Below are 52,766 nucleotides of genomic sequence, written 5' to 3'. Positions count from 1 at the left end.
GCCTCGCCGTAAGGGCGAAACCTAAGCAGCCATGACCGCAGCAACGGATATACACCAAATTTTATAGACAACAAAAAGGCGCCCGAAGGCGCCTTTTCGCTTTACAGCCGTCAGGCCATTTCAGCCGTGGTCTCGAACTCGAAGGTCAACTCGCCGTCCTTCAGATCGATATGCACCACACCGCCATGGTCGGCCAGTTCGCCAAAGAGGATCTCTTCGGCCAGCGGACGCTTGATCTTGTCCTGAATCAAACGCGCCATTGGACGAGCACCCATTGCCGAGTCGTAGCCACCTGCTGCCAGCCAGCTGCGCGCCGCGTCCGTCACTTCCAGCTGCACGCGCTTGTCTTCCAGCTGCGCCTGAAGCTCGGTAAGGAACTTGTCCACCACGCTTTTGATGACCTCATGGCTGAGGCGACCAAACTGGATAATGGTGTCCAGACGGTTACGGAACTCTGGCGTGAAGCTCTTCTTGATCACTTCCATCGCATCGGACGAGTGGTCCTGATGGGTGAAACCGATCGAAGCACGCGCTGCTGTCTCGGCACCGGCGTTGGTCGTCATGATGACGATCACGTTACGGAAGTCCGCCTTGCGCCCGTTGTTATCGGTCAGCGTACCGTGATCCATGACCTGCAGCAGCAGGTTGAAGACTTCCGGATGCGCCTTCTCGATCTCATCGAGCAACAGCACGCAGTGAGGCTGCTTGGTGATGGCTTCGGTCAGTAGACCGCCCTGATCGAACCCGACGTAACCTGGAGGCGCACCGATCAGACGCGATACGGTGTGGCGCTCCATGTACTCGGACATGTCGAAGCGAACCAGCTCGATGCCCAACGCCTTGGCCAGCTGACGCGCCGCCTCGGTTTTACCGACACCGGTGGGACCGGCGAACAGGAACGAGCCGACAGGCTTGTCAGGCGACTTGAGGCCGGCACGGGACAGTTTGATCGCCGTCGACAACGAGTCGATGGCGGCATCCTGACCAAATACCGTCAGCTTCAGGTCACGCTCAAGGTTACGCAGCAGTTCTTTGTCGGAACTGGTGACGTGCTTAGGCGGAATCCGCGCGATTTTCGCGACGATGTCCTCGACTTGAGGCACTTCGATGCGCTTCACACGCTTCTCGATCGGTTGCAGACGCTGATAGGCGCCCGCTTCGTCGATAACGTCGATCGCCTTGTCCGGCATGTGCCGATCATTGATATAGCGCGAAGCCAGTTCAGCGGCCGCACGCAGCGCTTCATCACTGTATTCGATGTTGTGGTGCGCTTCGAAACGGCCTTTCAGGCCGCGCAGGATGCCAATGGTGTCTTCCACCGAGGGCTCCGACACATCAACCTTCTGGAAGCGTCGGGCCAAGGCACGATCCTTCTCGAAGATCCCGCGAAATTCCTGGAACGTGGTCGAACCGATGCAACGGATATCGCCCGAGGACAGCAGCGGCTTGAGCAGGTTCGAGGCATCCATGACGCCACCGGACGCAGCACCCGCACCGATAATGGTGTGGATTTCGTCGATGAACAGGATCGCCTGCGGACGTTTTTTCAGCTCATTGAGCAACGCCTTGAAGCGCTTCTCGAAATCGCCACGGTATTTGGTCCCGGCCAGCAAGGCGCCCAGATCGAGGGAGTACACCACGCTGTTGGCCAGCAGGTCCGGCACCTGGTTGTCGACGATACGTTTGGCCAGGCCTTCGGCAATCGCAGTTTTACCCACGCCCGCCTCGCCCACCAGCAGCGGATTGTTTTTGCGACGGCGCGCCAGAATCTGTGCAACGCGTTCGACTTCCAGCTCACGGCCTACCAATGGATCGATTCGACCCTGGCGCGCGAGTTCGTTGAGGTTGCTGGCATAAGCATCCAGAGGATTGCCTGAAGAAGAAGACTCACCGCCCTCGTCGTCCTGCATATCTTGCTCACCTTCAGAGTGATCGCCATGCCCGGGCACTTTGGAGATGCCATGAGCGATGTAGTTGACGACATCAATGCGCGCAACGCTCTGCTGTTTCAGCAGGAACACTGCCTGACTCTCTTGCTCACTGAAAATGGCGACCAGCACGTTGGCGCCAGTCACTTCACGCTTGCCCGAGCTCTGTACGTGAAAAACAGCACGCTGCAGTACACGCTGGAAGCCCAAGGTTGGCTGGGTTTCGCGATCCTCATCATGAACAGGGATCAGAGGTGTGGTGGAGTCGATGAACTCCTGCAGGTCATGCTTGAGTTTGTCGAGGTTTGCGCCGCAGGCACGCAAAACGGTGGCGGCAGCCTCATTGTCCAATAGGGCCAGCAGGAGGTGCTCGACGGTCATGAACTCATGACGCTTCGAACGGGCCTCCTTGAAGGCAAGATTGAGGGTGACTTCGAGCTCGCGGTTTAACATAGCTTCACCTCATACCCAAGTGGTCGGCGATTAACCGTCCTTCTCGATTTCACAGAGTAGCGGATGCTGGCTTTCCCTGGCGTACTGGTTGACCTGCATGGCCTTTGTCTCGGCGATGTCGCGGGTAAACACGCCACATACTGCCCGCCCTTCTGTATGGACGGCCAGCATGACCTTGGTCGCCAGCTCGCGATTCAGGTTAAAAAACACCTCGAGCACTTCGACGACGAAATCCATCGGTGTGTAGTCATCATTGAACAAAACCACCTTGTACATCGGCGGTGCCTGTAACGCAGGCTTCGCCTCCTGAACAGCAATGCCTGCGGAATCGTCGTCGTGTTCCTCCGGGCGATCTTTCTGGAGAGTCGGGCGATCCTGATTGAATGTTAGTCGAATCTGGCTGATTGCATGCATGGAAAGAAAGGTTCGTCAGTTGTGCTAATACAGTGATGGGGGCGCTCATGGACGATTTCAACACCGACCGCCCGGTCACCTTGACTATCGGGAAAACGGTGTTACAACCAATAGAGCCCACAGTGGGTAAAAAAGGTCCGCGGAGTCAATATTAATTATAGAGACCGGCTGCGGATGTACTGGATGATACTCCAGTGATGGAGTCTGTAGCAGAGGGATATGAGCATGTCAGTGGGCAAGGTGAAATGGTTCAACAATGCCAAGGGATTCGGTTTCATCAACACCGACGCCAGAGAAGGCCGTGACGAGGATGGCAAGGAAATCGATTTTTTTGCCCACTTTTCGGCCATCGAGATGGACGGCTACAGGACCCTCAAGGCCGGGCAGATCGTCAATTTCGAGATCGTTCAGGGCCCCAAAGGCTTGCATGCAGTGAAGATTACGTCTGCCACGCTCCCGAGCGAACAGACAGCGCCCGTCATCCAGCAAGAATCAGTAACGAGCTGACGCACCCCGTCATCCAGGCATGAAAAAACCGCCCGTCTCAACGTATTGAGGCGGGCGGTTTTTGTGTGGCTTCGATTTGCTTACAGACGCCGCTTACATATGCGAAATGAGCGCATCACCAAACGCAGACGAAGACAGCAGTTTCGCGCCTTCCATCAAACGCTCGAAGTCATAGGTCACGGTCTTGGCGGAAATCGCGCCGTTGGTGCCCTTGATGATCAGGTCGGCCGCTTCGGTCCAGCCCATGTGGCGCAGCATCATTTCAGCAGACAGAATCAGTGAACCCGGGTTTACCTGGTCCTTGCCGGCGTATTTCGGCGCGGTACCGTGGGTGGCTTCGAACATGGCCACGGTGTCGGACAGGTTGGCGCCCGGCGCAATACCGATACCGCCTACTTCTGCCGCCAGTGCGTCGGAGAGGTAGTCGCCGTTCAGGTTCAGGGTCGCGATCACATCGTATTCGGCCGGGCGCAGCAGGATCTGCTGGAGCATGGCGTCGGCGATGGCGTCCTTGACGATGACATTCTTGCCGGTTTTCGGGTTCTTGAACTGCATCCACGGACCACCATCGAGCAGGGTCGCGCCGAACTCTTCAGCGGCCACTTCGTAGGCCCATTCCTTGAAGGCACCTTCGGTGAACTTCATGATGTTGCCTTTGTGCACGATGGTCAGCGAATCGCGGTCGTTGTCGACCACATATTGCAGGGCCTTGCGTGCCAGACGCTTGGTGCCTTCCAGGGACACCGGCTTGACGCCGATACCGCAGTTTTCGTCGAAACGGATCTTGGTGACACCCATTTCTTCTTTCAGGAACTTGATGACTTTGGTCGCTTCCGGCGAACCGGCTTTCCACTCGATACCGGCGTAGATGTCTTCCGAGTTCTCGCGGAAGATCGTCATGTCGACGTCACCTGGCTTTTTCACCGGGCTCGGCACGCCTTCGAACCAGCGCACAGGGCGCAGGCACACATACAGGTCGAGTTGCTGACGCAGGGCCACATTCAGGGAACGAATGCCGCCACCGACCGGGGTGGTCAGAGGGCCCTTGATGGAAACCACGTAATCCTTGACCGCGTCCAGGGTTTCCTGAGGTAGCCAGGTGTCCTGATCGTAAACCTGAGTCGCTTTCTCCCCGGCGTAGACTTCCATCCAGGAAATTTTGCGCTCGCCGCCGTAAGCCTTCTTAACAGCAGCATCGACAACCTTGATCATGACCGGGCTGATATCAACGCCAATACCATCGCCTTCGATGAAGGGAATGATCGGGTTGTTAGGAACATTGAGAGAATGGTCCGCGTTGACGGTGATTTTGTCGCCGACGGCTGGAACCTGAATCTTCTTGTATCCCATGCTGAACTCCATTGTTTGGATTGAACATCTGGCTTCGTTCGAGCGTAACCCAGTTAAATCGGCGCGCAAACCCTATGTTCCATCCATCTGCCGCAAAGCTGCATGACTCGCGGGCTACAAGCCTGAATTCAAAGGGAAAAGCGCCAAACTCAAGCACGACGAACGACTCTACGCCCCACTCGCCCCTGCGACCTTTAGACCAATGGACGAGAATTGTCATGCATGAACCATCGGCAGATTGCCAGCTACCTATGTATAATGCCGCCGCTGACTAAAGGGTCACGAACGCTGGACGGCTCTATGATGAGCCTTTCCGCCGGAAAAGCCGGTCTGTTACCGCAGCCTGACGCTTGACGCCCTACTGATGCACCCAACATCACAGCAACGAAATCTCGATATTCGGCTCATGGATGACTTTGAACGAACGCGCTTACCCGGCGCCCCTCGAGTTTCTGCGCACGCTTTAGCAAAGAAGAGAGAGTTAATCCGAATATGCCCACCCGCTCGAAGATCATCTATACCTTCACCGACGAAGCCCCAGCCCTCGCCACCTATTCACTGTTGCCTATCGTAGAGGCGTTCACCGCCTCGGCTGATATCGCCGTTGAAACCCGCGATATCTCTCTTGCAGGACGCATTCTGGCCAGCTTCCCCGAGCAACTGGGTGACAAAGCCGTAGCCGACCACCTCGCCGAACTGGGCGACCTGGCCGTTACGCCAGAAGCCAACATCATCAAGCTGCCAAACATCAGTGCTTCTGTTCCGCAGCTGCAAGCCGCAATCAAGGAACTGCAAGCCCAAGGCTTCGCACTTCCTGACTACCCGGAAACCGTGACCAGCGACGCCGACAAGCTCGCCAAGTCGCGCTACGACAAGATCAAGGGCAGTGCCGTGAACCCGGTTCTGCGCGAAGGCAACTCCGATCGTCGTGCACCGCTGTCGGTCAAGAACTACGCGCGCAAGCACCCGCACAAAATGGGCGCCTGGGCTGCTGACTCCAAGTCCCACGTCGCTCACATGAGCACCGGCGATTTCTACGGCAGCGAAAAAGCCGCCCTGATCGACGCTGCTGACGCCGTCAAAATCGAATTGATCGCTCAAGACGGCACCACCACCGTCCTGAAAGAAAAAACCACCGTACAAGCCGGTGAGATCCTCGATTGCGCGGTCATGAGCAAAAACGCTCTGCGCAGCTTCATCGCTGCCGAAATCGAAGACGCCAAAGCCAAGGGCGTACTGCTGTCGGTTCACCTCAAAGCCACCATGATGAAGGTCTCCGACCCGATCATGTTCGGCCAGATCGTTGCCGAGTTCTATAAAGACGCATTGGCCAAGCACGCTGACGTGCTGGCACAGATCGGCTTCAACCTGAACAACGGCATCGGCGACCTGTACGCTCGCATCAAAGCCCTGCCGGCTGAACAGCAAGCCGCCATCGAAGCCGACATTCAGGCGGTCTACGCCGTTCGTCCGTCGCTGGCCATGGTCAACTCCGACAAAGGCATCACCAACCTGCACGTGCCGAGCGACGTCATCGTCGACGCCTCGATGCCGGCAATGATCCGTGACTCCGGCAAAATGTGGGGCACTGACGGCCAGCTGCACGACACCAAGGCCGTGATCCCGGACCGTTGCTACGCGACCATCTACCAGGCGGTCATCGAAGACTGCAAGGCAAACGGCGCTTTCGACCCGACCACCATGGGCAGCGTGCCAAACGTCGGTCTGATGGCGAAAAAAGCCGAAGAGTACGGTTCGCACGACAAGACCTTCCAGATCAAGGCCAACGGCGTTGTCCGCGTTACCGACAGCAAAGGCACCCTGCTGCTGGAGCAATCGGTTGAAGCCGGCGACATCTTCCGCATGTGCCAGACCAAAGACGCTCCGATCCAGGACTGGGTCAAACTGGCCGTCAACCGCGCTCGCGCAAGCAGCACCCCGGCGATTTTCTGGCTGGACCCGATGCGCGCTCACGACGGCGTAGTGATCGAGAAAGTTCAGGCTTACCTGAAGGATCACGACACTGCCGGCCTGGACATCCAGATCATGGCGCCAGTTGACGCGATGAAGTTCACCCTGGACCGCACTCGTGAAGGCAAGGACACCATCTCGGTGACCGGCAACGTATTGCGCGACTACCTGACCGACCTGTTCCCGATCATGGAACTGGGCACCAGCGCCAAGATGCTGTCGATCGTTCCGCTGATGAATGGCGGCGGTCTGTTCGAAACCGGCGCTGGCGGTTCGGCTCCGAAGCACGTTCAACAGCTGCTGGAAGAAAACTTCCTGCGCTGGGATTCCCTGGGCGAGTTCCTGGCCCTGGCCGCTTCCCTTGAACACCTGGGTGTGACCTACAACAACCCTAAGGCGCTGGTTCTGGCCAAGACCCTGGATCAGGCCACCGGCCAGTTCCTGGACAACAACAAGTCGCCATCGCGTAAAGTCGGCAACATCGACAACCGCGGCAGCCACTTCTACCTGGCGCTGTACTGGGCTCAAGCCCTGGCTGCCCAGACTGAAGACGCTGCTCTGCAAGCGCAGTTCACGACTTTGGCCAAAACCCTGACCGAGAACGAAGCAACCATCGTTGCCGAGCTCAACGCCGTTCAGGGCAAGCCAGTGGATATCGGTGGTTACTACCACGCCGATGCCGAGCTGATCAGCAAGGCCATGCGCCCTAGCGCAACCTTCAACGCGGCCGTTGCTGCGCTGGTCTAAGGTTGTAAGGATGCAAAGAAGCCCCGGCCCCGTGCCGGGGTTTCTGTTTGTGGTATGCGTAACGTTGTAGCAGCTGCCGAGCACCGCGAGGCTGCGTTCGGCTGCGAAGCAGTCGCCAATCCAGCCCCCGCGGTATGTAAGAAAGACCGAGGTGCCTGGTTTTACGACTGCTTCGCAGCCGAACACAGCCTCGCGGTGCTCGACAGCTGCTACACACAACACACAACACAAAACACCGAGGAAGCCTCATGGACTGGAAACCCCACATCACCGTCGCCACCATCGTCGAAGACAACGGTCGCTTCCTGATGGTTGAAGAACTCAAACATGGCCGTGTCGTGCTCAATCAACCCGCCGGTCATCTGGACCCGGAGGAAACGCTGACCGAAGCCGCCATTCGCGAAACCCTCGAAGAAACCGGCTGGGACGTCGAGCCGACCGGCGTCACCGGCATTTACCTGTACACCGCCCCCAGCAACGGCGTGACTTACCAGCGAGTGTGCTTCATCGCAAAACCGCTCAAACACCACCCGGACTATCAGCTGGATGACGGCATCGTTGGCGCGAAGTGGCTGACGCGTGACGAATTGCTGGAACAGCGCGCAAACTGGCGCAGTGAGCTGATCATCCGCTGCATCGATGATTATCTGGACGGAAATCACTTCAGCCTCGAACTGATCCGCCCTTCTCTTTAGCCTTGCGGGCTCTGGCCTGTTAGAATCGCGTCCTTTTTCAAGACACTCATTGAATCCCTATGCGTGATCCAGCCCCTTCTGACACACAAAAGAAGCGCGTCATTGTCGGTATGTCCGGCGGCGTGGACTCTTCCGTTTCCGCCCTCCTGCTGATCGAGCAGGGTTACGAGGTGGAAGGCCTGTTCATGAAGAACTGGGAAGAAGACGATGGAACGGAATACTGCACCGCCATGGACGACCTGGCGGACGCTCAGGCCGTGTGCGACAAAATTGGCATCAAACTGCACACCGCCAACTTCGCCGCCGAGTACTGGGACAATGTGTTCGAGCACTTCCTGGCCGAATACAAGGCCGGACGCACGCCGAACCCGGACATCCTGTGCAACCGCGAGATCAAGTTCAAGGCGTTCCTCGACTACGCCATGATGCTGGGCGCCGACCTGATCGCCACCGGCCACTATGTGCGCCGCCGCGATATCGACGGTCGCACTGAATTGCTCAAGGGCCTGGACGCGAACAAGGACCAGAGCTACTTCCTGCACGCCGTCGGCGGCGAACAGATCGCCAAGACCCTGTTCCCGGTCGGCGAACTGGAAAAGCCCGAAGTGCGTGCGATTGCCGAGAAATACGAGCTGGCGACCGCGAAGAAAAAAGACTCCACCGGGATCTGCTTTATTGGCGAACGCCGCTTCAGCGACTTCCTCAAGCAGTACCTGCCCGCACAGCCCGGCGAGATCAAGACCACCGAAGGCGAAGTGATCGGCCGTCACCACGGCTTGATGTACCACACCATCGGCCAGCGCCAGGGCCTGGGCATCGGCGGTTTGAAAGACGCCAGTGACGAGCCGTGGTACGTGCTGATCAAGGACCTGGAACACAACGAACTGATCGTTGGTCAGGGCAATGACCACCCGTACCTGTTCTCCCGCGCCCTGCTCGCTTCGGACATTTATTGGGTCAATCCGATTGATTTGACCGAGCCACGCAAGTTGACCGCAAAAGTCCGCTATCGCCAGAGCGACCAGCCGTGCACGCTGGAAAAAACCGCCACCGGCTACCGCGCAACCTTTGATGACCCGCAACGCGCGGTCACCCCAGGCCAGTCCGTGGTGTTTTACGACGGCGAAATCTGCCTGGGTGGCGGCGTGATCGAAATTGCCGAGCCGTGGACCAGCAAAGGCCAGCAGCAATGAGCCCGACCCAGGAGCAATTGACGGCGCTGGGCGGCGTGTTTCTCGCCGCCGTCCTCGTCGACAAGATTGCCAAGAGCGGCCAGACCTCTGAAGCCGGCCTGACTTGCATGCTCGGCAGCCTGCTGATTCGCGACCCCAAGGACACGCTGGAAGTTTACGGCGGTGATGACCTCAATCTGCGCGAAGGCTATCGCGCCCTGGTCGGCGCACTGGAACGCGACCCGAGTGCCCTTCAGCGCGAACCCTTGCGTTACGCACTGGCGATGCTGGGTCTGGAGCGTCAACTGGCCAAGCGCGGCGACATGCTGGAAGTGATTGGCAAGCGTTTGCCGCAGATCCAGTCTCAGGTCGAGCACTTCGGCCCGGCCCATGAAAACGTGATTGCCGCGTGCGGCGCGCTGTATCAGGACACCCTGAGCACCTTGCGCCAACGGATTCAGGTCCACGGCGACATGCGCAACCTTCAGCAGCCGAGTAACGCCTCGAAAATCCGCGCCCTGTTGCTGGCCGGGATTCGCTCGGCGCGACTGTGGCGGCAGTTGGGTGGCCATCGCTGGCAGCTGGTGATCAGCCGCCGCAAGTTGCTCAAAGAGCTTTACCCCTTGATGCGTAACGAATAAGTCACGCAGACAACCATTTACTCCGTTTTACGCGTAATACGCCGGTCAGTTGGCGACGGACCGGCGGATTTTTTCATGTATGATACGCGCCCCATTTCGTTGCCCGACTGTCCGAGAACACCCCATGCAGCTTTCTTCGCTCACTGCGGTTTCCCCTGTTGACGGCCGCTACGCCGGCAAAACCCAGGCCCTGCGCCCGATTTTCAGCGAATACGGCCTGATCCGTGCTCGCGTCCTGGTTGAAGTGCGCTGGCTCCAGCGTCTGGCCGCTCACTCTGCCATCAGCGAAGTACCGGCGTTCTCCGCCGAAGCCAACGCTGTATTGAATACCTTGGCAGAAAACTTCTCTCTGGAGCACGCCGAGCGTGTCAAAGAGATCGAGCGCACCACCAACCACGACGTCAAAGCCATTGAATACCTGCTCAAAGAGCAAGCGGCCAAGCTGCCGGAACTGGCTGCCGTCAGCGAGTTCATCCACTTTGCCTGCACCAGCGAGGACATCAACAACCTGTCCCACGCCCTGATGCTGCGCGAAGGCCGTGATGACGTGATGCTGCCGCTGATGCGCCAGACCGCTGAAGCCATCCGCGAACTGGCCATCCGTTTTGCCGACGTACCGATGCTGTCGCGCACCCACGGTCAGCCGGCCTCGCCGACCACTCTGGGTAAAGAGCTGGCGAACGTGGTGTACCGCCTGGAGCGTCAAATCGCTCAGGTCGCTGCCGTTCCGCTGCTGGGCAAGATCAACGGCGCAGTCGGCAACTACAACGCTCACCTGTCGGCCTACCCTGAGATCGACTGGGAAGAAAACGCCCGCGCCTTCATCGAAGACGAGCTGGGCCTGGGTTTCAACCCGTACACCACGCAGATCGAACCGCACGACTACATTGCCGAGCTGTTTGACGCCATCGCGCGCTTCAACACCATCCTGATCGACTTTGACCGCGACATCTGGGGCTATATCTCCCTGGGTTATTTCAAGCAGCGCACCATCGCTGGTGAAATCGGTTCGTCGACCATGCCGCACAAGGTCAACCCGATCGACTTCGAAAACTCCGAAGGCAACCTGGGTATCGCCAACGCACTGTTCCAGCACCTGGCGAGCAAACTGCCAATCTCCCGCTGGCAGCGCGACCTGACCGACTCCACCGTACTGCGTAATCTTGGTGTCGGCTTCGCCCACAGCGTGATCGCGTACGAAGCGAGCCTCAAAGGCATCAGCAAGCTTGAGCTCAACGCGCAGAAAATCGCGGCTGACCTGGACGCCTGCTGGGAAGTACTGGCCGAGCCGATCCAGACCGTGATGCGCCGCTACAACATCGAAAACCCGTACGAAAAGCTGAAAGAGTTGACGCGTGGCAAGGGCATCAGCCCGCAAGCGCTGCAAACTTTCATCGACGGCCTGGACATGCCAGCCGCCGCCAAGGCCGAGCTGAAACTGCTCACCCCGGCGAACTACATCGGTAACGCTGTAGAGCAAGCCAAACGCATCTGATTGACCGCTGGACCTGTTTGAGACGCCCGGCCGCGCCGGGCGTTTTTATTCATGTCTCAAAAGTGCTTTTTTTCAATAGGTTACACATGAATCCTGATATTCCTCTTCAACTTCTGGGTGGCATCACGGCACGCGAGTTCCTGCGCGACTACTGGCAGAAAAAACCGCTGCTGATCCGCCAGGCGATTCCTGATTTCGAAAGCCCGATCGACGCCGACGAACTGGCCGGCCTCGCACTGGAAGAAGAAGTCGAATCGCGCCTGGTGATCGAGCACGGCGAGCATCCTTGGGAATTGCGCCGCGGCCCGTTCGCCGAAGACGAATTCAGCAAACTGCCGGAACGCGAGTGGACGCTGCTGGTTCAAGCGGTCGATCAGTTTGTGCCTGAAGTCAGCGAACTGCTGGAACAGTTCCGCTTTCTGCCGAGCTGGCGCGTCGACGACGTGATGATCAGCTTCGCCGCCCCGGGTGGCAGCGTGGGTCCGCACTTCGATAACTACGACGTGTTCCTGTTGCAAGGCCACGGCAAGCGCAACTGGAAAATCGGCCAGATGTGCGACTCCGAGAGCCCGATGCTCAAACACGCCGACCTGCGCATCCTCGCTGACTTCGAAGCCACCGATGAGTGGGTTCTGGAACCGGGCGACATGCTGTATCTGCCACCACGCCTGGCCCACTGCGGCGTCGCGGTCGATGACTGCATGACGTACTCCGTCGGTTTCCGTGCGCCGAGCGCCGCTGAAGTGCTGACCCATTTCACGGACTTCCTCAGCCAGTTCCTGACGGACGAAGAACGCTACACCGACGCCGACGCGGTGCCTGCGACGGATCCACACCAGATCCAGCGCGACGCCCTTGATCGCCTCAAAGCCCTGCTGGCCGAGCACATGAGCGACGAGCGCCTGCTGCTGACCTGGTTCGGCCAGTTCATGACGGAGCCACGCTACCCGGAACTCGTGGTAGGCCCGGAAGAAATCGAGGAAGACGACCTGCTCGCCAGCCTTGAACAAGGCGCGATCTTGATCCGCAACCCAAGCGCTCGCCTGGCCTGGTCCGAAGTCGATGACGACCTGCTGTTGTTCGCCAGCGGCCAGAGCCGTTATCTGCCGGGCAAGTTGCGCGAACTGCTGAAAATGATCTGCGCCGCCGACTCGCTGCACATCGACAACCTTGGCGAGTGGCTGGCCGACGAAGACGGTCGTGGCCTGCTGTGCGAACTGATCAAGCAAGGAAGCCTGGGGTTTGCTGATGAATAAAATTCACGTAAGTGTTGCAGACTGGCAAAAGGATAACGCCGAAATCCGGCGCATTCGCGAGACGGTGTTCATCGCCGAGCAATCCGTTCCGCCCGAGCTGGAATGGGATGCCGATGACGCCACCGCGGTGCATTTCCTGGCCTTCGAAGGCGACTTTCCAATCGGCACCGCCCGCCTGCTGCCGGACGGCCACATTGGCCGGGTATCGGTACTCAAGGACTGGCGCGGCCTCAAGGTCGGCGATGCACTGATGCAAGCATTGATCGGCGAAGCCGAGAAGCGCGGGCTGAAGCAGCAGATGCTCAGCGCACAGGTGCAGGCTACGGCGTTCTATGAGCGCTTGGGCTTTCACATTGTCAGTGAGGAATTCCTGGAAGCAGGGATACCGCATGTGGACATGGTGCGTCACTCGACCTGAGTGTCTGCCACTGATCGTTCCCACGCTCCGCGTGGTAATGCCTCCTGGGACGCTCCGCGTCCCATCGCGGCAAGTGACGCAGAGCGTCACAGGCTGCATTCCCACGCAAAGCGTGGGAACGATCACAAACACCACAAAACGCCCCGCCATTTTCGGATGCCGGGGCGTTTTGCTGTCTACGATTCAACTTGCGCCACGCCGGGCCGACAAACTGGCACTATCAAGGCACTTGAAGTCGGAGATAACGGATATGTCCCTACGCACCCTGCTCACCACCCTGCTGCTGACCTGCAGTTTTTCAGCCATGGCCGCTACCGAAATCGTGCCTCTGAACTTCCGCACCAGCGCCGACATGCTGCCCATGGCGCAAGACTTCATTGGCAAGGATGGCCAGGTCAGCGCCTATGGAAATCAACTGATCGTTAACGCGGATCAGCGCAAGATCGACGAACTTAAAGCCCTGATCAGCCAACTCGATGTCGCCGCCAAGCGCCTGCTGATCACCGTCGACACCAGCGACAACAACTACCAGAGCTCCAAGTCGAACCAAACCCGAATCATCCGTCGCAGCACGTCCAGCCGTGACGGCGGCGTCCAGCAGGTTCAGGCCAGCGAAGGTACCCCCGCATTGATTCAGGTCGGCCAGAGCGTCCCGCTTACGAGCGCGCAATCCGATTCTTACGGTGATTTGCGCAGCCAGACTGAATATCGCAACGTCACTCAAGGCTTCTATGTCACCGCCAGCGTCACCGGTGAAATCGTTCACCTGGCTATCAGCACCAATCGTGACCGCATGAGCCAGGAACGTCCCGATGTAGTGAACGTGCAAAGTACCGACACAACTGTCACAGGTCGCCTCGGCGAATGGATTACCCTCGCCGGCGTCAACCACCAGAACCTGACCGACAAACGCGCCCAAACCCGCAACTATGCTACTCAGGGCCGGGAAGACATGACCCTGCGGGTGAAAGTCGATACTTTGGACTAAAGCACCGGGAACTGACTGATTAGTCGTATTAGACCAAAGATGTAGTGGTCGAAAAAAAGCACTACAAAACGTTTGACGATCGAAAAAAGCAAAGGCATGATGGCCTCGCTCCCGCTAATCAGGGGCCCTGGCAAGGGCCTTCGAGGCGATGCTCGCACCTATCCCGCGAGCCGCTTCGTGTCTGTACCGCCCACAAGGTGTGTTTGACGAGGTTGCCGACTGGAACGAAGTTGTCCCGAGGGACGGAAGCTAATTAGGTAACCCGGCACTGCACTGAAGTTCGCACCAAGGCCCACGATGCCCGAATGCGCCCATTAGTTTGCCCTTACCTGCTCACTTCCCCTCGAGCCCATCGTTCATCCCGTCGCTACCCCGCCGAATCCGACTTGACCACCCAAGCTTCTGGTCAGCGAGCGCAGGAATTTTCCACCGCAGTACAACTTTCCGTAAAAGACGCGACGAGGTTTATCTCCATGGCACTGACACGCGAACAGCAAATTGCAGCCCTCGAAAAAGATTGGGCTGAAAACCCACGCTGGAAAGGCGTGACACGCGCTTACTCCGCTGCTGACGTCGTCCGCCTGCGTGGCTCGGTTCAACCTGAGCACACCTTTGCAAAACTGGGCGCCGAGAAGCTGTGGAACCTGGTCACCCAGGGCGCCAAGCCTTCCTTCCGTCCCGAGAAAGATTTCGTCAACTGCATGGGCGCCCTGACCGGCGGCCAGGCTGTACAACAAGTCAAAGCCGGTATCCAGGCGATCTACCTGTCGGGCTGGCAAGTGGCTGCGGACAACAACTCCGCCGAATCGATGTACCCGGACCAGTCGCTGTACCCGGTGGACTCGGTTCCAACCGTGGTCAAGCGCATCAACAACTCGTTCCGTCGTGCTGACCAGATCCAGTGGAAAGCCGGCAAAGGCCCGGGCGACGAAGGCTACATCGACTACTTCGCTCCAATCGTGGCCGACGCTGAAGCCGGTTTCGGCGGCGTACTGAACGCTTACGAGCTGATGAAGAGCATGATCGAAGCAGGCGCCGCCGGCGTTCACTTCGAAGACCAACTGGCTTCCGTGAAAAAATGCGGCCACATGGGCGGCAAGGTACTGGTTCCTACCCAGGAAGCCGTACAGAAGCTGACCGCTGCCCGTCTGGCGGCTGACGTTGCCGGTACTCCGACCATCATCCTGGCCCGTACCGACGCTAACGCAGCTGACCTGCTGACCTCCGACTGCGACCCGTACGACCAGCCATTCGTGACTGGCGAACGTACCCAGGAAGGCTTCTACAAAGTGCGCGCCGGTCTGGACCAGGCCATCGCTCGCGGCCTGGCATACGCTCCGTACGCCGACCTGATCTGGTGCGAAACTGCCAAGCCGGATCTGGACGAGGCTCGTCGCTTCGCTGAAGCGATCAAAAAGGAATACCCGGACCAACTGCTGTCGTACAACTGCTCGCCTTCCTTCAACTGGAAGAAAAACCTGGACGACGCGACCATCGCCAAGTTCCAGCGCGAACTGTCCGCCATGGGTTACAAGCACCAGTTCATTACCCTGGCCGGCATTCACAACATGTGGCACAGCATGTTCAACCTGGCGCACGACTACGCCCGCAACGACATGACTGCCTACGTGAAGCTGCAAGAGCAAGAGTTCGCTGACGCTTCGAAGGGCTACACCTTCGTGGCTCACCAGCAGGAAGTGGGCACCGGCTACTTCGACGACATGACCACTGTGATTCAAGGTGGCTCGTCTTCGGTAACCGCACTGACCGGTTCGACTGAAGAAGAACAGTTCCACTGATCTGCTTCGCTTGAGTAAACGGCCGCTGCGGACCGAGTAGAAACCGCAACGCCGCACATCTGACGCCCCGACTGGTTCGGGGCGTTTTTTTGCCTGCGATTCCTCAAACACCACAAATCCCTGTGGGAGCGAGCCTGCTCGCGAAAGCGGCGGATCAGTCAACATCATCGCTGGCTGACCTACCGCTTTCGCGAGCAGGCTCGCTCCCACAAGGGTCCGTGGTGAGACAGGAAAAACATTGATCCAGCGCGGCATCAGGGTCAGAAAAATCCGTTAAAACCGTCGCCTTCACTACTTGCTGTAACGCGCACAAAAGACAACTTCGCGGCCCCAATCCGGATAACCAGTTTAAAAACCACCGCAAACAATATTGATTATCATTTGGCCAATACTATGTTCGTTACATTTCCCACAAAACTATATTGATGAAAAGCCGGCTAATGCCCGCCATGCATGGGCTGCGGGGCTTTGGAGGTGCGCTATGTCCTTATTCCTATAAATAATTTCGCTATAGGAATTTTACTTGCTGGGTGTTTAGCCATAAAATCAGCGGGATTGATTGCTGCGACATATCGTCACTGCGTTGTTACTTTTTCAAGCTCAGAGACCTTTGCTCTCTGTTAAGGATTACCAGCATGCCCGAAGCGACAGGACTCATGGCCCACAACTGGGGCTTTGCCATTTTCCTTCTGGGCGTCGTCGGCCTGTGTGCCTTCATGCTCGGCGTCTCCAGCCTCCTCGGGTCAAAAGCCTGGGGTCGCAGCAAAAACGAACCGTTTGAATCCGGCATGCTGCCTACAGGTGGCGCCCGTCTGCGGCTCTCAGCCAAATTCTATCTGGTTGCGATGCTCTTCGTGATCTTCGATATCGAAGCCCTTTTTCTCTTTGCATGGTCTGTGTCCGTCCGCGAAAGCGGCTGGACCGGATTCGTCGAAGCTCTCGTTTTCATAGCAATTCTGTTGGCAGGCCTTGTCTACCTATTCCGAGTGGGCGCCCTTGACTGGGCTCCGGAAGCTCGTCGTAAGCGGCAAGCGAAGCTGAAACAATGAGGCTTTGGCAATGCAATACAATCTCACCAGGATCGACCCCGATGCTCCTAACGAGCAGTATCCGATTGGCGAACGGGAAACCGTTTCCGATCCGTTAGAAGATCAAGTCCACAAAAACATCTTCATGGGCAAGCTCGAAGACGTGCTTAACGGCACGATCAACTGGGGGCGCAAGAACTCCCTGTGGCCGTATAACTTCGGTCTTTCGTGCTGCTACGTGGAAATGACTACCGCCTTCACGGCGCCCCACGACATCGCGCGCTTTGGCGCCGAGGTTATCCGGGCATCGCCGCGTCAGGCGGATTTCATGGTTATCGCCGGTACCTGCTTCATCAAGATGGCGCCGATCATTCAGCGTCTCTACGAGCAAATGCTCGAACCTAAGTGGGTTATCTCCATGGGTTCGTGCGCCAACTCCGGTGGCATGTACGACATCTACTCTGTCGTTCAAGGGGTGGACAAGTTCCTGCCCGTGGACGTCTACGTGCCTGGCTGCCCGCCCCGTCCTGAAGCTTTCCTGCAAGGCTTGATGCTCTTGCAAGAGTCGATTGGACAGGAGCGTCGTCCGCTTTCCTGGGTCGTTGGTGATCAAGGCGTGTACCGCGCCGAGATGCCTTCCGAAAAGGAAAAGCGCCGCGAACAGCGAATCGCAGTCACCAACCTGCGCAGCCCCGACGAAGTCTGATCCAGATCTGCTTCTTTAATAGAACGAGACACTGGCTTCATTCTTTACGTTGACCGAAAGCGATAAATAACCATGACTACAGGCAGTGCTCTGTACATCCCGCCTTACAAGGCAGACGACCAGGATGTGGTCGTCGAACTGAACAACCGTTTTGGCCCCGAGGCGTTCACCGCCCAGCCGACCCGCACCGGTATGCCGGTGCTTTGGGTTGCGCGTGCCAAACTCGTCGAAGTCCTGACCTTCCTGCGCAACCTGCCCAAGCCGTACGTCATGCTCTATGACCTGCACGGCGTGGACGAGCGTCTGCGCACCAAGCGTCAAGGGCTGCCAAGCGGCGCCGACTTCACTGTGTTCTATCACTTGATGTCGATCGAACGTAATAGTGACGTGATGATCAAGGTCGCCTTGTCCGAGAGCGACCTCAACGTGCCGACCGTGACCGGTCTGTGGCCGAACGCCAACTGGTACGAGCGTGAAGTGTGGGACATGTACGGCATCAACTTTGCCGGCCACCCGCACCTGACCCGCATCATGATGCCGCCGACCTGGGAAGGTCACCCGCTGCGCAAGGACTTCCCGGCCCGTGCCACCGAATTCGACCCGTTCACCCTGAACCTGGCCAAGCAACAGCTTGAGGAAGAAGCCGCGCGCTTCAAGCCTGAAGACTGGGGCATGAAGCGTTCCGGTGCGAACGAGGACTACATGTTCCTCAACCTCGGACCCAACCACCCTTCCGCGCACGGTGCGTTCCGCATCATCCTGCAGCTGGACGGTGAAGAGATCGTCGATTGCGTACCGGACGTTGGCTACCACCACCGTGGTGCCGAGAAGATGGCCGAGCGTCAATCCTGGCACAGTTTCATCCCGTACACCGACCGTATCGATTACCTCGGCGGCGTGATGAACAACCTGCCGTACGTGCTCTCGGTCGAGAAGCTGGCCGGCATCAAGGTGCCGGACAAGGTCGACGTCATCCGCATCATGATGGCCGAGTTCTTCCGGATCACCAGCCATCTGCTATTCCTGGGTACCTACATCCAGGACGTCGGCGCCATGACCCCGGTGTTCTTCACGTTCACCGACCGTCAGAAGGCGTACACGGTGATCGAAGCCATTACCGGTTTCCGTCTGCATCCGGCCTGGTACCGCATTGGTGGCGTCGCTCACGACCTGCCGCGCGGCTGGGAAAAACTGGTGAAAGACTTCGTCGAGTGGATGCCAAAGCGTCTGGACGAATACCAGAAAGCCGCCCTGGACAACAGCATCCTGCGTGGCCGCACCATCGGCGTCGCCGCCTACAACACCAAGGAAGCCCTGGAATGGGGCGTCACCGGTGCCGGCCTGCGTTCGACCGGTTGCGACTTCGACCTGCGCAAGGCTCGCCCATACTCCGGTTACGAAAACTTCGAATTCGAAGTGCCGCTGGCCGCCAATGGCGATGCCTACGATCGTTGCATCGTGCGCGTCGAAGAAATGCGCCAGAGCATCAAGATCATCGAGCAGTGCATGCGCAACATGCCGGAAGGCCCGTACAAGGCGGATCACCCGCTGACCACGCCGCCGCCGAAAGAGCGCACCCTGCAACACATCGAGACCCTGATCACGCACTTCCTGCAGGTTTCGTGGGGCCCGGTCATGCCGGCCAACGAATCCTTCCAGATGATCGAAGCGACCAAGGGCATCAACAGTTATTACCTGACGAGCGATGGCGGCACCATGAGCTACCGCACCCGGATTCGTACCCCAAGCTTCCCGCACTTGCAGCAGATCCCTTCGGTGATCAAAGGCAGCATGGTCGCGGACTTGATCGCGTACCTGGGTAGTATCGATTTCGTTATGGCCGACGTGGACCGCTAAGCATGAACAGCACGCTTATCCAGACAGACCGTTTCACCTTGAGTGAAACCGAGCGCTCGGCCATCGAGCATGAGTTGCATCACTACGAAGACCCGCGCGCGGCGTCGATCGAAGCCCTGAAGATCGTCCAGAAGGAACGTGGCTGGGTGCCGGATGGTGCTCTGTACGCCATCGGCGAGATTCTCGGCATCCCGGCCAGCGACGTAGAAGGCGTGGCGACGTTCTATAGCCAGATCTTCCGTCAGCCAGTGGGCCGTCACATCATTCGCGTCTGCGACAGCATGGTCTGCTACATCGGCGGCCACGAGTCCGTGGTCAGCGAAATCCAGAGCAATCTGGGCATCGGCCTGGGTCAGACCACCGCCGACGGTCGTTTCACCCTTCTGCCGGTCTGCTGCCTCGGCAACTGTGACAAGGCGCCGGCGTTGATGATCGACGACGACACTTTCGGTGATGTGCAGCCTGCCGGCGTTGCCAAATTGCTCGAGGGCTACGTATGACCCTGACTTCCTTCGGCCCTGCCAACCGCATCAAGCGGTCGGCCGAGACTCACCCGCTCACCTGGCGTCTGCGTGACGACGGCGAAGCCGTGTGGCTCGACGAGTACCAGGCCAAAAACGGTTACGCCGCAGCGCGCAAAGCTTTCGCCGACATGGCTCAGGACGACATCGTCCAGACCGTGAAGGATTCTGGCTTGAAAGGTCGCGGCGGTGCAGGCTTCCCCACGGGCGTTAAGTGGGGCCTGATGCCCAAAGACGAATCCATCAACATCCGCTACTTGCTGTGCAACGCGGATGAAATGGAGCCGAACACCTGGAAAGACCGCATGCTGATGGAGCAACTGCCCCATCTGCTGATCGAAGGCATGCTGATCAGTGCTCGCGCGCTGAAAACCTACCGTGGCTACATCTTCCTGCGTGGCGAGTACACCACCGCCGCCAAGCACCTCAACCGTGCCGTGGAAGAAGCCAAGGCAGCGGGCCTGCTGGGTAAAAACATCCTGGGCAGCGGCTTCGATTTCGAGCTGTTCGTCCACACCGGCGCCGGGCGTTACATCTGCGGTGAAGAAACCGCACTGATCAACTCCCTCGAAGGCCGCCGCGCCAACCCGCGCTCCAAGCCGCCCTTCCCCGCCGCCGTGGGCGTGTGGGGCAAGCCTACTTGCGTGAACAACGTTGAAACCCTGTGCAACGTGCCGGCGATCATCGCCGACGGCGTGGACTGGTACAAATCGTTGGCTCGGGTCGGCAGCGAGGATATGGGCACCAAGCTCATGGGCTTCTCCGGCAAGGTCAAGAACCCTGGCCTGTGGGAACTGCCATTCGGCGTCACCGGTCGCGAGCTGTTCGAAGACTACGCCGGCGGCATGCGCGACGGCTTCAAGCTCAAGTGCTGGCAGCCTGGCGGCGCCGGTACCGGTTTCCTGTTGCCGGAACACCTGGACGCACAAATGTACGCCGGCGGCATCGCCAAAGTCGGCACCCGTATGGGTACCGGCCTGGCCATGGCGGTGGACGACAGCGTCAACATGGTGTCCTTGCTGCGCAACATGGAAGAGTTCTTCTCCCGCGAATCCTGCGGCTTCTGCACCCCGTGCCGTGACGGTTTGCCGTGGAGCGTCAAGCTCCTGCGTGCGATCGAGAACGGTGAAGGGCAAGCCGGCGATATCGAGACCCTGCTGGGTCTGGTCGGTTTCCTCGGCCCAGGCAAGACCTTCTGTGCTCACGCACCGGGCGCCGTGGAGCCGTTGGGCAGCGCAATCAAATACTTCCGCCATGAGTTCGAAGCCGGCATCGCGCCCACCAGCGCCGTCGTCCCGCCTCTGGCAAGGCCGATCGTAGTCGGCGCGTAAACGCTTAAAAAGGCGAAGGGTCCGTGCCCTTCGCCTTCTCGTGTGATGACGCCTTTAACGGCTGTGTTGATTCACGCGAATACAAGATTCCATTAGCCACGCCCGCTGACACCGGGCCAACGAAGAACTTTGAACCATGGCCACTATCCACGTAGACGGCAAAGAGCTCGAAGTCGATGGGGCAGACAACCTGTTACAGGCGTGTCTGTCGCTAGGCCTCGATATCCCGTATTTCTGCTGGCACCCAGCCCTTGGCAGCGTTGGCGCTTGCCGCCAGTGCGCGGTCAAGCAGTACACCGACGAGAACGACACCCGTGGTCGTATCGTCATGTCCTGCATGACCCCCGCCACCGATGGCACCTGGATCTCCATCGAAGATGAAGAATCCAAGGCCTTCCGCGCCAGTGTTGTCGAATGGCTGATGACCAACCACCCTCACGACTGCCCGGTCTGTGAAGAAGGCGGTCACTGCCACCTGCAAGACATGACGGTAATGACCGGCCACAACGAGCGCCGTTACCGCTTCACCAAGCGTACCCACCAGAACCAGCAACTGGGCCCGTTCATTTCCCACGAAATGAACCGCTGCATCGCTTGCTACCGCTGCGTGCGTTTCTATAAGGACTATGCCGGCGGCACCGACCTCGGTGTGTTCGGTGCCCACGACAACGTGTACTTCGGTCGCGTTGAAGACGGCACCCTGGAAAGCGAGTTCTCCGGCAACCTCACCGAGGTCTGCCCGACCGGTGTGTTCACCGACAAGACTCACTCCGAGCGCTACAACCGCAAGTGGGACATGCAGTTCTCGCCGAGCATCTGCCATGGCTGCTCCAGCGGTTGCAACATCTCCCCGGGCGAGCGCTACGGTGAACTGCGTCGTATCGAAAACCGCTTCAACGGTTCGGTCAACCAGTACTTCCTGTGCGACCGTGGCCGTTTCGGCTACGGCTACGTCAACCGCGAAGATCGCCCGCGTCAGCCTTTGCTGGCCAACGGCTCCAAGCTGAGCCTAGACGAAGCGCTGGATAAAGCCGCTGACCTGCTGCGCGGTCGCAACATCGTCGGCATCGGTTCGCCGCGTGCCAGCCTCGAAAGCAACTACGCGTTGCGCGAACTGGTGGGCGCCGAGCACTTCTACTCCGGTATCGAAGCCGCTGAGCTGGAGCGCATTCGTCTGGTCATGCAGGTGCTGAACGACAGCCCGCTGCCGATCCCGAACATGCGCGACATCGAAGACCACGATGCAATCTTCGTCCTCGGTGAAGACCTGACCCAGACTGCGGCCCGTATGGCCCTGTCCCTGCGTCAGTCGGTCAAAGGCAAAGCCGAAGACATGGCCGATGCCATGCGCGTTCAGCCTTGGCTCGACGCCGCCGTGAAGAACATCGGTCAGCACGCGCTGAACCCGCTGTTCATCGCCAGCCTGGCTGAAACCAAGCTCGACGACATCGCTGAAGAATGCGTTCACGCAGCACCGGACGACCTGGCCCGCATCGGTTTCGCCGTGGCTCACGCCCTCGACGCCAGTGCCCCAGCGGTTGAAGGCCTGGATGCTGAAGCCCTTGAACTGGCCAAGCGCATTGCCGACGCCCTGCTCGCGGCCAAGCGTCCATTGATCATTGCCGGTACCTCGTTGGGTTCCAAGGCGCTGATCGAAGCCGCTGCAAACATCGCCAAAGCCCTGAAGCTGCGCGAGAAGAACGGCTCCATCAGCCTGATCGTGCCAGAGGCCAACAGCCTCGGCCTGGCCATGCTCGGTGGTGACTCGGTCGACGCTGCGCTGCAAGCGGTGATCTCTGGCGGTGCTGACGCCATCGTCGTGCTGGAAAACGATCTGTACACCCGCACCGATAAAGCCAAGGTTGATGCTGCATTAACCGCCGCGAAAGTGGTGATCGTTGCCGACCATCAAAAAACCGCAACCAGCGATCGCGCGCACCTGGTTCTGCCAGCCGCCAGTTTCGCTGAAGGCGACGGTACCCTCGTTAGCCAGGAAGGCCGCGCCCAGCGCTTCTTCCAGGTCTTCGATCCGAAATACATGGACGCCAGCATCCTGGTTCACGAAGGCTGGCGCTGGCTGCATGCCCTGCGCGCCACCCTGCTGAACCAGCCGATCAACTGGACCCAGCTCGATCACGTCACCGCTGCCGTCGCTTCGAGCACGCCGCAACTGGCGCGTATCGTTGATGCCGCACCGTCCGCCGCGTTCCGCATCAAGGGTATGAAACTGGCCCGCGAACCGTTGCGTTACTCCGGTCGTACCGCCATGCGCGCTGACATCAACGTGCACGAACCGCGTACCCCGCAAGACAACGACACCGCGTTCAACTTCTCGATGGAAGGTTACTCGGGCTCGGTCGAACCGCGTCAGCAAGTGCCATTCGCCTGGTCTCCGGGCTGGAACTCGCCGCAAGCCTGGAACAAGTTCCAGGACGAAGTCGGTGGTCACATCCGCGCTGGCGACCCGGGCACCCGCCTGATCGAAAGCACCGGTGATTCGCTGAACTGGTTCGCCGCTGTTCCGCGTGCGTTCAACCCGGCTCCGGGCACCTGGCAGGTTGTGCCGTTCTTCCACCTGCTCGGCAGCGAAGAGAACTCTTCGAAAGCCGCACCGGTTCAGGAACGCATCCCGGCCGCCTACGTCGCCTTGGCCAAGTCCGAAGCTGATCGTCTGGGTGTCAACGATGGCGCCATGCTCAGCTTGAACGTGGCTGGCCAGACCCTGCGTCTGCCGCTGCGCATCAATGAAGAGCTGGGTGCCGGTCTGGTTGCATTGCCTGCGGGCATCGCCGGCATTCCGCCAGCGATCTTTGGCAAATCCGTTGACGGTCTGCAGGAGGCAGCGCAATGACTTGGTTCACTCCTGAAGTGATCGACGTGATCATCGCAGTCATTCAGGCCATCGTGATTCTGCTCGCCGTGGTGGTGTGCGGCGCGTTGCTGAGCTGGGTCGAGCGTCGTTTGCTCGCCCTCTGGCAGGACCGTTACGGTCCGAACCGCGTCGGCCCGTTCGGCGCGTTCCAGATCGCCGCCGACATGATCAAGATGTTCTTCAAGGAAGACTGGACCCCGCCGTTCGCCGACAAGATGATCTTCACCCTGGCACCGGTCGTGGCCATGAGCGCCCTGCTGATTGCCTTCGCGATCATCCCGATCACCCCGACCTGGGGCGTGGCGGATCTGAACATCGGTATCCTGTTCTTCTTCGCCATGGCCGGTCTGTCGGTCTACGCGGTGTTGTTCGCCGGTTGGTCGAGTAACAACAAGTTCGCCCTGCTGGGCAGCTTGCGGGCCTCGGCACAAACCGTGTCGTACGAAGTGTTCATGGGCCTGTCGCTGATGGGCATCGTGATTCAGGTCGGCTCGTTCAACATGCGCGACATCGTTGATTACCAGGCCCAGAACCTGTGGTTCATCATTCCGCAGATCTTCGGTTTCCTGACCTTCTTCATCGCTGGCGTCGCCGTGACTCACCGTCACCCGTTCGACCAGCCGGAAGCGGAACAGGAACTGGCCGACGGTTACCACATTGAATACGCCGGCATGAAATGGGGCATGTTCTTCGTCGGCGAGTACATCGGCATCGTGCTGATTTCGGCGCTGCTGGTGACCTTGTTCTTCGGTGGCTGGCACGGTCCGTTCGGCATTCTGCCGCAGATCCCGTTCATCTGGTTCGCGATGAAAACCGCGTTCTTCATCATGATCTTCATCCTGTTGCGCGCTTCGATTCCGCGCCCACGGTATGACCAAGTGATGGATTTCAGCTGGAAGTTCTGCCTGCCGCTGACCCTCGTCAACATGCTGGTGACCGCTGCGATCGTGTTGCTCAACACGCCCGCCGTCGCGGCTCAGTGAGGATAGAGAATCATGAAGTACATATTTGACATCGTGCATGGCTTCTTCACCCAGCTTCGCAGCCTGGTGATGATTTTCGGCCACGCCTTCCGCAAGCGCGACACGCTGCAGTACCCGGAAGAAGCCGTGTACCTGCCACCGCGCTACCGTGGCCGTATCGTCCTGACCCGTGACCCTGATGGCGAAGAACGTTGTGTAGCCTGCAACCTGTGCGCCGTGGCGTGCCCGGTTGGTTGCATCTCGCTGCAGAAAGCTGAAACCGAAGACGGTCGCTGGTACCCGGACTTCTTCCGCATCAACTTCTCGCGCTGCATTTTCTGCGGCCTCTGCGAGGAAGCCTGCCCGACCACCGCGATCCAGCTGACACCGGATTTCGAAATGGCCGAGTTCAAACGTCAGGACCTGGTTTACGAGAAAGAAGATCTGCTGATCTCCGGCCCCGGCAAAAACCCTGATTACAACTTCTATCGTGTTGCAGGTATGGCGATTGCCGGGAAGCCCAAAGGCTCCGCGCAGAATGAAGCCCAGCCGATCAACGTGAAGAGCTTGCTGCCTTAAGGAAGAAAGATGGAATTCGCTTTCTATTTCGCATCGGGTATCGCTGTGGTGTCCACGCTTCGCGTGATCACCAACACCAACCCTGTGCACGCCCTGCTCTACCTGATCATTTCACTGATCGCCGTGGCCATGACGTTCTTCGCCCTCGGCGCACCGTTTGCCGGTGTACTGGAAGTGATCGCCTACGCTGGCGCCATCATGGTGCTGTTCGTGTTCGTGGTGATGATGTTGAACCTGGGGCCCGCCTCGGTTCAGCAAGAGCGCGTCTGGCTCAAGCCCGGTATCTGGCTCGGCCCCGTGATTCTCGGCGCATTGCTGCTGGGTGAACTGCTGTACGTACTGTTCGCTCATCAGAGCGGCCAGGCCATCGGCCACACCACCGTAGACGCCAAGGCCGTTGGCATCAGCCTGTTCGGTCCGTACCTGCTGGTGGTCGAACTCGCCTCGATGTTGCTGCTCGCCGCAGCCGTCACGGCGTTCCACTTGGGCCGCAACGAAGCCAAGGAGCAATGACGATGCCTGCTATCCCTATGGAGCATGGTCTGGCGGTCGCCGGCATCCTGTTCTGCCTCGGTCTGGTCGGCCTGATGGTCCGCCGCAACATTCTTTTCGTGCTGATGAGCCTGGAGGTCATGATGAATGCCTCCGCACTGGCGTTCATCGTTGCCGGTAGCCGCTGGGCGCAGCCGGATGGACAGATCATGTTCATCCTGGTGATCAGCCTGGCAGCCGCCGAGGCCAGTATCGGCCTGGCGATTCTGTTGCAGCTGTACCGCCGCTTCCACACTCTCGATATCGACGCTGCCAGCGAGATGCGCGGATGAATCTTCTCTATCTGACTTTCGTATTCCCCCTTATAGGTTTCCTGCTGCTGGCGTTCTCACGCGGCCGCCTCTCGGAAAACCTGTCGGCGCTGATCGGCGTCGGTTCCATCGGTCTGTCGGCCATCGTCACAGCCTATGTGATCTGGCAATTCAACGTCGCCCCGCCGGAAGGCGGTCACTACACCCAGGTGTTGTGGCAGTGGATGGCGGTGGAAGGCTTTACGCCGAACTTCGCGCTGTACCTCGATGGCCTGTCCGTGACCATGCTCGGTGTGGTCGTGGGTGTCGGCTTCCTGATCCACCTGTTCGCGTCCTGGTACATGCGCGGTGAAGCCGGTTACTCGCGCTTCTTCGCCTACACCAACCTGTTTATCGCCAGCATGCTGTTCCTGGTCCTGGGCGATAACCTGTTGTTCCTGTACTTCGGCTGGGAAGGCGTGGGCCTGTGCTCGTACCTGTTGATCGGTTTCTACTACAGCAACCGCAACAACGGTAACGCGGCACTCAAGGCGTTCATCGTGACCCGTATCGGCGACGTGTTCATGGCCATCGGCCTGTTCATCCTGTTCGCTCAACTGGGTACGCTGAACGTCCAGGAACTGCTGGTGCTGGCACCGCAGAAATTCCAGGCCGGCGACTTCTGGATGGTCATGGCCACCCTGATGCTGCTGGGTGGCGCTGTCGGTAAATCCGCGCAACTGCCGCTGCAAACCTGGCTGGCGGATGCGATGGCCGGTCCTACCCCGGTTTCGGCACTGATCCACGCCGCAACCATGGTGACCGCTGGTGTTTACCTGATCGCCCGTACCCACGGCCTGTTCACCCTGGCGCCGGAAATCCTGCACCTGGTCGGCCTGGTCGGCGGTGTGACCCTGGTCCTGGCGGGCTTCGCCGCTCTGGTACAAACCGACATCAAGCGTATCCTCGCCTACTCGACAATGAGCCAGATCGGCTACATGTTCCTGGCCCTGGGCGTGGGTGCCTGGGACGGCGCGATCTTCCACCTGATGACCCACGCCTTCTTCAAGGCCCTGCTGTTCCTTGCATCCGGTGCGGTGATCGTTGCCTGCCACCACGAGCAGAACATCTTCAAGATGGGCGGTCTGTGGAAGAAACTGCCGCTGGCCTACGCCAGCTTCATCGTCGGTGGTGCCGCTCTGGCAGCCCTGCCACTGGTGACCGCAGGTTTCTACTCCAAGGACGAAATCCTCTGGGAAGCGTTCGCCAGCGGCAACCACGGTCTACTGTACGCAGGTCTGGTCGGCGCGTTCATGACGTCGCTGTACACCTTCCGCCTGATCTTCATCGCGTTCCACGGTGAAGCGAAGACCGAAGCGCACGCCGGTCACGGCATTGCTCACTGGCTGCCACTGTCGGTGCTGATCGTATTGTCCACCGCCATCGGCGCGATGATCGTTCCGCCACTGCACGGTGTGTTGCCGGAAAGCGTCGGCCATGCCGGCGGCGAAGCCAAGCACAGTCTGGAAATCGCTTCGGGCGCCATCGCCCTGGCCGGTATCCTGCTGGCCGCGCTGCTGTTCCTCGGCAAGCGTCGCTTCGTCACTGCAATCGCCAACAGCGGCATCGGCCGCTTCCTTTCGGCCTGGTGGTTCGCTGCCTGGGGCTTCGACTGGATCTACGACAAACTGTTCGTCAAGCCATACCTGGCGATCAGCCACGTACTGCGCAGAGACCCGCTCGACCAGACCATCGGTCTGATCCCGCGTATGGCCAAAGGCGGTCACACCGCCCTGAGCCGTACCGAAACCGGTCAACTGCGTTGGTACGCGGCATCGATGGCAGCCGGCTCCGTGCTGGTCATCGGCGCCATCGTGCTGGTAGCGGTCTGAATATGAACCTTGCGAACTTGCGAAAGGAATTGAGCCCGTCATGATTCTGCCTTGGCTAATCCTGATCCCCTTCATCGGCGGCCTGCTGTGCTGGATGGGTGAGCGCTTCAGCTCCACCCTCCCGCGCTGGATTGCGCTGATCACCATGTCCCTGTTGCTCGCCCTCGGCCTTTGGCTGTGGGCCAACGGTGACTATTCATTAGCCCCGGCGCCTGGCGCCGATCCGACCTGGGCGCTTGAGTTCAAGCACATCTGGATCCAGCGTTTCGGCATCAGCGTGCACCTGGCCCTCGATGGCCTGTCGCTGCTGATGATCATGCTGACCGGTCTGCTGGGCGTTCTCTCGGTCCTCTGCTCGTGGAAAGAGATTCAACGTCACGTTGGCTTCTTCCACTTGAACCTGATGTGGATCCTGGGCGGTGTCGTCGGCGTGTTCCTCGCCCTCGACCTGTTCATGTTCTTCTTCTTCTGGGAAATGATGCTGGTGCCGATGTACTTCCTCATCGCGCTCTGGGGTCACAGTTCTTCGGACGGCAAGAAAACCCGGATCTATGCGGCGACCAAGTTCTTCATCTTCACTCAGGCGTCCGGCCTGATCATGTTGGTGGCGATCCTGGGTCTGGTCCTGGTCAACTTCAACGACACCGGCGTGATTACTTTCAACTACGCCGACCTGTTGAAAACCAAGATGTCGATGACCACCGAGTACATCCTGATGCTCGGCTTCTTCATCGCCTTCGCGGTGAAGCTGCCAGTCGTACCGTTCCACTCCTGGTTGCCTGACGCTCACGCCCAGGCGCCAACCGCAGGTTCGGTCGACCTGGCCGGTATCTTGTTGAAGACGGCGGCTTACGGTCTGCTGCGTTTCGCCCTGCCGCTATTCCCAAATGCCTCGGCCGAGTTCGCGCCGTTCGCCATGACCCTGGGTCTGATCGGGATCTTCTACGGTGCGTTCCTGGCCTTCGCCCAAACCGACATCAAGCGTCTGATCGCCTACTCCTCCGTTTCCCACATGGGCTTCGTGTTGATCGGTATCTACTCCGGCAGCCAACTGGCGCTGCAGGGCACAGTGATGCAGATGCTGGCGCACGGTCTGTCGGCGGCAGCACTCTTTATCCTCAGCGGTCAGTTGTACGAGCGCACTCACACCCGCGACATGCGTGAAATGGGTGGCCTGTGGTCGAAGATCGCTTACCTTCCGGCCATCAGCCTGTTCTTCGCGGCTGCGTCCCTGGGCTTGCCGGGTACCGGTAACTTCGTCGGTGAGTTCCTGATCCTGATCGGCACCTTCCCTGCTGCGCCGTGGATCACCGTGATCGCAACGTCCGGCCTGGTGTTCGGTTCGGTCTACTCGCTGATCATGATCCACCGTGCCTACTTCGGCCCGTCCAAGTCGGACGCGGTGATGCATGGCATGGATGGTCGCGAAATGATCATGGTGGTCGGTCTGGCGGCGCTGCTGATTTACATCGGCGTGTACCCGCAACCGTTCCTCGATACCTCTGCCGCGACGATGCATGGCGTGCAGCAGTGGCTCGGCACCGCCTTCACTCAACTCGCTTCGGCCCGGTAAGAGCGCTATGGAATTCACGACTCAACACTTTATCGCGCTAGCGCCGTTGTTGATCACCAGCGCCACGATCATCGTGGTGATGCTGGCGATTGCCTGGCGCCGCAACCACTCGCAGACCTTCCTGATTTCCGTGGCGGGCCTGAACCTGGCGTTGCTGTCGATCCTGCCGGCCCTGAAAGTCGCGCCATTGGCCGTGACCCCGCTGCTGCAAATCGATAGTTTTGCCTGCTTGTACATGGCGCTGATCCTGGTCGCCACCCTCGCGTGTGTGACCCTCGCCCACGCCTACCTCGGCGATGGCGGTTCGGGTTACCCGGGCAACCGTGAAGAACTGTACCTGCTGATTCTGATGTCCGCCGCCGGTGGCCTGGTTCTGGTCAGCGCGCAGCACCTGGCCGGTTTGTTCGTCGGTCTGGAGCTGCTGTCGGTGCCGGTCTACGGTCTGGTGGCCTATGCCTTCTTCAACAAGCGTTCGCTGGAAGCCGGTATCAAGTACATGGTGCTGTCGGCCGCCGGTTCTGCCTTCCTGTTGTTCGGCATGGCGCTGCTGTATGCCGATTCGGGCAGCCTGAGCTTCAGCGGTATCGGCCACGCCCTCGCGGCCACCGGCCTGCCAAGCTCGCTGGCGCAACTGGGCCTGGGCATGATGCTGATTGGTCTGGCGTTCAAGCTGTCGCTGGTACCGTTCCACCTCTGGACCCCGGACGTGTACGAAGGTGCTCCGGCACCGGTGGCCGCGTTCCTGGCGACCGCTTCGAAAGTGGCCGTGTTCGCGGTGATGGTGCGTCTGTTCCAGATCTCGCCAGCGGCAAGCAGCGGAGTGCTGAGCGACGTACTGACAATCATCGCCATCGCGTCGATCCTGTTCGGTAACCTGCTGGCACTGACCCAAAGCAACCTCAAGCGTCTGCTGGGTTACTCGTCCATCGCCCACTTCGGTTACCTGCTGATCGCCCTCGTGGCGAGCAAGGGTCTGGCCGTGGAAGCCATTGGCGTGTACCTGGTCACCTACGTGATCACCAGCCTCGGCGCCTTCGGCGTGATCACCCTGATGTCCTCGCCATACAACGGCCGTGACGCGGATGCCCTGTACGAATACCGCGGCCTGTTCTGGCGCCGTCCGTACCTGACCGCCGTACTGACCGTGATGATGCTGTCCCTGGCCGGTATCCCGCTCACCGCGGGCTTCATCGGCAAGTTCTACATCATTGCCACCGGCGTCGAGTCGCATCAGTGGTGGCTGGTCGGCTCCCTGGTACTGGGCAGCGCCATCGGCGTTTTCTACTACCTGCGTGTGATGGTCACGCTGTTCCTGATCGAACCGAACCTGCGTCGCCACGATGCGCAACTGCACTGGGAACAACGTGCAGGCGGCGTGATGCTGCTGGCCATCGCGGCACTGGCGTTCTTCCTCGGTCTGTATCCTCAGCCATTGCTGGTGCTGGTTCAACAGGCCGGGTTGGCGGGTTGATCGCTTGAGCGGTACTCGGTAGAAAAATAGAAACGGCACCTTCGGGTGCCGTTTTTGCGTTTGGGGGATTTGTTACTGCTGCCCTGCCCTCCTTCTGCAATTCCCGAAAGCTCACGCGGGAATGTCAGGTTCGTCCTACAGCCAGAACTTGGGCAATACCTCTATCTTGAATGCCTGCGGGAACGACCGATATGAGGACGAACAATGAAACGCGATATCTTTTATGAATTGGCAGATGGATTTGAAGTCTTGGCCACTGGGCGTCGGAACGAAATTTCGCCTGCGCGCTCCAGCGCCAAATCTATCCTTATGTCATACGTCTGCTCTAAGGCGTTGCGCAACTTTGCAGCCCTACAAGATTCTGGCTATATTTGTCCAGAATATGGGGAGAGGCGAATCATGATCATTGTTCCGTTAGCCGAAGCCAAAAACAATTTATCCAAACTTGTCGATGACGCTGCCGCCGGAAAAGTCATCACGATCGCCAAACACGGCCGGCCACTTGCCCGCCTGGTTCCAGTGGAAAGATCTCGCGGACAACGTATAGGAGCGATGAAAGGCAAACTCATCCTTACCGACGACTTCGATGCCGCTCTGCCGGACGATCTGCTGGATGCATTTGAAGGGCAGCAACCATGAGAGTGTTGCTCGATACCCATGTGCTGCTCTGGACACTCGCCGATGATCAGAAATTATCTGGCAAAGCCCGACAGCTCATTAATAACGCTGCTGAAGTTTATGTTAGCGCCGCGACTTTCTGGGAAATGGCGATCAAGGTCAGCATAGGAAAGCTGAGCGTTGACCTGGAGGAAATCCGGGAATATTGCGTCGAAAGTGGATTCATTGAATTACCTGTTTCATCCGAACACGCTATTGCGGTGAAAGATCTGGAACCTCACCATCGTGACCCGTTTGACCGCCTCATTGTGGCAACTGCTATGACGGAACCGATGAAACTTCTTACGGCGGATCCAATAGTGGCTAAGTACACATCATTGGCCATTTTGATTTAAAACTCGCTACGACGGTTTTGAGGATACTGGATCCTAGGCAGCACAAAAAAACGGTACCTTCGGGTGCCGTTTTTGCGTTTGTGGATCGTAGTTTTCAGACATCGATTTATGCACCGCTTCGCAGGTCAGCCCCACTGCCATCAATGACTCTCCACATTGGGAACACAGGCGAATTGAAGTCAGCAGGGCAAATGGTAAATCGCACTCCTCCCTCCTTTATCGAATGCTCTCACAGCACTGATCGACTCGTCCTACACGTGTTTTCACGACCGCGGTCTACCGTTGAAACGGGAACAAAAAGGATGGCCTGGAGGCCTTGACCGATTCGATTATCGAGACAACACTATACGTAGGTAGCGTACAGAACATGGATGCTCTTTTTATCGAATTACCTATGTTTCAAAAACACCGAGACGATTATCTGGACGACGATCTGTTTCGCAGCTTCCAGCTGGAGTTGCTGAGGAATCCGGAAGCGGGAGATCTCATTGAGGGCACTGGTGGGCTGCGCAAAATTCGCTTTCGCGATCAACGCCGAGGTAAAGGCAAGCGCGGCAGAATACGGGTGATTTATTACTGATGGTCAGGCTTCGATCAATTCTGGCTATTCACCGTGTACAGCAAAAACGAGCAAGACGACTTGTCGCCCTTCCAGAAGAAAATTTTCAGACAAGCACTAGAAAGAGAAATCAACACGAGATCCCACTATGAAACGTGACATTTTTTCCGAACTGATGGATGGCCTCGAATCGCTGGCCGATGAGCGCCAAGGCAAGATCACTCTGCGAACCCACAAGGTTGAGCTACCAAAACTGATGCCCATCACTGCCGAGGAAGTGCTAGCCATCCGCCAACAGCTCAACCTTTCCCGGTCAGTATTTGCCATGTATCTGCGCACCAACACCCGAACCCTCGAGAACTGGGAACAGGGACGGGCAACCCCAAATGCTCAGGCCACGACACTGATCCGCCTGGTTGCACGCTTTCCGCAGACAATCGAACAACTCGCAGCCTTGACCTGAACCATCGAGGTAAAACGGCACCTTCGGGTGCCGTTTTTCGTTTGTCGGAGGCCGAGAGACTAAACCGCGCGTCGCTCCATTATTCCTTCACAACTGTAGGAGCATTCGCCAAATCAAAGGCTAAAGAGAACATTAAACACATCTATTGCAAATTAACCTCAGCCTCTGGCTGAAACTTCCCACAAGTGACTACGAATAAACCTGAGCACCCCGTCATTTAGAAATGCCGCTCCCGCCAGCTCGCAACGCATTTTCACGCGGTATTCAGTCAATACGTCAATTGTTCTGTACGTATTTCAGCATTACTTCAATACGGTTTCGATACTTTCTGACATTTTTGACGTACTCAACCCATGACTTATACATTTGATCCGTGCTCAACGAAGCACACTCAACTAAATACAAGAGGATTTAATCATGGGTTATATGGCCAGCTGGAACGCCAACAAAGTCATCGATCTTGAACAACAAGAAGCCCCGACTGCCGAACAGATCGAAGCACTTCAATTGACCGAGGAAGAACAGGCAGAACTACAGGCCGAATAAAAAACCGGGGGCAATGCCCCCGGTTTCTCGAGGGAACGAATAATGGACAAGTTCATGGTTACTGAACGGGAGCTGACTCTGGCTCAGGCCGAGCAGCGAATTCTTGCCGAACTGGAGGGATTTGGTCTTCATCTCGACATCCGCACCCTTGGTAGCAAAATCGTTGCGACCCACGTTTCTGTCAGTACCCATAATCCTCGACGCCGCGCCAGAGGTGCCGGTAAAGGCTACGCGGAGCAAGCCCGAGTCGGTGCACTCTATGAAACGCTGGAACATTATCTGAGCGATCATTGTGATACCTCCATCGCTCACTACATTGCGCCGGCCTATTTTTCCCACACTCCACTTTTTCACGACGACTCAGCGCTTGCACTTATAACAAAAAAAAGCACCTGCACTGCTTGCCGAACTTATATCAATACAATAGACAACTCTTCGTTTTATTACCCAATAGCCTTGTGCACACCCGACTATTCAAGCAATGTTTTTGCACCCGACACGACCAACTATCGTTCCCTGCGCCGTTATGCCAGCAACAGCGGAACCGCCATTGGTGCAACTTACAATGAGGCAGTCCTGCACGCCGTCAATGAATGTATCGAACGCGACGCGGTGTCATTGTTTCTGCTGGACCATTTTTACTACGAAAACCACCCGCCTCTGCGCCGCGTCGTCCGATTACCCGATGACGATGTCCTCGGCCGACTGTGGTCAGACGCCGAGGCAGAAATCGGCGCCGAAATTGTCCTTGTCGATATCAGCACCGAGTTTTTTCCGAAGACTTTTCTCGCCTTTTCCATCGGGCCTTGTGTAACCCCAAGAGTGTTTGGAGCAGGCTGCTCACTCATGGCCCGACATGGCGCATGGCGTGCGCTGACCGAGCTTGTTCAGTTGCATCACGGGGCCAACGAGCCCGAACTGACGCATTGCCTGAGCAACGCGGAACGCCATCTGAAGCAGTTCCCCCGGTTGTTACGCTGTTTGCGATTCGACCTCAATCCGTTGCTCAACCAGTCCGAGCAACAGTACGTGGCGTTGCCCCACGCACATGATCAAAAGCCACTGGCTGAGCAGATCGATCTGCTGGCCAAGGACCTGCAACAACAAGGACGAACGCTGGGTATTTCAACGCTGCATCAAACCAGGTTGGGAACCACTCTGGTCAATGTCGTGATACCGGGGCTGGAGCGTTTTTTTGTTGTTTCCAGCGGCAACGTGGTGGTTCCGCAAGCGCGAGGGCGACGCCTGGAACGTCCTCAAGGAGTGAGCGTATGAACCCTCGGTTCAATCCAGTCGATCCCCGACGAGAAGTATTGCTGGCTCAAACCTTCGTCCAGCCTTCCACCCCCTCGCTCGCACTCAATTGCCACGTAGAACCCTTCGGTGGCGGATTCCATCACCTCTTCTTCTTGCGCGTGAATGGCTGCCATTGGGCAGGTCGAAAAATGCTGCAGCAGGCTGAAAGCGGCGGTTGGTACATCAGCAGTCTGCTCAAGCCCTGGATGCTGCTCGGGCCGCTGGCCGAGATGCAATGGGAGAATGTCGGTATCGCACTCTATTATCACGGTGCGTCCATGGAGCAAAAGCAAGCGGCCTTCAACCTTGCACAGGCTCGACCCGACAGTGAAGTCCACTTCCCGTTTCCTGCCATCGATGCCAAGGGTCTGGAATTCGTTTGCCCGACCGATTACTGGCAGTGCGACGACTCGCTCGCCACGCAGCTGGATGCTGACGAAGGCCATCTACGAGAGCATTGCGCTACCCTGCTTGAAACCCTGTCGAGCCCCGGAACCGTGATCCTGGATCCGGCCTGTTCGACGGGCGAGTTCATAACGCACCTGTCCCGTGCGCTTCCCGAGCGCCACTGCCTGGGTTCCGACCGTTCGGCCTCGATGATTGATCACGCCAGGTGCCGTCATGCCACCGGTGCGGTGGAGTTCCTTGTGGCCGATGCCCGAGACGTTGTTTCTTCCGGCCTCAAATGCGATGTGCTGATCCTGCGTTTTCTCAATGCCGAAGTGATGACTCGCGCGGATGCCCGGCAGACCTTTCACGATATTGTGGCCTGTGTGAATCCGGGGGGCACGGTTCTGGTTTTCGGTCATACCCCGGTGCTGGTGCCGGTGCCATACATGGCCCAATTGCTGAAACTGGAGCTTCTTTCAAGCGTCGCGGCCCGCCCTGAGCAAATGGAACTGTTCCAGTTCTACCGGCTGAGGGTCCCTCTGACATGACGCCTTCATTGAAAACCGGCTACTTCCCGACCTGCGACGGGCACTTGATCTATTGGGAACGACACGGCACCCCTGGCACCGAACCGATATTTTTCCTGCATGGCGGGCCGGGTGGGTGCAGCAGTCGTCATCATCTGGAGTTCTTCGATCTCCTCGGTTTCGACATCGTCCTGTATGACCAGCGCGGCTGCGGACGCTCTTACCCCCACGGTGAACTCCGGCGCAATAACACAGGGTTGTGCGTGGAAGACATCGACAGACTGCGTCAGCATTTGGGCTTCGAAAAAATCAGCCTGTTGGGGGTTTCCTGGGGAAGCTGGCTGGCGATCCAGTACCAGCAGCGTTATCCCCAAACCGTGCTGAAAACCACCTTGGTCTCAGTGTTTGTACCCTTTGCCGCCAACGTCAGTGCCTATGACCAAAAGTTAAGCGAAGGTCTGGCGGGTGTAGGTCATGGGACTGATGGCAGCAGTGCGCGGCAGATCTATCAAATACTGAGCAACGGCTGTACAGCGCAGCAGCGTCAGGCCGCCACCCACTGGTTAAAAGCCATTTTTCAGTTGAACGGTCAGTCTATGCGCCAAGGCACAATCGAAGATTTCGCCGATGAAGAAGCCGTCCACGCTATCCGCCTGGAGTTGCACTACCACCTCAATCAATACTTCTTCACCCGCAGGCAGGAAAAACTGACCCTCGATTCCAATACCCAGGTGATACAAGGCATTAAGGATACGTTTGGTATGACCAGCCTGCGCTGGCTTCGTCAACGTCTGACCATGCAGTGCCAGTTACTGCATGCCGGACACGATGCTTTTGACAGTGCCATGCTGAAAGCCGTGCGCCGCACACTGAAACGAAGCCTGTGCCCGTAACAAAAACGGTACTTCTGTCAGAGTTGGTTCGGCTGGAAAAATCTGTGTCTGGAAAGACCCCATCGCGAGCAGGCTCGCTCCCACAATGGACCGCGAGTGCCCATGCAACACCAATCTCCTGTGGGAGCGAGCCTGCTCGCGATAGCGGACTATCAGGCACAAACAAAAACGCGGCCCTTCTAGCGCCGCGTTTTTTTGTGCCGCTCAGTCTCATTGGTCAGCCAGCGGGGTCGACGTTATCCAACGCCTTGTTCACTGCCAGTTCGCCCAACATCACCACCTGCGCAATCCCCAACAGAGTCTTGCGATGCGTGCCTTCCAGCAGCGCGGCAAAGTCACCGAGCATGACCGTGGCCGAGGCCAGGGATTCGCAGGCATTGGCCAGCAAGGATTCGGTGTCGGCTTGGGGATTGACGAAGAACATCTCGTTGGGGGTGTATGGCGTGGCCATGATGTGGGCACCGGGGTTGAGGTAGTCGTCGAGGGCGCGGTCGGCGGCTTCGTGGAGTTTCCGGGTGTCGATGGAGGCGTAGGGGGATGTTGGGTCTGAGTCTGAAGCGTTGTCTGCTTCGGGAGGGTTTGGTGTTGGTTTTTTCATGATGTATTTCCGGTGAGGCGGTGGAGCTGGCCCATTCGGTTCCACGCAAATGGGTGGCAGCTGTACGCAGGTTGGAACCCGGGCCACCGAAAAACCCGACAGACTCGAAGTCTCCCGCGCACAGCCGCCATAACGGAATGCACACCATCAAGGCGCGCAAGCATACGTCATGAAAGCCACTTTTGCGCTTTCGGGGTTCCGGGGTTCCAATCCCGATCGCTGAATTGGCAGCGACCAGCACAGGCTAGAGACCGAACGTCCGACGGACAACCTGAAAACATTGTGGGAAGGTTCTGCTCATCCACCTAAACGCTTAAACATCCCGAATTGAAATACGAACTGTGATGCACGGAATTGTTTGGCCAGCTCAGGCTTGCCCGCGAAGGGGCCGGTCCACCCAGCATCTTCATCGACTGACCCACCGCTATCGCGGGCAAGTCGAATCGTCGCACCGCCGCTCCCACAGGTTTGGCGGTGTACACAACCTATGCTGGCTCAAGTCCTCCCGCAGAATCTCATTCATATCCAGCAAGCTGACCAGTGTCATGTCGAAGCGTTCGCAAGCAGCTTGTACATCCATGCGCATACGCACCCCTCTCTGATTACAGTGCACCAGTAAGCGTAGCGGTATGCGATTAGCTGCGGCTTTATGGCCATCAGAAATGCGATCAATTACACCTAAGGCGTAGCTGATAGTTTTGTACACACAAGCGCCCGCCATTGAGCGGGCTTTTCATATCTGTAGGATTTTGGTGTTTTAGGCCACGTTTGCACTCTGTAGGAGCGTTCACATTGCCCAGTGAAAACGAAGCCTATATTTTGTGAACGTTCTGAAGAAATCCAAGACAACAAAAAAGGGCCCACCTTTCGGTGAGCCCTTCTAGACCGCCCAGCAGAGCGGATTTTGTTTGGTAGGCGCGATTGGACTCGAACCAACGACCCCCACCATGTCAAGGTCTAGCCGTTCTAAGGGAAAGCCAGCGATCTAGAGGCTTAGCGAAGACACCCATTCACAATGTGAGGTGTCCAAACATGGCCAACATACGCTTACTACCCTCAGGGAACTGGAACGCTCAGGTGCGTCCTCAGGGAAAGCCCTCTCAATACAAAACCTTTCCTACTCAAGCACTCGCTCAAGCATGGGCTGACCAGCTTGAAGCCGTCACCAAGACGCATCAGACCCATACGCTTTACACCTTGGGCATGACCTACTGTGAAACCTTGCTCAAGGGTAAGGGAAGCTATGACCATGCCATCAAGATCGTTGACCAACTCTTTGCTGCCTTCCCTCAGTCAATCCATGACATCACCCCTCAGCTAGTCAATGACTTCAAGCTGAAGCGTCTTCAAACGGTCAAGCCTGCTACCTGTCGTATACAGCTAGCGTTCCTGTCTCGTTTCTTCAGGTTCGCTAAGCGTGGCCTGCTCATCGACATACACAATCCTGTAAGTGACATAGCCCTACCCAAACCAGACAAGTCTAGCGACAAGGTAATCAGTGCTGGCGAGCTAAGACAGCTGCTCAATAAGCTCTCCCCCACCATGGCGCTCATAGTGGAGCTTGCATATGAAACCGCTATGAGACGTTCAGAGATACTCAAGCTGACAGTAAATTGCTTACACCTAGAAGAACGCATTGCAGATGTGATTGATGGGAAGAACGGCACTAGGTCTGTACCCCTAACCCTGCGTGCCATTGAGCTACTGAAAGAAGCTCAGCGTCTGGCATTAGCAGACAGAGCAAGCAAGGGAAGGCTATTCACTGTCATCCCTCACAGCGTCTCCCAGGCTGTCAGGATCGCAAGGAATAAAGCAGGCCTAGACTCTAGCGTTAGGCTCCACCAGCTACGGCATACACGCATTACTAACGTAGCCAAGAAAGGGTTTAACAACGCCCAGATAATGATTGTGTCAGGGCACAGGGATACTAGGTCTGTAGCCAGATACTCACATCTGAATGCTAAGGATGTACTCCACTTGATTGACTGAGGCTCTGTAAGATCGCTGGTGAGGCGACCATTAATAACCCTCACCAGTTTACACCCAATAACTTACCCCTCCCTATACGAGCCTGTAGAGCGTTACAGACAGCATTGATAGTAAGTAATGAGATGAGCAGCTTCAAGAATTAACCTTAGAAAATATTTTCATCTAGGCCTGCGTGTATTTTCCTGAAAAACCAGTATATATAGTAATGATGCAAATACCCCGTAGGAAAACTTCAAATAATAATTGATGAAGGTAACGCCTACCTCCACTACCGATTGATTACTTTCTCCTAGGCTTGTGGCCGTATTCCTAAAAAATCGATATAGTAAGTACTACTACGGGATTTACGTTCCAGCCCTCAATACCCCCTCCCCTATCAACCCACCCTACAAACATGCAGGACGCTTCCACTCGCCCACAAATCGAACACTATATCTATCATGGGGGATATAGGGGCAGCTGTACCTTACTAACAATAACTATAGGTAACAATAATGAGCATCACACTAGAAGACATTGTAGCACTCCAACATCAGCAACTTAATACGCTCTCTCGAAAGATCATCTATTTGATGGTTAGGAACCAAGCCAATCAAGAAGGATGGTCCACTATCTCAAGCATGGACTTCTGTAAGGCAACGGGGTTACCGAGACGCTCCGTAGAATCCATTGTAAAGCACCTTACTAAGACAGCAATGGTAGAGCGTCGCAAGTCAGGCACTCAACATTCCTCTCCGTACCAATATCGTGTAATCAACCCTTAAATCAAGGATACAAACAAATGAAAACTCTAAACCGCAATGACCTTATCGAACTTGCACAAACCACCGGCCGCTCTATTGAAGAAGTAATGCAGATTGCGAAACAAAATGGCTGGAACTATTCAGAGACAACTGAGCCCGCTAAGCGCTTGCGTGGACTTGATAACACTGCTGATGCGCTAGCAATGATGAAACAGGCTAGGGAGCAGACTTTAGCCAACCTGTATAAGAACGATCCAATTGTGCGTGAGAGCCTAAACGCACAGGCCGCTATTGAACAAGCATTCTATAGCCAGTCAAACGACAAACCCAGCAACCTTATTTATGACGGGCAAGGTAATTTCAAAGGTATTAAGCAAAGCATCATCAGTGGCACACAAGCTACCGACAAGAATCAAGCTGACATGATGCGAGCTATCAAGGCAGACATCTACAAACGATTTGGAGTAGAAGAATGAGTTCAAACTATATCTCTGATGGCGAGCGTGAATACCTTGAAAAGCGTAAAGCTGAAGCAGCTGCCATGGAACTGTTTTTTGAGGCCAAGAATAATGAATTAGTAGGAGACATAAAGACCTACAAAGGGATTAACTATCGTATGCATCAAAGGGGCCATTATCAATGCGTTGACCTCCCGCCCCTAAGCGGACTTGATGGATCGTTCACTTCTACCTTTTCGCTACACAAGATAATTGACGACATAGAAAGAATGAAGAAGCTTCCTAAATCTGGAAAGTGAAGCTACTGATTAGCTGGCTGACTACAGCATTCATCATATACGCACTATGCCTCACCCTACTGACACTCTCAAGACTAGTCCTTAGCGTTACTACCTACACCATTTGAAAAGGAATGAATATGACTTCAGACGAAGACTTTATTCTAGTGCCCAACATCATCCCCACTACACGAATCATTGAACCTATAGCTATCAAGCGGGGAGTAGCAAAGCAACTCCTAGCAGCGAAGGGAGATAGCCAGTCTATCTATGCCTTATCACTACAACATAAGCTTTCCCTTCAAGCTGCCGAGTACATCTCACACCTAGAGCTAGTAGAGATTGAGCGATCAAGCAAATACATTGGAGCACTATGAACTCAAAGACAATATTTATAGCTGAAGCCACCCCAGGCAGTGGAAAGACTGAGCAATTCATTAAGCAGCTAGACGCTGATCCTTATAAACGCTACCTGTATGCTGTACCTACCAAGGTACTTACAAAGGATGTGCTCAAGCGCATTCAGGCAATTGGCATCAACCACATCTTAGCCATCAATAGCGACACACATAAGCACGTAACAGACACCGTAGAGTGTGCCTTGCTAGAAGACGAACCCAAGATCCTTATCATTACTCATAAGACCCTGCTTGATCTAGAGCCTTGCTACCTACAAGACTGGATTGTGGTCATTGATGAAGTGCCATCGGTCGCCAACAATCTTACCAGAGACATTGGGGACCATGCGTATACTAACTTCCTTGAGAAATTCATTGATATTGATAGTGACTCGACCAAAGCGTCTATCAAACCTGAAATGAAGAGAGAGGCTAGGAGCACATACGCAGATGTAATTGAAGACAAGGGCATGGCTACCATCACGACCTGTCTAGGCGCTCTTATCAGAGGAAAGGCTGATGTATTCATCAAAACTTTCTTCAATAAAAAGGAAAACAAATGGAAGTGGCAAGTCAGGGTCATTGACTACTTCGACTTGAGTGGTCTCTATGAGAACGCCCTAGAGACACACATCCTAGGTGCTAACGTAACAGGCACCCTAGCCTATCAACACGCCCTTACCCAAGGGTACGCAATGCAAGCGTCTAAATTCACACCAGAGTATCGACGCTATACATTTGCCAGTTACATCTACCCATTGATTGCAGGAAGCAAAGTAAGTAAGACCATGCTACTTACACTTCCTGATGGGAGCGTATCTGAAGAGTGGAATGATAAGGTCTATGGGCATACGCTACTACGTGACGTCTTAGAATACGTAAAGGGTGAATCAATCCTAGTACAGGTACACGAATGGTGTAAGTTCCCCTTTGATGAATACCCAAACGTCATACGCATCCCTTTTGACGCTAGAGGATTGAATGGCTACTCAGATGTCTATCATACGCTCTCAATGATTCATGGAAATCCTAATCCTATTGACGACCAGAACAATACAGAAATGCTAGACAAGATGAACATCTCATTAACCACTGGCAAGCAAGCATTGCGCAATGAGCGATACAGAGAACTTATATTTCAAGCAGCTACAAGGAGTAGCATTAGGACTTTCAAGAATATTAGACCTACTGTTCACTTTGTACCTACTGAGGAAGCCGGTCGACATTTAGCGTTTGATCTCAAAGGATGTAACCACATCCTGAAGGACCTAACCAGAGAACCACCTATCTCCGCTTACAGCAATAAGCTTGATTCTAAAATAACCACTGCTAAGGAGCTTTCAGCCGAAGGGCTGTCAGCAAGGAAAATTGCTACCCTTATGGAAGTAAGCAATAGAACTGTTAGCCTTTGGTTGAAGCAAACTGTGTAATTTACCTTAAAGATACTCTAAGGAGTTTTACACACTTTCATCAGGTATATCCGCCCCACGGGCGGGACGCCTTCGGCAAAGAGCACGCATTAAAGAGAGAATCAAAAGCGGACTATCTAGCAGTATACTTGTTCTTGATCTTTCTTTATTGCGTATGCCACTCCGTGGCGTGCTCTTGCTTCTGCTGTCACGCAGTGACTCCTGCTGAAAGCCTTTTACTCCCCTTATATTATACAAGAGAACATAATGGACATTACAGGTAAACAAAAGAAAGATTATATAGAAACCTTTTCCCATGCTGATTTAGCAAAGAAACTGGGAGTCAGTCTTACAGCGCTAGACTCACAAGCTGAATCACTAGGATGGAAAGAAGAACATCGACTCTATTGGTTCGATAAGTCAGTGGAGATACTGAAACAAGAGTTAATCAATGGGAACGTGTCAGCCGTCAAGGAGATGCTGAAGCTAACTGGTGCAACCAGACCAGTAGGTAGGCCACGTAAGTTAGACGTAGAACATCACATTGCTGTCCAGGCTAAGATTGCTGAAGAATGGGATAGCGATATACACAGAATGAGCGTTGTAAAATAGAATTATTTATTTAGAAAGGTAGGAGGCATTGACTTCTGGTGTCATTGACCACATTAAAAATGGTGAACAATAGACATAGCTAGCGCAAGGTGAGCGTAACGCTCGATTCTAGGAGATTCCTAGATGCCCCTTTGGGGTGCTCAATGCGTTGCCACATTGGCCGTTCTTCACAGGGGCTTACGCCTACTGTGTCTGATAGTTCAGCTACCAGTAACCTGCCCCTCAAACTAGGCCATCGGGGTAATGCCTACACCTCTTCGCTGGTGCATAGCGGGCGACTTCTACAAACCATCGTCGCTTTGTAAGCAGAGAATTCATTCAGCAACTACACCACTTAAGGTTCCGCCACAGAATTACCAACCCTACCCCGCCCCACTCACTGGGACATACCGTTCAGCGTCTGCTAGGCCCGTTTGCCTTATTAGCGCATAAAAATGACACAACACTTAACGCCCGTCAACAGATTTTATATCTCTATTTCTTGACAACATCAACCCTCACCACAACCAACTCTACATCCTTAGTCAAAGCCAACACTTTTTTGACTTCGGATATTAAGTCTGCCGTTGAGATTCTCGCATACCCTTCAGCATTAGGAGTGGAGATTGAGGCTGACTCAACTACAGAAAACGCTTCATCGGAATAACATCCCACTTTAGTTTCTAGCGCCCTTAGCACAAATGGAAACGAGAAGTCTTTTCCAGAGAGGATATTGTTGCTATTGCCATTACGCCAACCTTCCAAAGTCACAGTAACGCTGGCAACTCGACTCAACGTGTAATTAGAAATGCTGATTGCGATAGGGTACCCCGGACTACATGAGTCACCAGCACCCCCATCCCCATGCAATGAAGCCTTAACACGAACACCTGAAGCCATGTATAGCGCTCCAAGTATTGCCGAAACTAAAACCAGAAAGGCTAATGCTCGTTTAAGCAGCAGAGAATCCATTCCACCCTCCGCACATGATGGCAAAAAAGCATCTTGCTTTATCCTAGGGATTTCTTCCAGAAACTTTCTAGGTGCATTGCAGTAGAAGGAAGCCAGCCCCATACCCCCTGCTCTCCCCCTCGACCTGCTCACCCACAACCTCAAACGATGGGCATAGCCATGTCAGTAAAAATCAACACAGGGTTGGTCTGTTAGCGTTCATGCCGATAGGCGTCTCTCGCCTCACAGCAGGCACGTAGCTCAGTTGGTTAGCTGGCCGGCCCTTGTGAGGCACGAACAATGGGCAAGGGAGTGAGCTTGCGAACGTACCACCACCTAGACAAGAAAGTGCTTAGGCCATACGTATCAATAGGTTAGGGAGAGTCATGCACACTATTTGCTGTGCACAAGGAGAGAGATTAAATCCGTGCACATTGCTTGCTGTGCACAAAGGCACTAAATTGTGCACGTTTTCGCATAGCAAAAAAGGGCCCACCTTTCGGTGAGCCCTTCTAGACCGCCCAGCAGAGCGGATTTTGTTTGGTAGGCGCGATTGGACTCGAACCAACGACCCCCACCATGTCAAGGTGGTGCTCTAACCAACTGAGCTACGTGCCTGCTGTGAGGCGGCATTCTACGGAATTCCGGAGGGGTGTCAACACCTTTTTTCGAGCTAACCCTATGAATATGCAAAATATTTAATTTTGCGGCTACGAAGAAGATTTTCCGGCGGCTGGCGGTCGATTTTTAACTCGAGTAGGATCGTTGCACTCGTAAAATATATTAAACAGAGGCAGCAGAATGGCGAACATTCCGTACCCAGAGTCCTATTACGCCGCATCGGCCAATGCGGCTCCGCCGCGGCCGGCTCTGCAGGGTGATGTAGAGACTGATGTCTGCGTGATCGGCGCCGGCTACACCGGTCTGTCCTCTGCCCTGTTTCTGCTAGAGAACGGTTTTAAGGTAACGGTACTGGAAGCGGCCAAGGTGGGTTTTGGCGCTTCGGGCCGTAACGGTGGTCAGATCGTCAACAGCTATAGCCGCGATATCGATGTGATCGAGCGCAGCGTCGGCCCCAAGCAGGCACAGTTGTTGGGGCAGATGGCGTTCGAGGGTGGGCGGATCATTCGCGAGCGGGTCGCCAAATATAATATCCAGTGCGACTTGAAGGACGGTGGGGTGTTCGCGGCCATCACTGCCAAGCAGATGGGCCATCTCGAATCCCAGAAGCGACTGTGGGAACGTTTTGGTAATACGCAGCTTGAACTGTTGGATCAGCGTCGCATCCGTGAAGTCGTGAACTGTGACCAGTACGTCGGCGGCATGCTCGACATGAGTGGCGGGCACATTCATCCGCTCAATCTGGCGCTGGGCGAAGCCGATGCCATTGAGTCACTGGGCGGCACTATTTATGAACAATCGCCAGCGGTGCGCATCGAGCGCGGCGCGAACCCGATGGTGCATACACCACAAGGCAAGGTCAGGGCCAAATTCGTTATCGTCGCCGGGAATGCTTACCTGGGCAACCTGGTGCCGGAACTGGCGGCCAAGTCGATGCCCTGCGGGACTCAAGTCATCACCACCGCACCGTTGGGCGGGGAATTGGCGAACAGCCTGCTGCCGCAGGATTACTGTGTCGAGGACTGTAATTACTTGCTCGACTACTACCGCCTGACGAGCGACAAGCGCCTGATCTTCGGCGGCGGTGTGGTGTATGGCGCGCGGGATCCGGCGAACATTGAGGCGATCATTCGGCCGAAGATGCTCAAGGCGTTCCCACAGCTCAAGGATGTGAAAATTGACTACGCATGGACCGGTAATTTCCTGCTGACCCTGTCGCGTCTCCCACAAGTCGGACGACTGGGCGACAACGTCTACTACTCCCAAGGCTGCAGTGGTCATGGCGTCACTTACACGCACCTGGCAGGCAAGGTGCTGGCCGAAGCGCTGCGAGGTCAGGCCGAGCGTTTCGACGCGTTTGCCCACCTGCCCCATTACCCTTTCCCCGGCGGACAATTGCTGCGCACACCGTTCGCGGCGTTGGGCGCCTGGTATTACGGGCTACGGGACAAGTTCGGATACTGATACAAAAAAGGGACCGCTGAATGCGGTCCCTTTTTGTATCAGCCTGGCAAGGACAGCACTATTCCCTGTGGTAGTGAGCCTGCTCGCGATTGCGGTGTGTCAGCCTATGAAGCACTGACTTGAAGACCGCTATCGCCGGCAAGCCGGTCTCGCTCCCACAGGGGGATAGTGGTTAGAGCCGGTCTCGTGCGATGCCGCTACGAATTCGCAGAATGTCGGCGAGTACGGCAAGTGCAATCTCGGCAGGTGTCTTGCTGCCCAGGTTCAAACCGATGGGCGCGTGAATCCGCGCCAGCTCGGCCTCGCCCAAACCACCAATCCTGCGTAAACGCTCGAAGCGTTTTTGCGACGTCTGCACGGAACCCATCACACCGATGTAAAACGCGTCGGTGCGCACTGCTTCCATCATCGCCAGATCATCAATGCGCGGATCGTGGGTCAATGCCACCACTGCTGTGTCGCTGTGACAACCGCCGTCAGCAATGAACACCGAAGGCAGTTGACGACGAATCTCGACGTTTTCCAGCACCACGCCTTCCAGCACCTCGTCACGCGGGTCGCACAGAATCACTTCGAAACCCAGCCCGACGGCAAACTCTGCACACGCCTGAGCAACTGAGGAATACCCCGCCAACAACAAGCGTTGCGCTGCGCCGATCCGAACGCGCACCCGATCAATCTCACGCTCGATTCGCACACCCTGCTCGCGATCATCGAACAGGCTGCGCGCGCCGCTGGCCAGATCGACCTCGCGAATCAGCCGACGCTGCCCTGACAGCGCCGACTCCAGTTCCCGCAGATGCGCCTGAACCTCGCAAACCGGTTCAAGCTTCTCCACCAGCACATCGAGCACGCCGCCACAGGGCAGACTCACCCGGGAGCGCGGATCGTCGCCCTCGCCATAACGAACAACGCTGACCGCTTCAAGAAACGCCCCCTCGGCGACCCGTTCGAGAAAATCCTCCTCGACACAGCCGCCCGACAGCGAACCGATCCATTGCCCGTCGGCGTTCACCGCCAGCAGCGAACCCGGCGCACGAGGCGCCGAGCCGTAGGTGGCGAGCACCGTGCAGAGCCAGAGGCGCTGGCCGGCCGTCGACCACTCCAGCGCCCGGCGCACCACTTGCAGATCGAGATGCTGCATGTCAGTGCGCCTTGTGCTCGAGCGGCGGCGCATCGGCACGCAACGTCTGCACAGCGTTCACCGCCAAATCACCCGGCTGACCACCCCAGCTTTGACGCAGGTAGTTCAGCAGATCAGTGAGCTGCTCGTGACTGAGCTTCTCAGCGAACCCTGGCATCGGCTGCATGTGTTCGAATCCGGAAAACTTCTGCTCACCGATACCGTCATCAATCACCCGCACCAGATTTCGCGGATCTTCCAGGCGCAGCGTGGTATTGCCGCGCATGGCCACAGCGATGTGCGGCTTACCGTCCCCACCAACCTCATGACAACCGGCGCAGACGTTGAGGTATTCCTGACGGCCACGCTGGGCACTTGCAGTGAGTTTGTCGAACGGTACGTCAGTCAGCACTTTCGCCGCTGGTGGTTGATCGCCCAGCAGGTAAGTCGCCATCGCCGCCAGATCCGGGTCAGTCAGGCCCTGGGTGCTGTTGTGGAACACCGGGAACATCTCGTTGAACATCGTGCCCTGAGCGCTCATGCCGTGCTTGAGGAATGAACTCAGGTCTTGATGGTTCCAGCCGCGAGCCGCCAGGTCATCGGCTAACAGGCTAGGTGCCAGATAGCCATTGAGCACGCCGCCGGTCATGCGCTTGTCCTGCTGCATCGCACCCGGCAAACCGCGCGGGGTGTGGCATTCGCCGCAGTGCCCCAGCACGTCGACCATGTACTGGCCACGTTTGAAGGCTTCGCTTTTACCCTCGGTCGGCGTCAGCTTCACATCCTTGCCATAAAGCATGTTCCAGCCCATCAGGCCCAGACGCACGTTGAAGGGGAAGCTCAGGCTGGTAACCGGCGCCGCACGCTCGATCGGCTCGAACGTTTTCAGGTACGCGTGAATCGCATCGGAGTCGTCGCGTGGTATCAGGTGATACGAGGTGTACGGCATGGCCGGGTACAGGTTGGCGCCATCACGGCGCTTGCCTTCGGTCAGCGCGGCGAAAAATTCGTCATCGTTGTAGAGGCCGATGCCGTGCTCCTTGCTCGGGGTGATGTTGGTGCCGTAGATCGTGCCAAACGGCGAGACAATCGGCAGACCACCCGCGTACGGCGCGCCACCCGGCGCGGTGTGGCAAGCCATGCAGTCAGCGGCACGAGCGAGGTATTCGCCGCGCTTGACCTGATCGTCAGCATGAGCCAGCAACACCGGCGCACTCAGGCCAACCGCCAATGCCAGGCGGGAAAGTAGTTGCTTCATGCTTAACCCTCCTTGACCAGGCCGAGATCGGTCAGCACATTGCGCGTCGCGCTGTAGTAACGCACGTAGCCGGTGCAGCGGCAGATGTGGTGACCGAGGCTGTCCTCGATGACTTTTTCCAGCTGGCTTTTGACGATGGGCTGACGTTGCAGCCTTTCCACCAACACAGTCGCGGCATTCACGAAACCCGGCGCGCAGTAGCTGCACTGGAAGGCGAATTCGTCGACGAAACGCTGCTGGATCGGGTTCAGCTCAGTGACTTTGCCCTGCTCGTCGCGTTTCGCATGGCCTTCGATGGTGCGTACTTTTTTGCCTTCAAAGTAATGCGCGCCGGTGATGCAGGTGCGCACTTCTTCGCTGGTGCCGTCCGGGTTATCGACGATCACCACGCACGCATGGCAAATACCCTGTCCGCAACCCAAACGCGAGCCAGTGAGGTTTTTGTATTCGTGCAGGTAATCGATCATCGGCAGGTCATCAGGGATGTCCACCGGGCCGACAGTTTGACCGTTGAGGGTCAGTTGGAGCGGACGGTTAGCCATTGAGGGCCTCCTTGATGCGTGCAGAAGTGATAGGCAGGTCGCGGACCCGTTTGCCAATGGCGTGTGCCACGGCGTTACCGATGGCACCGACCACCGGGATCATCACCACTTCGGCAATGCCCTTCGATGGATCGCTCGGCGACAGCGGCGGCAGGATTTCAGACGTCTGCTTCCAGACCGCCACATGACGCGCCATCGGCAAACGGTAACGGTTGAAGTTCCAGTCACCCTCCCCCGGCCCGCCTTCGTACAGCGGCATCTCTTCCATCAACGCGTGACCAATGCCCATGGCGATCCCGCCCTCGATCTGGCCCTTGACCAGCTCTTCCACCAGCACCCGACCGCACTCGACCCATGAATGATGGTTGAGCACTTGCACTTCGGCCGAGCCTTTGTTGACTTTCAGTTCCACCAGCGTCGCGACCGGGCTGTAGTAAGTCACTGCCGCGTTGTTCAGCTGAGTGTCGGGGTAATGCACGTTCTGGCGATCCAGCAGATGGAAACCGGCGCTGTTCATCTGCGCCTTTTTCACGCTTGGAGCGCCGTCACCGTACTTGACCGCCAGGCCATCGAGCGGCAGACGTTCGCGCACGCCGTCGATGCTGAACTCGGCAACGGCCCAGCTCCAGCGGTTGAAACCGTGCACGGTTGCGCCAGTGACCAGACCACGCTCGTGGGCGTGCTTGGCCAGTTGCTCAAAGCTCAGTGGCTGCATGCCGTTGGCGGTGAGTTTGCCGTCGACCCAATGCGCATCTTCGCGACGCACCACATAAGGGTTGGCCGCACCACCATAAGGACCCTGACTCCAGATCTGCATCGCCGCCGGCCACAAGCCGTGGTTGAACAGCACGCGCGCCGCTTCACGGGTGGCGTGGCTGAAGTAGTAGGCCGAGTTGGTCGCAGACGAAGCCGAGGCGATCTTGCCGACCCAGCGAGGATTGCGCAGAAAACCGTCTTGCTCGGCCTGACTCATGATGTAAGGGTTGCCGCCACTGATCAGCTGCAACTCTTTCCATTCGGTCTCGCCGGTCTTCACTTCTGTCGCCGCAACGCCGAGGAAGTCCGCTACGACCAACGCTTGTGAGGTGGACATGCCAGTGCCAAGTTCGATACCGATGTGACGCAGGGTGACGTGCCCTTGCGCGGTGAACTCAATGCTCGCCATCGGCGCTTCGGAACCGGTGCCGAAGTCTTTCTGGCTAATCGCGAAACCAACGCCGTACCAGTTATCCGGATCCTGCGCTTCGCGCTGCTTTTTGATCGCGTCGCGGTTTTTCCAGACGTCGTGAACAGCAGCCTTGTCGAGAATCTCGTGCAAGCGCAACGCACCCGCCGGCACCGCGCCCTGGGTGTTTTTCATGCCTGAGACCATGGCGTTTTTCTTGCGCAGGTCAATGGCATCGATGCCGAGGCGATCGGCAATTTCATCGACCATCATCTCGGTGGACGCCATGCTTTGCAGCGTGCCGTAACCTCGCATTGAGCCGGCTTCAACGGCGCGAGAATGATAGGCCGTGACCTGCAAATCGTTCTGCGGCATGTAGTAGATCGACTGCGCGGCCGTGGCGCCAACTGCCGCTACGGATGGGCTGTAGTTGACCCGGCCACCGCCGTCGACACTCATTTCGGCGCGGAAAATCTTGAAGCTGTGATCGTTCTTGTCTACCGCCAATTGGTAGCGGATGTCGAACGGGTGACGCTTGATGCCGCTCTGGAACTGCTCGTAGCGATCGTTGGCCAGACGCACTGGCACACCGGCCCCATACAACGCCGCGAGGGCTGCGTAGTAGACGAAAATGTTGTGGTCTTTGGAGCCGTAGCCGACGGTGTAACCCGGGTGCATGTTCAGGTGCGCCAGGCCGAAACGCGACGGGGCGATCATTTTCGCGGTTTCAGTCGCGGTTTCCAGCGGACACTGGGTGGCCACGACGAAATGCAGGGTCTTGGTCGCCGGGTCGTACCAGCCGTTGCCGTTGTCCGGCTCCAACGCGGCCGGCTCGATCGACGGGGTTTTGTAACGCTCGTCGAACACCAGCCAGTTGTCCGGTGGGGTGTCGATCTGTTGCTTCATGCGATCGGCGTAGAACAATCCGCGCTCGGTAAGGTTGCCGTGCAGGTTGGGCTGGGAATTCCACACCGGGCGACGGTTTTTCAGCATCGGGAACAGGATCGAGTCCTTGAGGCTGGCGAATTCATCTTCGTCCGCCGAGGTCGCACCGCCTACACGCACATAGCGGAAGCTGCCGTAGGGATCGCCTTCGTAGAACGGCACTTGGGCACCGTAACGAATAGCTTTGTCATTGAATTTGAGTTTGGCCTTGGCCTGACGGAAACGCTCGAAGTCGTTCCAGATCAGGATCGCCACCGGGTGACCGATGAACATAGGCACCTTGCCTTCCGGCAACAGCGGATCTGGCGCGTGTTCCTCCGGAAAGGCGATGCCGTCTTTCTCCAGGTCAGCAGCGGTGACGATGCGGTCAGGCTGCAACTCGGCGCCGAGCCACGCCAGGTCCATGCCCGCGTAGATGCGATCGGCCTTGATGGTTTTCAGCAGCATGGCGTGGCCTTGCTGCTGCGGCCAGCCCGGCATGTCCTTGGCGCGGATGTCGCGGGCAAAGACTTTGCTGCCGCAGACTTTCGACAAGGCATCGTTACGCGAGCGCGCCTTGCCGTTGTTGCCGAGCCATTGCTCGGACGGCACGGTCACGCTGTTTTCCATCAAGGCGGCAAGCGCCTGACTGCTGAGCGGTGTGAGCGTCACGCTCACACCTGCCACCAGCCCGCCCTGAAGGAACGAACGCCGGGATATATCACGGTTGGACATGGATCATCCTCTGAGCGGTTAGGAACCCGCCCTTTTGATTATGTACTGGGAATCTCGAGTCGTGCAGAAACCCTTATTGACGAAACAAAGGGCTGAAATAACAGTGCAAAGCTGACCGAAAGGTTAAGTTTATAGGCTTATGCGCTCGCGGCAAACAGCCCAATACAAAAAACTGACCAGCGAATCAAAATATTGTGATTTTTTATGGCACGGATAGAGGAGTTCCGCGGGGGAAAGGTATTCAGGGAAGGCCCGGCAACGGCGAGAGGATGAAAAGCCAAATTTCAGACACAAAAAACCCCGGCCTTTCGACCAGGGTCTTTGCTATCGACTCGAAGTAAACACCGGTATAACCAGCAGTTTTCTTCGTAGCTCCAAGGCGTTCAGTGGGCCTTGTAGCAGATATGGCGCAGCGGACGGGACT

46 protein-coding genes, 1 tRNA gene and 1 pseudogene are annotated in these 52,766 nt (G+C 56.9%); 37 read left to right on the top strand and 11 right to left on the bottom strand.

Annotated features, from left to right (window positions below; genetic code table 11):
• Positions 1-110: 110 nt before the first annotated feature.
• A complete protein-coding gene (gene clpA / locus PMI22_RS12595; protein WP_007946437.1) occupies positions 111-2,381 on the bottom strand; it encodes an ATP-dependent Clp protease ATP-binding subunit ClpA in 2,271 nt (756 codons plus the stop codon).
• Positions 2,382-2,411: 30 nt separating this feature from the next.
• Complete coding sequence (gene clpS / locus PMI22_RS0129460) at positions 2,412-2,795, bottom strand: ATP-dependent Clp protease adapter ClpS (RefSeq protein ID WP_020799529.1); 384 nt, start codon at positions 2,793-2,795, stop codon at positions 2,412-2,414.
• Between the two features lie 225 nt (positions 2,796-3,020).
• Between clpS and PMI22_RS12600 the strand changes: the two genes are divergently transcribed.
• Complete coding sequence (locus PMI22_RS12600; RefSeq protein ID WP_007946436.1) at positions 3,021-3,302, top strand: cold shock domain-containing protein; 282 nt, start codon at positions 3,021-3,023, stop codon at positions 3,300-3,302.
• Between the two features lie 93 nt (positions 3,303-3,395).
• Here the strand turns inward: PMI22_RS12600 and icd are convergent, their stop codons facing one another.
• Entirely contained in the window at positions 3,396-4,652 is a 1,257-nt protein-coding gene (gene icd, locus PMI22_RS12605) for an NADP-dependent isocitrate dehydrogenase (RefSeq protein WP_007905029.1), read from the bottom strand.
• A gap of 492 nt (positions 4,653-5,144) precedes the next feature.
• Here icd and PMI22_RS12610 point away from each other — a divergent pair, with 492 nt between their 5' ends.
• The 30 genes and pseudogenes from PMI22_RS12610 to PMI22_RS12745 all read left to right on the top strand — a co-directional run bounded on the left by PMI22_RS12610 (position 5,145) and on the right by PMI22_RS12745 (position 37,095).
• A complete protein-coding gene (locus PMI22_RS12610; RefSeq protein WP_007946434.1) occupies positions 5,145-7,370 on the top strand; it encodes an NADP-dependent isocitrate dehydrogenase in 2,226 nt (741 codons plus the stop codon).
• A 248-nt stretch (positions 7,371-7,618) separates the two neighbouring features.
• Positions 7,619-8,065: an NUDIX hydrolase gene (locus PMI22_RS12615; RefSeq protein ID WP_007946433.1), complete on the top strand. Its 447-nt coding sequence runs from the start codon at positions 7,619-7,621 to the stop codon at positions 8,063-8,065.
• A 59-nt stretch (positions 8,066-8,124) separates the two neighbouring features.
• Entirely contained in the window at positions 8,125-9,258 is a 1,134-nt protein-coding gene (gene mnmA / locus PMI22_RS12620) for a tRNA 2-thiouridine(34) synthase MnmA (RefSeq protein WP_007946432.1), read from the top strand.
• Positions 9,255-9,878 (top strand): high frequency lysogenization protein HflD, encoded by a 624-nt coding sequence (hflD, locus tag PMI22_RS12625; protein WP_007946431.1) that lies wholly within the window; start codon positions 9,255-9,257, stop codon positions 9,876-9,878. The genes mnmA and hflD overlap by 4 nt, the downstream gene beginning before the upstream one ends.
• A gap of 124 nt (positions 9,879-10,002) precedes the next feature.
• Positions 10,003-11,373 (top strand): adenylosuccinate lyase, encoded by a 1,371-nt coding sequence (gene purB, locus PMI22_RS12630; protein WP_007946430.1) that lies wholly within the window; start codon positions 10,003-10,005, stop codon positions 11,371-11,373.
• Between the two features lie 86 nt (positions 11,374-11,459).
• Positions 11,460-12,629: a ribosomal protein uL16 3-hydroxylase gene (locus PMI22_RS12635; RefSeq protein WP_007946429.1), complete on the top strand. Its 1,170-nt coding sequence runs from the start codon at positions 11,460-11,462 to the stop codon at positions 12,627-12,629.
• Positions 12,622-13,047: a GNAT family N-acetyltransferase gene (locus PMI22_RS12640; protein WP_033049312.1), complete on the top strand. Its 426-nt coding sequence runs from the start codon at positions 12,622-12,624 to the stop codon at positions 13,045-13,047. Before PMI22_RS12635 ends, PMI22_RS12640 begins: the two co-directional genes overlap by 8 nt.
• A 250-nt stretch (positions 13,048-13,297) precedes the next feature.
• Positions 13,298-14,035: a secretin N-terminal domain-containing protein gene (locus PMI22_RS12645; protein ID WP_007946427.1), complete on the top strand. Its 738-nt coding sequence runs from the start codon at positions 13,298-13,300 to the stop codon at positions 14,033-14,035.
• Between the two features lie 473 nt (positions 14,036-14,508).
• Positions 14,509-15,834, top strand: a complete 1,326-nt coding sequence (gene aceA / locus PMI22_RS12650; protein WP_007946425.1) for an isocitrate lyase — start codon at positions 14,509-14,511, stop codon at positions 15,832-15,834.
• 635 nt (positions 15,835-16,469) lie between these two features.
• Complete coding sequence (locus PMI22_RS12655; protein WP_003223812.1) at positions 16,470-16,883, top strand: NADH-quinone oxidoreductase subunit A; 414 nt, start codon at positions 16,470-16,472, stop codon at positions 16,881-16,883.
• Positions 16,884-16,893: 10 nt separating this feature from the next.
• A complete protein-coding gene (locus PMI22_RS12660; RefSeq protein WP_007946424.1) occupies positions 16,894-17,568 on the top strand; it encodes a NuoB/complex I 20 kDa subunit family protein in 675 nt (224 codons plus the stop codon).
• Between the two features lie 72 nt (positions 17,569-17,640).
• Positions 17,641-19,425 (top strand): NADH-quinone oxidoreductase subunit C/D, encoded by a 1,785-nt coding sequence (gene nuoC, locus PMI22_RS12665; protein WP_007946423.1) that lies wholly within the window; start codon positions 17,641-17,643, stop codon positions 19,423-19,425.
• A 2-nt stretch (positions 19,426-19,427) separates the two neighbouring features.
• The gene (gene nuoE, locus PMI22_RS12670; RefSeq protein ID WP_007946422.1) at positions 19,428-19,925 is read left to right on the top strand and encodes an NADH-quinone oxidoreductase subunit NuoE; all 498 of its coding nucleotides are present in this window, start codon (positions 19,428-19,430) and stop codon (positions 19,923-19,925) included.
• Positions 19,922-21,277, top strand: a complete 1,356-nt coding sequence (gene nuoF, locus PMI22_RS12675) for an NADH-quinone oxidoreductase subunit NuoF (RefSeq protein ID WP_007946421.1) — start codon at positions 19,922-19,924, stop codon at positions 21,275-21,277. Before nuoE ends, nuoF begins: the two co-directional genes overlap by 4 nt.
• Positions 21,278-21,413: 136 nt before the next feature.
• On the top strand, positions 21,414-24,128 hold the full coding sequence (nuoG, locus tag PMI22_RS12680) for an NADH-quinone oxidoreductase subunit NuoG (protein ID WP_007946420.1): 2,715 nt from the start codon (positions 21,414-21,416) through the stop codon (positions 24,126-24,128).
• Positions 24,125-25,132 carry an NADH-quinone oxidoreductase subunit NuoH gene (nuoH, locus tag PMI22_RS12685; RefSeq protein WP_007946419.1) on the top strand — a complete coding sequence of 336 codons (1,008 nt, stop codon included), beginning with the start codon at positions 24,125-24,127 and terminating at the stop codon, positions 25,130-25,132. The genes nuoG and nuoH overlap by 4 nt, the downstream gene beginning before the upstream one ends.
• Before the next feature lie 12 nt (positions 25,133-25,144).
• Positions 25,145-25,690, top strand: a complete 546-nt coding sequence (gene nuoI, locus PMI22_RS12690; RefSeq protein WP_007946418.1) for an NADH-quinone oxidoreductase subunit NuoI — start codon at positions 25,145-25,147, stop codon at positions 25,688-25,690.
• Positions 25,691-25,699: 9 nt separating this feature from the next.
• Positions 25,700-26,203, top strand: a complete 504-nt coding sequence (gene nuoJ / locus PMI22_RS12695) for an NADH-quinone oxidoreductase subunit J (protein WP_007946417.1) — start codon at positions 25,700-25,702, stop codon at positions 26,201-26,203.
• A gap of 2 nt (positions 26,204-26,205) precedes the next feature.
• The gene (nuoK, locus tag PMI22_RS12700) at positions 26,206-26,514 is read left to right on the top strand and encodes an NADH-quinone oxidoreductase subunit NuoK (RefSeq protein ID WP_007946416.1); all 309 of its coding nucleotides are present in this window, start codon (positions 26,206-26,208) and stop codon (positions 26,512-26,514) included.
• Positions 26,511-28,364, top strand: coding sequence for an NADH-quinone oxidoreductase subunit L (gene nuoL / locus PMI22_RS12705; RefSeq protein WP_007946415.1), 1,854 nt, complete (start codon positions 26,511-26,513; stop codon positions 28,362-28,364). Before nuoK ends, nuoL begins: the two co-directional genes overlap by 4 nt.
• Before the next feature lie 40 nt (positions 28,365-28,404).
• Positions 28,405-29,937 (top strand): NADH-quinone oxidoreductase subunit M, encoded by a 1,533-nt coding sequence (gene nuoM, locus PMI22_RS12710; protein ID WP_007946414.1) that lies wholly within the window; start codon positions 28,405-28,407, stop codon positions 29,935-29,937.
• A 7-nt stretch (positions 29,938-29,944) separates the two neighbouring features.
• Positions 29,945-31,408, top strand: coding sequence for an NADH-quinone oxidoreductase subunit NuoN (gene nuoN, locus PMI22_RS12715; RefSeq protein ID WP_007946413.1), 1,464 nt, complete (start codon positions 29,945-29,947; stop codon positions 31,406-31,408).
• Between the two features lie 309 nt (positions 31,409-31,717).
• A complete protein-coding gene (locus PMI22_RS31625; RefSeq protein WP_443200812.1) occupies positions 31,718-32,047 on the top strand; it encodes a type II toxin-antitoxin system Phd/YefM family antitoxin in 330 nt (109 codons plus the stop codon).
• Positions 32,044-32,421, top strand: coding sequence for a type II toxin-antitoxin system VapC family toxin (locus PMI22_RS12725; RefSeq protein WP_007946411.1), 378 nt, complete (start codon positions 32,044-32,046; stop codon positions 32,419-32,421). The genes PMI22_RS31625 and PMI22_RS12725 overlap by 4 nt, the downstream gene beginning before the upstream one ends.
• A 367-nt stretch (positions 32,422-32,788) precedes the next feature.
• Positions 32,789-33,139, top strand: a pseudogene (locus tag PMI22_RS0129455) (toxin).
• Positions 33,129-33,443 carry a helix-turn-helix domain-containing protein gene (locus PMI22_RS12730; RefSeq protein ID WP_007946408.1) on the top strand — a complete coding sequence of 105 codons (315 nt, stop codon included), beginning with the start codon at positions 33,129-33,131 and terminating at the stop codon, positions 33,441-33,443. The pseudogene PMI22_RS0129455 and the gene PMI22_RS12730 overlap by 11 nt, the downstream one beginning before the upstream one ends.
• A gap of 417 nt (positions 33,444-33,860) precedes the next feature.
• Positions 33,861-33,989 carry a hypothetical protein gene (locus PMI22_RS32285; protein ID WP_007946407.1) on the top strand — a complete coding sequence of 43 codons (129 nt, stop codon included), beginning with the start codon at positions 33,861-33,863 and terminating at the stop codon, positions 33,987-33,989.
• A 42-nt stretch (positions 33,990-34,031) separates the two neighbouring features.
• Positions 34,032-35,264, top strand: a complete 1,233-nt coding sequence (locus tag PMI22_RS12735) for a YcaO-like family protein (protein WP_007946405.1) — start codon at positions 34,032-34,034, stop codon at positions 35,262-35,264.
• Positions 35,261-36,223, top strand: coding sequence for a class I SAM-dependent methyltransferase (locus PMI22_RS12740; RefSeq protein WP_007946404.1), 963 nt, complete (start codon positions 35,261-35,263; stop codon positions 36,221-36,223). The genes PMI22_RS12735 and PMI22_RS12740 overlap by 4 nt, the downstream gene beginning before the upstream one ends.
• Complete coding sequence (locus tag PMI22_RS12745) at positions 36,220-37,095, top strand: alpha/beta fold hydrolase (protein ID WP_007946402.1); 876 nt, start codon at positions 36,220-36,222, stop codon at positions 37,093-37,095. Before PMI22_RS12740 ends, PMI22_RS12745 begins: the two co-directional genes overlap by 4 nt.
• A gap of 217 nt (positions 37,096-37,312) precedes the next feature.
• On the opposite strand, the gene PMI22_RS12750 is transcribed toward PMI22_RS12745, so the two are convergent.
• Entirely contained in the window at positions 37,313-37,693 is a 381-nt protein-coding gene (locus tag PMI22_RS12750) for a DUF6124 family protein (RefSeq protein WP_007946401.1), read from the bottom strand.
• Between the two features lie 1,032 nt (positions 37,694-38,725).
• Between PMI22_RS12750 and PMI22_RS12755 the strand changes: the two genes are divergently transcribed.
• The 5 genes from PMI22_RS12755 (at position 38,726) to PMI22_RS12780 (ending at position 43,580) form a co-directional block, all read left to right on the top strand.
• Positions 38,726-39,682, top strand: coding sequence for a tyrosine-type recombinase/integrase (locus tag PMI22_RS12755; RefSeq protein WP_007946398.1), 957 nt, complete (start codon positions 38,726-38,728; stop codon positions 39,680-39,682).
• A gap of 781 nt (positions 39,683-40,463) precedes the next feature.
• The gene (locus tag PMI22_RS12760) at positions 40,464-40,901 is read left to right on the top strand and encodes a hypothetical protein (RefSeq protein ID WP_007946397.1); all 438 of its coding nucleotides are present in this window, start codon (positions 40,464-40,466) and stop codon (positions 40,899-40,901) included.
• Positions 40,898-41,182, top strand: a complete 285-nt coding sequence (locus PMI22_RS12765) for a hypothetical protein (protein WP_007946395.1) — start codon at positions 40,898-40,900, stop codon at positions 41,180-41,182. The genes PMI22_RS12760 and PMI22_RS12765 overlap by 4 nt, the downstream gene beginning before the upstream one ends.
• A gap of 352 nt (positions 41,183-41,534) precedes the next feature.
• A complete protein-coding gene (locus tag PMI22_RS12775) occupies positions 41,535-42,989 on the top strand; it encodes a DEAD/DEAH box helicase (RefSeq protein WP_007946393.1) in 1,455 nt (484 codons plus the stop codon).
• A gap of 246 nt (positions 42,990-43,235) precedes the next feature.
• Positions 43,236-43,580, top strand: coding sequence for a hypothetical protein (locus PMI22_RS12780; protein ID WP_007946392.1), 345 nt, complete (start codon positions 43,236-43,238; stop codon positions 43,578-43,580).
• A gap of 474 nt (positions 43,581-44,054) precedes the next feature.
• On the opposite strand, the gene PMI22_RS31395 is transcribed toward PMI22_RS12780, so the two are convergent.
• On the bottom strand, positions 44,055-44,633 hold the full coding sequence (locus PMI22_RS31395; protein WP_007946390.1) for a hypothetical protein: 579 nt from the start codon (positions 44,631-44,633) through the stop codon (positions 44,055-44,057).
• 418 nt (positions 44,634-45,051) lie between these two features.
• Positions 45,052-45,128 (bottom strand) — tRNA-Val (locus PMI22_RS12785).
• Positions 45,129-45,311: 183 nt separating this feature from the next.
• On the opposite strand from PMI22_RS12785, the gene PMI22_RS12790 reads away from it, so the two are divergent.
• A complete protein-coding gene (locus tag PMI22_RS12790; protein ID WP_007946389.1) occupies positions 45,312-46,595 on the top strand; it encodes an NAD(P)/FAD-dependent oxidoreductase in 1,284 nt (427 codons plus the stop codon).
• 172 nt (positions 46,596-46,767) lie between these two features.
• Here the strand turns inward: PMI22_RS12790 and PMI22_RS12795 are convergent, their stop codons facing one another.
• The 5 genes from PMI22_RS12795 to PMI22_RS32035 all read right to left on the bottom strand — a co-directional run.
• A complete protein-coding gene (locus tag PMI22_RS12795) occupies positions 46,768-47,739 on the bottom strand; it encodes an XdhC family protein (RefSeq protein ID WP_007946388.1) in 972 nt (323 codons plus the stop codon).
• Between the two features lies 1 nt (position 47,740).
• Entirely contained in the window at positions 47,741-48,976 is a 1,236-nt protein-coding gene (locus tag PMI22_RS12800) for a c-type cytochrome (protein WP_007946387.1), read from the bottom strand.
• A gap of 2 nt (positions 48,977-48,978) precedes the next feature.
• Positions 48,979-49,518 carry a (2Fe-2S)-binding protein gene (locus PMI22_RS12805; protein WP_007946386.1) on the bottom strand — a complete coding sequence of 180 codons (540 nt, stop codon included), beginning with the start codon at positions 49,516-49,518 and terminating at the stop codon, positions 48,979-48,981.
• On the bottom strand, positions 49,511-52,342 hold the full coding sequence (locus tag PMI22_RS12810; protein WP_007946385.1) for a xanthine dehydrogenase family protein molybdopterin-binding subunit: 2,832 nt from the start codon (positions 52,340-52,342) through the stop codon (positions 49,511-49,513). Before PMI22_RS12810 ends, PMI22_RS12805 begins: the two co-directional genes overlap by 8 nt.
• Positions 52,343-52,583: 241 nt before the next feature.
• Positions 52,584-52,766: hypothetical protein (locus PMI22_RS32035; protein WP_238543961.1), on the bottom strand; the 183-nt coding region annotated here is incomplete at its 5' end.

Origin of the sequence: Pseudomonas sp. GM21 (assembly GCF_000282215.1) — a bacterium.
In the GTDB taxonomy this organism is placed as follows: domain Bacteria; phylum Pseudomonadota; class Gammaproteobacteria; order Pseudomonadales; family Pseudomonadaceae; genus Aquipseudomonas.
Note: the sequence above shows the minus strand (reverse complement) of the source record. Positions and strands in the feature narration are given on the sequence as shown.

Bases quoted from the DNA above. Each gene is read 5' to 3' on its own strand.
- clpA (WP_007946437.1), bottom strand. From the start codon at position 2,381: ATGTTAAACCGCGAGCTCGAAGTCACCCTCAATCTTGCCTTCAAGGAG.
- nuoL (WP_007946415.1), top strand. From the start codon at position 26,511: ATGAATCTTCTCTATCTGACTTTCGTATTCCCCCTTATAGGTTTCCTG.
- PMI22_RS12765 (WP_007946395.1), top strand. From the start codon at position 40,898: ATGAGTTCAAACTATATCTCTGATGGCGAGCGTGAATACCTTGAAAAG.
- PMI22_RS12610 (WP_007946434.1), top strand. From the start codon at position 5,145: ATGCCCACCCGCTCGAAGATCATCTATACCTTCACCGACGAAGCCCCA.
- nuoC (WP_007946423.1), top strand. From the start codon at position 17,641: ATGACTACAGGCAGTGCTCTGTACATCCCGCCTTACAAGGCAGACGAC.
- PMI22_RS31625 (WP_443200812.1), top strand. From the start codon at position 31,718: ATGTCATACGTCTGCTCTAAGGCGTTGCGCAACTTTGCAGCCCTACAA.
- PMI22_RS12760 (WP_007946397.1), top strand. From the start codon at position 40,464: ATGAAAACTCTAAACCGCAATGACCTTATCGAACTTGCACAAACCACC.
- clpS (WP_020799529.1), bottom strand. From the start codon at position 2,795: ATGCATGCAATCAGCCAGATTCGACTAACATTCAATCAGGATCGCCCG.
- PMI22_RS12655 (WP_003223812.1), top strand. From the start codon at position 16,470: ATGCCCGAAGCGACAGGACTCATGGCCCACAACTGGGGCTTTGCCATT.
- nuoN (WP_007946413.1), top strand. From the start codon at position 29,945: ATGGAATTCACGACTCAACACTTTATCGCGCTAGCGCCGTTGTTGATC.
- mnmA (WP_007946432.1), top strand. From the start codon at position 8,125: ATGCGTGATCCAGCCCCTTCTGACACACAAAAGAAGCGCGTCATTGTC.
- PMI22_RS12600 (WP_007946436.1), top strand. From the start codon at position 3,021: ATGTCAGTGGGCAAGGTGAAATGGTTCAACAATGCCAAGGGATTCGGT.
- PMI22_RS12750 (WP_007946401.1), bottom strand. From the start codon at position 37,693: ATGAAAAAACCAACACCAAACCCTCCCGAAGCAGACAACGCTTCAGAC.
- nuoK (WP_007946416.1), top strand. From the start codon at position 26,206: ATGCCTGCTATCCCTATGGAGCATGGTCTGGCGGTCGCCGGCATCCTG.
- PMI22_RS12775 (WP_007946393.1), top strand. From the start codon at position 41,535: ATGAACTCAAAGACAATATTTATAGCTGAAGCCACCCCAGGCAGTGGA.
- PMI22_RS12740 (WP_007946404.1), top strand. From the start codon at position 35,261: ATGAACCCTCGGTTCAATCCAGTCGATCCCCGACGAGAAGTATTGCTG.
- nuoM (WP_007946414.1), top strand. From the start codon at position 28,405: ATGATTCTGCCTTGGCTAATCCTGATCCCCTTCATCGGCGGCCTGCTG.
- PMI22_RS12795 (WP_007946388.1), bottom strand. From the start codon at position 47,739: ATGCAGCATCTCGATCTGCAAGTGGTGCGCCGGGCGCTGGAGTGGTCG.
- hflD (WP_007946431.1), top strand. From the start codon at position 9,255: ATGAGCCCGACCCAGGAGCAATTGACGGCGCTGGGCGGCGTGTTTCTC.
- aceA (WP_007946425.1), top strand. From the start codon at position 14,509: ATGGCACTGACACGCGAACAGCAAATTGCAGCCCTCGAAAAAGATTGG.
- nuoI (WP_007946418.1), top strand. From the start codon at position 25,145: ATGAAGTACATATTTGACATCGTGCATGGCTTCTTCACCCAGCTTCGC.
- PMI22_RS12645 (WP_007946427.1), top strand. From the start codon at position 13,298: ATGTCCCTACGCACCCTGCTCACCACCCTGCTGCTGACCTGCAGTTTT.
- icd (WP_007905029.1), bottom strand. From the start codon at position 4,652: ATGGGATACAAGAAGATTCAGGTTCCAGCCGTCGGCGACAAAATCACC.
- PMI22_RS12800 (WP_007946387.1), bottom strand. From the start codon at position 48,976: ATGAAGCAACTACTTTCCCGCCTGGCATTGGCGGTTGGCCTGAGTGCG.
- nuoH (WP_007946419.1), top strand. From the start codon at position 24,125: ATGACTTGGTTCACTCCTGAAGTGATCGACGTGATCATCGCAGTCATT.
- PMI22_RS12615 (WP_007946433.1), top strand. From the start codon at position 7,619: ATGGACTGGAAACCCCACATCACCGTCGCCACCATCGTCGAAGACAAC.
- PMI22_RS12635 (WP_007946429.1), top strand. From the start codon at position 11,460: ATGAATCCTGATATTCCTCTTCAACTTCTGGGTGGCATCACGGCACGC.
- PMI22_RS12660 (WP_007946424.1), top strand. From the start codon at position 16,894: ATGCAATACAATCTCACCAGGATCGACCCCGATGCTCCTAACGAGCAG.
- nuoJ (WP_007946417.1), top strand. From the start codon at position 25,700: ATGGAATTCGCTTTCTATTTCGCATCGGGTATCGCTGTGGTGTCCACG.
- PMI22_RS12730 (WP_007946408.1), top strand. From the start codon at position 33,129: ATGAAACGTGACATTTTTTCCGAACTGATGGATGGCCTCGAATCGCTG.
- PMI22_RS12745 (WP_007946402.1), top strand. From the start codon at position 36,220: ATGACGCCTTCATTGAAAACCGGCTACTTCCCGACCTGCGACGGGCAC.
- nuoG (WP_007946420.1), top strand. From the start codon at position 21,414: ATGGCCACTATCCACGTAGACGGCAAAGAGCTCGAAGTCGATGGGGCA.
- purB (WP_007946430.1), top strand. From the start codon at position 10,003: ATGCAGCTTTCTTCGCTCACTGCGGTTTCCCCTGTTGACGGCCGCTAC.
- PMI22_RS12735 (WP_007946405.1), top strand. From the start codon at position 34,032: ATGGACAAGTTCATGGTTACTGAACGGGAGCTGACTCTGGCTCAGGCC.
- nuoE (WP_007946422.1), top strand. From the start codon at position 19,428: ATGAACAGCACGCTTATCCAGACAGACCGTTTCACCTTGAGTGAAACC.
- PMI22_RS12725 (WP_007946411.1), top strand. From the start codon at position 32,044: ATGAGAGTGTTGCTCGATACCCATGTGCTGCTCTGGACACTCGCCGAT.
- PMI22_RS12755 (WP_007946398.1), top strand. From the start codon at position 38,726: ATGGCCAACATACGCTTACTACCCTCAGGGAACTGGAACGCTCAGGTG.
- PMI22_RS12790 (WP_007946389.1), top strand. From the start codon at position 45,312: ATGGCGAACATTCCGTACCCAGAGTCCTATTACGCCGCATCGGCCAAT.
- PMI22_RS12640 (WP_033049312.1), top strand. From the start codon at position 12,622: ATGAATAAAATTCACGTAAGTGTTGCAGACTGGCAAAAGGATAACGCC.
- PMI22_RS12810 (WP_007946385.1), bottom strand. From the start codon at position 52,342: ATGTCCAACCGTGATATATCCCGGCGTTCGTTCCTTCAGGGCGGGCTG.
- nuoF (WP_007946421.1), top strand. From the start codon at position 19,922: ATGACCCTGACTTCCTTCGGCCCTGCCAACCGCATCAAGCGGTCGGCC.
- PMI22_RS32285 (WP_007946407.1), top strand. From the start codon at position 33,861: ATGGGTTATATGGCCAGCTGGAACGCCAACAAAGTCATCGATCTTGAA.
- PMI22_RS31395 (WP_007946390.1), bottom strand. From the start codon at position 44,633: ATGGGGCTGGCTTCCTTCTACTGCAATGCACCTAGAAAGTTTCTGGAA.
- PMI22_RS12805 (WP_007946386.1), bottom strand. From the start codon at position 49,518: ATGGCTAACCGTCCGCTCCAACTGACCCTCAACGGTCAAACTGTCGGC.
- PMI22_RS12780 (WP_007946392.1), top strand. From the start codon at position 43,236: ATGGACATTACAGGTAAACAAAAGAAAGATTATATAGAAACCTTTTCC.